General features: G+C 54.6%; 57 protein-coding genes and 1 other annotated feature. Of the genes, 35 read left to right on the top strand and 22 right to left on the bottom strand.

Annotation, left to right across the window (positions count from 1 at the left end):
• Positions 1-5 precede the first annotated feature (5 nt).
• Genes pspC through pspA form a run of 3 tightly spaced genes read right to left on the bottom strand, consistent with a single transcriptional unit; the run spans position 6 to position 1,311 of the window.
• Positions 6-365, bottom strand: coding sequence for an envelope stress response membrane protein PspC (gene pspC, locus OSH03_RS00280; RefSeq protein ID WP_061098018.1), 360 nt, complete (start codon positions 363-365; stop codon positions 6-8).
• The gene (gene pspB, locus OSH03_RS00275; protein ID WP_061098017.1) at positions 365-589 is read right to left on the bottom strand and encodes an envelope stress response membrane protein PspB; all 225 of its coding nucleotides are present in this window, start codon (positions 587-589) and stop codon (positions 365-367) included. The genes pspC and pspB overlap by 1 nt, the downstream gene beginning before the upstream one ends.
• Positions 590-642: 53 nt before the next feature.
• Entirely contained in the window at positions 643-1,311 is a 669-nt protein-coding gene (pspA, locus tag OSH03_RS00270) for a phage shock protein PspA (RefSeq protein WP_061098016.1), read from the bottom strand.
• 166 nt (positions 1,312-1,477) lie between these two features.
• Between pspA and pspF the strand changes: the two genes are divergently transcribed.
• From pspF to OSH03_RS00235, 7 genes are all read left to right on the top strand, one after another.
• Positions 1,478-2,455 (top strand): phage shock protein operon transcriptional activator, encoded by a 978-nt coding sequence (gene pspF / locus OSH03_RS00265; RefSeq protein ID WP_266177911.1) that lies wholly within the window; start codon positions 1,478-1,480, stop codon positions 2,453-2,455.
• Positions 2,456-2,543: 88 nt separating this feature from the next.
• Positions 2,544-4,184, top strand: a complete 1,641-nt coding sequence (gene sapA, locus OSH03_RS00260) for an ABC transporter substrate-binding protein SapA (protein WP_266177910.1) — start codon at positions 2,544-2,546, stop codon at positions 4,182-4,184.
• The gene (sapB, locus tag OSH03_RS00255) at positions 4,181-5,146 is read left to right on the top strand and encodes a putrescine export ABC transporter permease SapB (RefSeq protein ID WP_061098013.1); all 966 of its coding nucleotides are present in this window, start codon (positions 4,181-4,183) and stop codon (positions 5,144-5,146) included. The genes sapA and sapB overlap by 4 nt, the downstream gene beginning before the upstream one ends.
• Complete coding sequence (gene sapC, locus OSH03_RS00250; RefSeq protein WP_061098012.1) at positions 5,133-6,023, top strand: putrescine export ABC transporter permease SapC; 891 nt, start codon at positions 5,133-5,135, stop codon at positions 6,021-6,023. The genes sapB and sapC overlap by 14 nt, the downstream gene beginning before the upstream one ends.
• Entirely contained in the window at positions 6,023-7,015 is a 993-nt protein-coding gene (gene sapD / locus OSH03_RS00245) for a putrescine export ABC transporter ATP-binding protein SapD (protein ID WP_028013384.1), read from the top strand. The genes sapC and sapD overlap by 1 nt, the downstream gene beginning before the upstream one ends.
• A gap of 1 nt (position 7,016) precedes the next feature.
• Entirely contained in the window at positions 7,017-7,823 is an 807-nt protein-coding gene (gene sapF / locus OSH03_RS00240; protein ID WP_028013385.1) for a putrescine export ABC transporter ATP-binding protein SapF, read from the top strand.
• Between the two features lie 161 nt (positions 7,824-7,984).
• Positions 7,985-8,899: an ATP-grasp fold amidoligase family protein gene (locus tag OSH03_RS00235; RefSeq protein ID WP_266177909.1), complete on the top strand. Its 915-nt coding sequence runs from the start codon at positions 7,985-7,987 to the stop codon at positions 8,897-8,899.
• Positions 8,900-8,913: 14 nt separating this feature from the next.
• On the opposite strand, the gene OSH03_RS00230 is transcribed toward OSH03_RS00235, so the two are convergent.
• Both OSH03_RS00230 and OSH03_RS00225 read right to left on the bottom strand, forming a co-directional pair.
• Positions 8,914-9,978, bottom strand: coding sequence for an ATP-binding protein (locus OSH03_RS00230; protein WP_266177908.1), 1,065 nt, complete (start codon positions 9,976-9,978; stop codon positions 8,914-8,916).
• Positions 9,975-10,679: a response regulator gene (locus tag OSH03_RS00225; RefSeq protein WP_266177907.1), complete on the bottom strand. Its 705-nt coding sequence runs from the start codon at positions 10,677-10,679 to the stop codon at positions 9,975-9,977. Before OSH03_RS00225 ends, OSH03_RS00230 begins: the two co-directional genes overlap by 4 nt.
• A 271-nt stretch (positions 10,680-10,950) precedes the next feature.
• Here OSH03_RS00225 and crrC point away from each other — a divergent pair, with 271 nt between their 5' ends.
• The 9 genes from crrC to osmB all read left to right on the top strand — a co-directional run bounded on the left by crrC (position 10,951) and on the right by osmB (position 22,778).
• Positions 10,951-11,337 (top strand): colistin resistant protein CrrC, encoded by a 387-nt coding sequence (gene crrC / locus OSH03_RS00220; RefSeq protein ID WP_266177906.1) that lies wholly within the window; start codon positions 10,951-10,953, stop codon positions 11,335-11,337.
• A 229-nt stretch (positions 11,338-11,566) separates the two neighbouring features.
• Positions 11,567-14,662 (top strand): multidrug efflux RND transporter permease subunit, encoded by a 3,096-nt coding sequence (locus OSH03_RS00215; protein ID WP_266177905.1) that lies wholly within the window; start codon positions 11,567-11,569, stop codon positions 14,660-14,662.
• 270 nt (positions 14,663-14,932) lie between these two features.
• Positions 14,933-15,721, top strand: coding sequence for an enoyl-ACP reductase FabI (gene fabI / locus OSH03_RS00210; protein ID WP_003856831.1), 789 nt, complete (start codon positions 14,933-14,935; stop codon positions 15,719-15,721).
• 156 nt (positions 15,722-15,877) lie between these two features.
• Positions 15,878-16,864 carry a CMD domain-containing protein gene (locus OSH03_RS00205; protein WP_061098006.1) on the top strand — a complete coding sequence of 329 codons (987 nt, stop codon included), beginning with the start codon at positions 15,878-15,880 and terminating at the stop codon, positions 16,862-16,864.
• Positions 16,865-16,952: 88 nt separating this feature from the next.
• The gene (locus OSH03_RS00200; protein ID WP_266177904.1) at positions 16,953-18,887 is read left to right on the top strand and encodes an exoribonuclease II; all 1,935 of its coding nucleotides are present in this window, start codon (positions 16,953-16,955) and stop codon (positions 18,885-18,887) included.
• Between the two features lie 321 nt (positions 18,888-19,208).
• A complete protein-coding gene (gene pdeR / locus OSH03_RS00195) occupies positions 19,209-21,200 on the top strand; it encodes a cyclic di-GMP phosphodiesterase (protein WP_061098004.1) in 1,992 nt (663 codons plus the stop codon).
• 118 nt (positions 21,201-21,318) lie between these two features.
• Positions 21,319-21,501 carry a YciZ family protein gene (locus tag OSH03_RS00190; RefSeq protein WP_041909652.1) on the top strand — a complete coding sequence of 61 codons (183 nt, stop codon included), beginning with the start codon at positions 21,319-21,321 and terminating at the stop codon, positions 21,499-21,501.
• A 43-nt stretch (positions 21,502-21,544) separates the two neighbouring features.
• Entirely contained in the window at positions 21,545-22,297 is a 753-nt protein-coding gene (gene yciT / locus OSH03_RS00185; protein ID WP_253542213.1) for a DNA-binding transcriptional regulator YciT, read from the top strand.
• A 262-nt stretch (positions 22,298-22,559) separates the two neighbouring features.
• A complete protein-coding gene (osmB, locus tag OSH03_RS00180) occupies positions 22,560-22,778 on the top strand; it encodes an osmotically-inducible lipoprotein OsmB (protein ID WP_008501216.1) in 219 nt (72 codons plus the stop codon).
• A gap of 104 nt (positions 22,779-22,882) precedes the next feature.
• On the opposite strand, the gene yciH is transcribed toward osmB, so the two are convergent.
• From yciH to pgpB, 5 genes are all read right to left on the bottom strand, one after another.
• Entirely contained in the window at positions 22,883-23,209 is a 327-nt protein-coding gene (gene yciH, locus OSH03_RS00175) for a stress response translation initiation inhibitor YciH (protein WP_045630534.1), read from the bottom strand.
• Positions 23,206-23,946, bottom strand: coding sequence for an orotidine-5'-phosphate decarboxylase (pyrF, locus tag OSH03_RS00170; RefSeq protein ID WP_253542216.1), 741 nt, complete (start codon positions 23,944-23,946; stop codon positions 23,206-23,208). Before pyrF ends, yciH begins: the two co-directional genes overlap by 4 nt.
• Before the next feature lie 184 nt (positions 23,947-24,130).
• Positions 24,131-25,300 (bottom strand): lipopolysaccharide assembly protein LapB, encoded by a 1,170-nt coding sequence (gene lapB / locus OSH03_RS00165; RefSeq protein ID WP_151413139.1) that lies wholly within the window; start codon positions 25,298-25,300, stop codon positions 24,131-24,133.
• 6 nt (positions 25,301-25,306) lie between these two features.
• Positions 25,307-25,615: a LapA family protein gene (locus OSH03_RS00160; protein WP_061098000.1), complete on the bottom strand. Its 309-nt coding sequence runs from the start codon at positions 25,613-25,615 to the stop codon at positions 25,307-25,309.
• Positions 25,616-25,763: 148 nt separating this feature from the next.
• Positions 25,764-26,531 carry a phosphatidylglycerophosphatase B gene (gene pgpB, locus OSH03_RS00155; protein WP_266177903.1) on the bottom strand — a complete coding sequence of 256 codons (768 nt, stop codon included), beginning with the start codon at positions 26,529-26,531 and terminating at the stop codon, positions 25,764-25,766.
• Positions 26,532-26,728: 197 nt separating this feature from the next.
• Between pgpB and ribA the strand changes: the two genes are divergently transcribed.
• Positions 26,729-27,319 (top strand): GTP cyclohydrolase II, encoded by a 591-nt coding sequence (gene ribA, locus OSH03_RS00150; protein ID WP_028013401.1) that lies wholly within the window; start codon positions 26,729-26,731, stop codon positions 27,317-27,319.
• Positions 27,320-27,355: 36 nt separating this feature from the next.
• Here the strand turns inward: ribA and acnA are convergent, their stop codons facing one another.
• From acnA to topA, 6 genes are all read right to left on the bottom strand, one after another.
• Positions 27,356-30,031: an aconitate hydratase AcnA gene (gene acnA / locus OSH03_RS00145; RefSeq protein WP_266177902.1), complete on the bottom strand. Its 2,676-nt coding sequence runs from the start codon at positions 30,029-30,031 to the stop codon at positions 27,356-27,358.
• 163 nt (positions 30,032-30,194) lie between these two features.
• Positions 30,195-30,293 carry a small membrane protein YmiC gene (gene ymiC, locus OSH03_RS00140; RefSeq protein WP_032644994.1) on the bottom strand — a complete coding sequence of 33 codons (99 nt, stop codon included), beginning with the start codon at positions 30,291-30,293 and terminating at the stop codon, positions 30,195-30,197.
• Between the two features lie 137 nt (positions 30,294-30,430).
• On the bottom strand, positions 30,431-30,601 hold the full coding sequence (locus tag OSH03_RS00135; protein WP_032644881.1) for a hypothetical protein: 171 nt from the start codon (positions 30,599-30,601) through the stop codon (positions 30,431-30,433).
• 2 nt (positions 30,602-30,603) lie between these two features.
• Complete coding sequence (locus tag OSH03_RS00130; protein ID WP_213743510.1) at positions 30,604-30,744, bottom strand: YmiA family putative membrane protein; 141 nt, start codon at positions 30,742-30,744, stop codon at positions 30,604-30,606.
• A gap of 338 nt (positions 30,745-31,082) precedes the next feature.
• Positions 31,083-32,057, bottom strand: coding sequence for an HTH-type transcriptional regulator CysB (gene cysB / locus OSH03_RS00125; RefSeq protein WP_061097998.1), 975 nt, complete (start codon positions 32,055-32,057; stop codon positions 31,083-31,085).
• A gap of 187 nt (positions 32,058-32,244) precedes the next feature.
• Positions 32,245-34,842, bottom strand: coding sequence for a type I DNA topoisomerase (gene topA / locus OSH03_RS00120; RefSeq protein WP_266177901.1), 2,598 nt, complete (start codon positions 34,840-34,842; stop codon positions 32,245-32,247).
• A 399-nt stretch (positions 34,843-35,241) separates the two neighbouring features.
• Here topA and OSH03_RS00115 point away from each other — a divergent pair, with 399 nt between their 5' ends.
• Positions 35,242-35,493 carry a YciN family protein gene (locus OSH03_RS00115; RefSeq protein ID WP_003856804.1) on the top strand — a complete coding sequence of 84 codons (252 nt, stop codon included), beginning with the start codon at positions 35,242-35,244 and terminating at the stop codon, positions 35,491-35,493.
• A 34-nt stretch (positions 35,494-35,527) separates the two neighbouring features.
• Here OSH03_RS00115 and sohB read toward each other — a convergent pair whose 3' ends face one another.
• A complete protein-coding gene (sohB, locus tag OSH03_RS00110; protein ID WP_041909637.1) occupies positions 35,528-36,574 on the bottom strand; it encodes a protease SohB in 1,047 nt (348 codons plus the stop codon).
• A gap of 251 nt (positions 36,575-36,825) precedes the next feature.
• Between sohB and OSH03_RS00105 the strand changes: the two genes are divergently transcribed.
• Positions 36,826-37,587, top strand: a complete 762-nt coding sequence (locus OSH03_RS00105) for a YciK family oxidoreductase (RefSeq protein WP_266177900.1) — start codon at positions 36,826-36,828, stop codon at positions 37,585-37,587.
• Positions 37,584-38,174 carry a cob(I)yrinic acid a,c-diamide adenosyltransferase gene (gene cobO, locus OSH03_RS00100; protein WP_266177899.1) on the top strand — a complete coding sequence of 197 codons (591 nt, stop codon included), beginning with the start codon at positions 37,584-37,586 and terminating at the stop codon, positions 38,172-38,174. The genes OSH03_RS00105 and cobO overlap by 4 nt, the downstream gene beginning before the upstream one ends.
• 36 nt (positions 38,175-38,210) lie before the next feature.
• Here the strand turns inward: cobO and rluB are convergent, their stop codons facing one another.
• Positions 38,211-39,086 carry a 23S rRNA pseudouridine(2605) synthase RluB gene (gene rluB, locus OSH03_RS00095; RefSeq protein WP_028013408.1) on the bottom strand — a complete coding sequence of 292 codons (876 nt, stop codon included), beginning with the start codon at positions 39,084-39,086 and terminating at the stop codon, positions 38,211-38,213.
• A gap of 112 nt (positions 39,087-39,198) precedes the next feature.
• Here rluB and OSH03_RS00090 point away from each other — a divergent pair, with 112 nt between their 5' ends.
• Both OSH03_RS00090 and OSH03_RS00085 read left to right on the top strand, forming a co-directional pair.
• Positions 39,199-39,732, top strand: coding sequence for a hypothetical protein (locus OSH03_RS00090; protein WP_266177898.1), 534 nt, complete (start codon positions 39,199-39,201; stop codon positions 39,730-39,732).
• A 447-nt stretch (positions 39,733-40,179) separates the two neighbouring features.
• Entirely contained in the window at positions 40,180-41,571 is a 1,392-nt protein-coding gene (locus tag OSH03_RS00085; protein WP_266177897.1) for a PAAR domain-containing protein, read from the top strand.
• Between the two features lie 539 nt (positions 41,572-42,110).
• Here the strand turns inward: OSH03_RS00085 and OSH03_RS00080 are convergent.
• On the bottom strand, positions 42,111-42,731 hold the full coding sequence (locus OSH03_RS00080) for an L-threonylcarbamoyladenylate synthase (protein WP_003856793.1): 621 nt from the start codon (positions 42,729-42,731) through the stop codon (positions 42,111-42,113).
• Positions 42,728-43,609, bottom strand: coding sequence for an RNase RNM (rnm, locus tag OSH03_RS00075; RefSeq protein WP_266177896.1), 882 nt, complete (start codon positions 43,607-43,609; stop codon positions 42,728-42,730). The genes OSH03_RS00080 and rnm overlap by 4 nt, the downstream gene beginning before the upstream one ends.
• A 139-nt stretch (positions 43,610-43,748) precedes the next feature.
• Between rnm and trpL the strand changes: the two genes are divergently transcribed.
• The 8 genes from trpL to yedF all read left to right on the top strand — a co-directional run bounded on the left by trpL (position 43,749) and on the right by yedF (position 52,043).
• Entirely contained in the window at positions 43,749-43,793 is a 45-nt protein-coding gene (gene trpL / locus OSH03_RS22130; RefSeq protein WP_106993556.1) for a trp operon leader peptide, read from the top strand.
• Positions 43,770-43,863 (top strand) — a sequence feature (Trp leader region). Its footprint overlaps the gene before it by 24 nt.
• A 25-nt stretch (positions 43,864-43,888) precedes the next feature.
• Positions 43,889-45,451 carry an anthranilate synthase component 1 gene (locus OSH03_RS00070; RefSeq protein ID WP_266177895.1) on the top strand — a complete coding sequence of 521 codons (1,563 nt, stop codon included), beginning with the start codon at positions 43,889-43,891 and terminating at the stop codon, positions 45,449-45,451.
• Positions 45,451-47,046 carry a bifunctional anthranilate synthase glutamate amidotransferase component TrpG/anthranilate phosphoribosyltransferase TrpD gene (trpD, locus tag OSH03_RS00065; protein ID WP_061097992.1) on the top strand — a complete coding sequence of 532 codons (1,596 nt, stop codon included), beginning with the start codon at positions 45,451-45,453 and terminating at the stop codon, positions 47,044-47,046. The genes OSH03_RS00070 and trpD overlap by 1 nt, the downstream gene beginning before the upstream one ends.
• A gap of 3 nt (positions 47,047-47,049) precedes the next feature.
• Complete coding sequence (gene trpCF, locus OSH03_RS00060; RefSeq protein ID WP_266177894.1) at positions 47,050-48,408, top strand: bifunctional indole-3-glycerol-phosphate synthase TrpC/phosphoribosylanthranilate isomerase TrpF; 1,359 nt, start codon at positions 47,050-47,052, stop codon at positions 48,406-48,408.
• 10 nt (positions 48,409-48,418) lie between these two features.
• Positions 48,419-49,612: a tryptophan synthase subunit beta gene (gene trpB / locus OSH03_RS00055; RefSeq protein WP_028013413.1), complete on the top strand. Its 1,194-nt coding sequence runs from the start codon at positions 48,419-48,421 to the stop codon at positions 49,610-49,612.
• Complete coding sequence (trpA, locus tag OSH03_RS00050) at positions 49,612-50,421, top strand: tryptophan synthase subunit alpha (protein ID WP_266177893.1); 810 nt, start codon at positions 49,612-49,614, stop codon at positions 50,419-50,421. Before trpB ends, trpA begins: the two co-directional genes overlap by 1 nt.
• Positions 50,422-50,601: 180 nt before the next feature.
• Complete coding sequence (yedE, locus tag OSH03_RS00045) at positions 50,602-51,813, top strand: selenium metabolism membrane protein YedE/FdhT (RefSeq protein WP_266177892.1); 1,212 nt, start codon at positions 50,602-50,604, stop codon at positions 51,811-51,813.
• Positions 51,810-52,043 (top strand): sulfurtransferase-like selenium metabolism protein YedF, encoded by a 234-nt coding sequence (yedF, locus tag OSH03_RS00040; protein WP_213813248.1) that lies wholly within the window; start codon positions 51,810-51,812, stop codon positions 52,041-52,043. The genes yedE and yedF overlap by 4 nt, the downstream gene beginning before the upstream one ends.
• Before the next feature lie 40 nt (positions 52,044-52,083).
• On the opposite strand, the gene ompW is transcribed toward yedF, so the two are convergent.
• Positions 52,084-52,716, bottom strand: a complete 633-nt coding sequence (gene ompW, locus OSH03_RS00035) for an outer membrane protein OmpW (protein WP_266177891.1) — start codon at positions 52,714-52,716, stop codon at positions 52,084-52,086.
• A 281-nt stretch (positions 52,717-52,997) separates the two neighbouring features.
• Between ompW and OSH03_RS00030 the strand changes: the two genes are divergently transcribed.
• The 4 genes from OSH03_RS00030 (at position 52,998) to yciA (ending at position 55,267) form a co-directional block, all read left to right on the top strand.
• Positions 52,998-53,402: a YkgJ family cysteine cluster protein gene (locus OSH03_RS00030; RefSeq protein WP_080329326.1), complete on the top strand. Its 405-nt coding sequence runs from the start codon at positions 52,998-53,000 to the stop codon at positions 53,400-53,402.
• A gap of 25 nt (positions 53,403-53,427) precedes the next feature.
• On the top strand, positions 53,428-54,171 hold the full coding sequence (locus OSH03_RS00025) for a YciC family protein (RefSeq protein ID WP_266177890.1): 744 nt from the start codon (positions 53,428-53,430) through the stop codon (positions 54,169-54,171).
• Positions 54,172-54,227: 56 nt separating this feature from the next.
• A complete protein-coding gene (locus OSH03_RS00020; RefSeq protein WP_061097985.1) occupies positions 54,228-54,767 on the top strand; it encodes a septation protein A in 540 nt (179 codons plus the stop codon).
• A gap of 104 nt (positions 54,768-54,871) precedes the next feature.
• On the top strand, positions 54,872-55,267 hold the full coding sequence (gene yciA, locus OSH03_RS00015; protein WP_028013420.1) for an acyl-CoA thioester hydrolase YciA: 396 nt from the start codon (positions 54,872-54,874) through the stop codon (positions 55,265-55,267).
• A gap of 38 nt (positions 55,268-55,305) precedes the next feature.
• Here yciA and tonB read toward each other — a convergent pair whose 3' ends face one another.
• Positions 55,306-56,028, bottom strand: coding sequence for a TonB system transport protein TonB (gene tonB / locus OSH03_RS00010; RefSeq protein WP_028013421.1), 723 nt, complete (start codon positions 56,026-56,028; stop codon positions 55,306-55,308).
• A gap of 222 nt (positions 56,029-56,250) precedes the next feature.
• Between tonB and OSH03_RS00005 the strand changes: the two genes are divergently transcribed.
• Positions 56,251-56,547, top strand: a complete 297-nt coding sequence (locus OSH03_RS00005) for a YciI family protein (RefSeq protein ID WP_049006872.1) — start codon at positions 56,251-56,253, stop codon at positions 56,545-56,547.
• Positions 56,548-56,567: the final 20 nt, after the last annotated feature.

Here is a 56,567-nt window from a genome sequence, read left to right as displayed (position 1 = left end):
CTCTCTTAAAGCTGACGAAAACGGCTTCTCAGCGTAAAGGTATCGGATGTGACATAACGTTCCATCTCACGCAACCGCTTCTCACCGGCTGCCAATTGATCGTCAACCGCATTGAGAAGATCGTTACTGGTAGGCGCGCTTTCCGCAGCAAGTTCGCCTTCCGGCATCGGATCAAGAACGAACGACAGAACGATGTAGGCCACGAAGGTGATAAACGCCAGGCCGAAAAATATCGACAGTACCGTGACCACACGCACCAGCTTTACCGGAACGTCAAGATAATGGGCCAGCCCGGCGCAAACGCCGCGCACCATGCCCTGCTGTGGAATTCGCCACAATTTTTTGTTCAGATTCAGTCCTGACATTAACGGTCCCTCCAGTTAGGATGTTCTGCATCCAGGATAGCTTCCAGCGCCTGAATGCGATCGCGCATCTTATTCGCCTGGTCGGTAAGCTGCGCCAGACGTTGTTGTTCACTCTGGGATAAATCGTCCCGCGATGAACGGTTGCTGTAGTGCAGCCATAGCCAAATCGGCAAAACAAACAGCACGAAAATCGTCAGGGGAATGGCCAGGAAAAGCGCGCTCATGTGTACTCCTTGTCGTCGGATGCTTAGCGGCACGCTCAGGTGCCGCAACATTATTATTGGTTATCTTGCTTCATTTTGGCTTTCAATGCCGCCAGCTGTTCGCTGATTTCATCGTCCGCTTTCAGGTCAGCAAACTGTTGATCCAGCGACTTTTGCTTACCCATGCTGTGGCTCTCTGCTTCCGCTTCCATCTGGTCGATACGACGCTCAAATGACTCAAATCGCGCCATGGCCTCATCCAGCTTGCCGCTGTCCAGCTGACGACGCACGTCGCGGGAAGAGCTTGCCGCCTGGTGACGCAGGGTAAGCGCCTGCTGACGCGCGCGGGTTTCGCTCAGTTTATTTTCGAGCTCACCAATCTCTTTCTTCATGCGGGTGAGCGTGTCGTCCACCAGCGTGACTTCATGCTCAAGCGTAGCGATCATGTCCGCCAGCTTCTGCTTTTCAATTAACGCCGCGCGAGCCAGATCTTCTTTATCTTTGCGCAGGGCGAGCTCCGCTTTTTCCTGCCATTCATTGAGCTGAGCGGTGGCCTGCTCAATACGGCGCGTTAACTGTTTTTTCTCAGCCAGCGCACGGGCGGAGGTAGAACGTACTTCAACCAGCGTGTCTTCCATCTCCTGAATCATCAGGCGCACCAGCTTCTGCGGATCTTCCGCTTTCTCCAGCAGCGAGTTGATGTTGGCGTTCACGATGTCGGCAAAACGAGAAAAAATACCCATAATCAAATCCTCATAGTTCTGTTATCGGGCTATGCCCTGCTGTACTGGTAATACAATTCCCGTGCCAATTTTTTATCTTATTGATTTTACACGGTGTGATTGATTTTTACTCACTACAGCACTATGCTGACCTGGTGAATATCGCTAAGGAGTGGTTAATTTCATCATGGCTCAATACAAAGATAACTTACTCGGCGAAGCCAACAGCTTTCTTGAGGTGCTGGAACAGGTTTCTCGCCTTGCGCCGCTCAACAAACCTGTGCTGATTATCGGCGAGCGCGGCACGGGTAAGGAACTGATTGCCAACCGACTGCACTATTTATCCGGACGCTGGGACGGCCCCTTCATTTCTCTAAACTGTGCGGCGCTGAATGAAAACCTGCTCGACACCGAGCTGTTCGGGCACGAGGCGGGCGCGTTTACCGGCGCTCAGAAGCGCCATCCAGGGCGTTTTGAGCGCGCCGACGGCGGCACGCTGTTTCTTGATGAACTCGCCACCGCGCCGATGCTGGTGCAGGAAAAGCTGCTGCGCGTGATTGAGTATGGCGAACTGGAACGCGTCGGCGGCAGCCAGCCGCTGCAGGTTAACGTGCGCCTGGTCTGCGCCACCAACGCCAATTTGCCGGAGATGGTCGCGGAGGAGAAATTCCGTGCCGATCTCCTTGACCGCCTGGCCTTTGACGTCGTTCAGCTTCCGCCCCTGCGCGAACGCAAAAGCGACATCATGCTGCTGGCAGACCAGTTTGCGATTCAGATGTGCCGCGAACTGGGTCTCCCCCTTTTCCCCGGCTTCAGCGATCGTGCGCGGGAGACGCTTCTGGCCTACCGCTGGCCGGGAAATATCCGCGAGCTGAAGAACGTCGTGGAGCGTTCAGTTTACCGCCACGGCAGCAGCGAGACGGAGCTGGACAATATCATTATCGATCCTTTTCAGCGCAATGCGACGTCGGTATCCGCGCCATCCTCTTCAGGCGACGCCCCCGCGCTCCCGCTGGATTTACGCCAGTTCCAGCACGAGCAGGAACAGCAGTTGCTGGAGCAAAGCCTGAAGGCGGCGAAATATAACCAGAAACGGGCGGCCGAACTCCTGGGCCTGACCTACCATCAGTTACGGGCATTGCTCAAAAAGCATCAAATGCGCTGACAATATCGGCACTTGCCCGCAGACATTTTTACGAAGCAGGCTTAAGTGCGATACACTTTGCAGATCGAACCTAAAAACCTTAAAAATTATGCGTCTGGTTTTATCGTCCTTTTTAGCACTCGGTCTGTTCAGCGGCCTGGCGTTTGCTGCGCCCGGGCAGCAAACGCAGCCTGACATTCGTGACAGCGGCTTCGTCTATTGCGTAAGCGGCCAGGTGGATACCTTCAACCCGCAAAAAGCGGGCAGCGGCCTGATCGTGGATACGCTCGCCGCGCAGCTGTACGACCGTCTGCTTGATGTCGACCCGTACACCTACCGCCTGGTGCCTGAACTTGCGGAAAGCTGGGAAGTCCTGGACAACGGTGCAACCTACCGTTTTCGCCTGCGCGATGATGTCGCGTTTCAGCGTACGGCGTGGTTTACCCCCACGCGCAAGCTGAACGCGGATGACGTGGTCTTCACCTTCCAGCGTATCTTTAACCGTAACCACCCATGGCATAACGTTAACGGGGATAATTTCCCCTATTTCGACAGCCTGCAGTTTGCCGACACCGTTAAAAGCGTGCGCAAGCTGGACAGCCGGACGGTTGAATTTACGCTGACGCGCCCGGATGCCTCCTTCCTCTGGCACCTGGCGACCCACTATGCGTCCGTTATGTCCGCCGAATACGCGGCGAAGCTGACGAAAAAAGATCGCCAGGAGCTGCTCGACCGCCAGCCGGTCGGTACCGGGCCGTTCCAGCTGGCCGAATACCGCGCGGGGCAATATATTCGCCTGCAGCGCCATGAGCATTTCTGGCGCGGCACGCCGCTGATGCCGCAGGTGGTTGTCGATCTCGGTTCTGGCGGAACGGGACGGCTCTCGAAGCTGCTCACCGGGGAATGCGACGTGCTCGCCTGGCCCGCGGCCAGCCAGCTCACGATTTTGCGCGACGATCCGCGTCTGCGCCTGACGTTACGCCCGGGGATGAACATCGCCTATCTGGCCTTTAACACCGATAAGCCGCCGTTAAACAACCCTGCCGTTCGCCACGCGCTGGCGCTGGCGATTAACAACCAGCGTCTGATGCAGTCGATCTACTACGGCACGGCGGAAACCGCCGCCTCAATTTTACCGCGCGCCTCGTGGGCCTACGACGGTGAGGCTAAGATTACGGAATACAATCCGGCAAAAGCGCGTGAACAATTGAAGGCGCTGGGCGCGGAAAACCTGACGCTCCAGCTCTGGGTGCCCACCAGCTCCCAGGCGTGGAACCCGAGCCCGCTGAAAACCGCGGAACTGCTGCAGGCCGATATGGCGCAGGTGGGCGTCAAGGTGATCATCGTACCGGTGGAGGGCCGTTTCCAGGAGGCGCGCCTGATGGACATGAATCACGACCTTACGCTGACCGGCTGGGCTACCGACAGTAACGATCCGGACAGCTTCTTCCGGCCGCTGCTGAGCTGTGCGGCGATCAATTCGCAGACCAACTACGCCCACTGGTGTAACCGGGAGTTCGACGCAGTGCTGCAAAAAGCGCTCTCTTCCCAACAGCTGGCCTCGCGCATTGACGCTTACGATGAAGCGCAGAAGATCCTCGCTCAGGAACTGCCCGTGCTGCCGCTGGCCTCTTCCCTGCGCCTTCAGGCCTATCGTTACGATATTAAAGGCCTTGTGCTGAGTCCGTTCGGCAACGCCTCGTTCGCCGGCGTGTCGCGCGAAAAAGAACAAGAGGTGAAAAAACCATGATTATTTTTACCTTACGTCGACTCCTGCTGCTGCTGGTGACGCTCTTTCTGCTGACTTTTGTCGGCTTCAGCCTGAGCTATTTTACGCCGCACGCCCCGCTTCAGGGCTCATCGCTTTGGGATGCCTGGCTGTTCTGGTTTAACGGTCTGCTGCACTGGGATTTCGGCGTGTCGAGCATCAACGGGCAGCTTATCTCCGAGCAGCTGAAAGAGGTTTTCCCGGCCACGATGGAGCTGTGCATTCTGGCCTTCGGCTTTGCCCTGATGGTGGGTATTCCCGTGGGCATGCTGGCCGGGATCTACCGCAACAAATGGCAGGATAAGTTTATCAGCGCCCTCGCCCTGCTCGGCTTCTCTATCCCGGTATTCTGGCTGGCGCTGCTGCTGACGCTGTTCTTCTCGCTGACGATGGGCTGGCTGCCGGTTTCGGGTCGTTTTGACCTGCTCTATACCGTTAAAACGGTGACGGGTTTTGCCATCATTGACGCCTGGCTGTCCGATTCGGTGTGGCGCCATGAGATGATCGTCAGCGCCCTGCGCCATATGGTACTGCCGGTGCTGACGCTGGCGGTTGCGCCGACGACCGAGGTGATCCGCCTGATGCGCCTGAGCACCATCGAGGTGTTTGAGCAGAACTACGTCAAAGCCGCCGCCACGCGCGGATTGTCGCGCCTGACCATACTGCGCCGCAACGTCCTGCATAACGCGCTGCCGCCGGTGATCCCGCGTCTGGGGCTGCAGTTCTCCACCATGCTTACACTGGCCATGATCACCGAAATGGTCTTTAGCTGGCCCGGGCTGGGGCGCTGGCTGATTAACGCCATCCGCCAGCAGGACTACGCCGCGATTTCTGCGGGTGTGATGGTGATTGGTTCGCTGGTCATTATTGTTAACGTGTTGTCCGATATTCTGGGTGCGATGGCTAACCCATTGAAGCATAAGGAATGGTATGCCTTACGATAACGTATACAGTGAAAAGCGCACGCCCGGTGCGCTGCGTACCGTGTGGCGTAAGTTCTATGGTGACACCACGGCAATGATCGGCCTTTATGGCTGTGCCGGTCTGGTATTGCTTTGCCTCTTTGGCTCGTGGTTTGCGCCATATGGCATCGATCAGCAGTTCCTTGGCTATCAGCTGCTGCCGCCTTCCTGGTCACGCTACGGCGAAGTCTCTTTCTTCCTCGGCACTGACGACCTCGGACGCGACGTGTTAAGCCGTCTGTTAAGCGGGGCTGCTCCGACGGTGGGCGGCGCGTTTGTCGTGACGCTCGCAGCGACGATCTGTGGACTGGCGCTCGGTATTTTCGCGGGCTCCACGCATGGCCTGCGCTCGGCGGTGCTGAACCACATTCTGGACACGCTGCTGTCGATTCCGTCTCTGCTGCTGGCAATCATCGTTGTTGCCTTTGCCGGTCCGCATCTGTCGCATGCCATGTTCGCCGTCTGGCTGGCTATCCTGCCCCGCATCGTGCGCTCGGTTTACAGCATGGTGCATGACGAGCTGGAAAAAGAGTATGTCGTTGCGGCCCGTCTGGACGGCGCGACGACCTTCAACATTTTGTGGTTTGCCGTTCTGCCAAACATCGCCGCCGGGCTGGTCACCGAGATTACCCGGGCGCTGTCGATGGCGATCCTGGACATCGCTGCGCTCGGCTTCCTCGACCTCGGCGCGCAGCTGCCGTCCCCTGAATGGGGTGCGATGCTCGGTGACGCGCTGGAGTTGATCTACGTGGCGCCGTGGACGGTCATGCTGCCGGGTGCGGCCATTATGGTAAGCGTATTGCTGATCAACCTGCTGGGCGACGGTATTCGCCGTGCAATCAACGCGGGGGTGCAATAATGCCGCTTCTTGATATTCGCAACCTCACCATTGAATTCAAAACCGGTGAAGGCTGGGTGAAAGCCGTCGATCGCATCAGCATTACCCTCGCCGAGGGCGAGATTCGCGGGCTGGTGGGTGAATCCGGTTCGGGGAAAAGCCTGATCGCCAAAGCGATCTGCGGCGTGGCGAAAGACAACTGGCGCGTGACCGCCGACCGTATGCGGTTCGACGATATCGACCTGCTGCGCCTCTCCCCGCGGGAGCGGCGTAAGCTGGTCGGCCATAACGTCTCGATGATTTTCCAGGAGCCACAGTCCTGTCTCGATCCGTCCGAGCGCGTGGGCAAACAGCTGATGCAGAACATTCCCGGCTGGACCTATAAAGGCCGCTGGTGGCAGCGTTTCGGCTGGCGCAAACGCCGCGCCATTGAGCTGCTGCACCGCGTCGGGATCAAAGATCATAAAGACGCGATGCGCAGCTTCCCGTATGAGCTGACCGACGGCGAGTGTCAGAAAGTGATGATTGCCATCGCGCTGGCTAATCAGCCGCGCTTGCTGATTGCGGATGAGCCTACCAACGCGATGGAGCCGACCACCCAGGCGCAAATTTTCCGCCTGCTGTCGCGCCTGAACCAGAACAACAACACCACCATTTTGCTGATCAGCCATGACCTGCAAATGCTCAGCAAATGGGCGGATAAAATTGACGTGATGTACTGCGGGCAAACGGTCGAAACCGCTCCAAGTGAAGAGCTGATCGCCGCGCCGCACCATCCGTATACGCAGGCGCTTATCCGTGCCATTCCTGATTTTGGCAGCGCCATGCCGCACAAGAGCCGTCTGAATACCCTTCCCGGAGCGATTCCGCTGCTGGAATCGTTGCCGATAGGCTGTCGTCTGGGGCCGCGTTGTCCGTATGCTCAGCGTAAATGTATCGAGACGCCGCGCCTGACCGGCGCCAAAAATCATCTTTACGCCTGTCATTTCCCGCTGAACATGGAGAGAGAGTGAAATGGTCGAAACCTTGCTGGAAGTCCGCAATCTGAGTAAGACCTTTCGCTATCGTACGGGGCTGTTTCATCGTCAGACTGTCGAAGCGGTTAAGCCGCTGAGTTTTACCCTGCGTGAAAAACAGACGCTGGCGATCATCGGCGAAAACGGCTCGGGCAAATCCACGCTGGCGAAAATGCTTGCCGGCATGGTCGAGCCCACCGCCGGAGAAGTGTTGATTGACGATCATCCTCTGCAGTTTGGCGATTATTCTTTCCGCAGCCAGCGCATCCGCATGATCTTCCAGGATCCGTCTACCTCGCTTAATCCACGCCAGCGCATTTCGCAGATCCTTGATTTCCCTCTGCGCCTGAATACCGAACTGGAGCCAGAGGCGCGACGCAAGCGTATCTTCGAAACGCTGCGTATGGTTGGGCTGTTACCGGATCACGAAAGCTACTACCCGCATATGCTGGCCCCCGGACAGAAACAGCGTCTGGGTCTGGCCCGTGCGTTGATTCTGCGCCCGAAAGTGATCGTTGCAGACGAAGCGCTTGCCTCGCTGGATATGTCGATGCGTTCGCAGCTTATTAACCTGATGCTCGAATTACAGGAAAAGCAGGGTATCTCCTATATCTACGTCACTCAGCATCTGGGGATGATGAAGCACATCAGCGACCAGGTGATGGTCATGCACCAGGGGGAAGTCGTCGAGCGCGGCAGCACGGCGGATGTGATGGCCTCCCCGCTTCATGAGCTGACGAAAAGGCTGATTGCCGGGCATTTCGGTGAAGCATTGACCGCCGATGCGTGGAGAAAAGACCGTTAAGTACGGCGGTAAACACGTATTGCTCCGCTCAAATAAGGATTAAATAGCCTGCGTGCGCTATTTAATCCTTTTTATTTTTGTCTCCATCCCTGCTCCATATTTTAAGCAATATCAATCAATAGTTCTTCTCCAGAATACCGGGACATTACGGAGGAGAAGAAATGAACACCACAACTTATGTTCTAAAATACACAGAGTATCTCATCAGAAAATGCCGCTCATATTTCATGACGGACCTGAGTTTTCATACTGCAAGACTCAAAAAGACATCAGGCAGAACCCCTGACATTAAATCACCCACTACGTTGAGTGAAAAAATATGTCATCGTCTGGTCTATGACCATAATAATCTCTACACAATGCTTGCCGATAAACTCGCCGTCCGCGAATACGTTGCGTCCAGAACAACGCGAGTAAAAGCGGTGCCTTTGATTGGGGTATATCGCAGGTTTTCGCATATTGATTTTTCAACACTGCCCGATCAATTCGTCCTTAAGTGCAATCATGACAGTGGAAGTACAATAATCTGTACAAACAAAGACCAGTTCAATTACCGGCAGGCCCGAAAAAAGCTCACTCTCGCATTAAAGAAGAATTTGTATTACACCACGCGCGAGTGGCAGTACAAAAATATTACACCCGTTATACTGTGTGAGCCTTATGTCGATCTTTTCAATAATGCGGACAGGAACAGCACGCCGGAAATGCTGCGAATTCACTGTTTTCACGGCGTCGCACACTATGTTGAGGCCGATTTTACGGATGACCGCGGCAGAGAGTTTATCAACGTCTACGACCGATACTGGAATTTACAGCCCTTCCAGATGGAATATCCTAATACGCCGGTAGCGCCCGGCGAGCCAAAATTGTTCCGTGAGGCTTTGCTGGCCGCTCAGGAGCTGGCGAATGGTCTTGACTACTGCCGCATTGACCTCATGTTGAAAAGCGATGAAATTTACTTCAGTGAAATAACCTTAAGCCCAAAACGGGGCAAACTGCGTATTACCCCGCTGGAGTGGGATACAAAATTAGGCGATATATGGCAGTTGCCGCTATCGGCGGGCAGGCCAGGCTGACCTGCCGCCAGGTCTCAGGCGTCGGGCCAGGTCAGTTTGAATATGGAGTGGTTTTGCTTCGATAAGGTATATGTTACATCGCCACCATGAGCCAGCATGATGGCTTTTACCACCGATAAGCCTAAACCACATCCTTCAGGATTCACATCTCTGGCACCATTATCCCGCTGGAAGGGTTGAAATAAGAAATCATGGAATTCCCTGGGGATGCCAGGCCCGCCATCCTGAATAAGAATATAATTGCCTTTATCAGAGACGCCATTTTTTACGATGAGTTTCCGTGAAGTTGAATAATGTAATGCGTTATCAAACAGAACGGCCAGACACTGATTGATGCGTAAGGGGTCGAACACGCATGGCTGTTCCCTCAACTCTGTCTTAAGCGTAAACTGGTTGCGTTTGAACTCGGGCATGAAAGTATCAAGCGCATCCTGGATTGTGCCTTTGAGGTCCGCTCTGGATTTATACAACGTGTAACCCGCCCCGCCGTCAGAGCTGATGACCCGAAGATCTTCAATCAAACGGGTTAACCCTTCAGTCTGCTTGAGAAGATTATTAAAAAGCAGCGGATCCGGCTCAAAAACGCCGTCAACCAGCCCCTGAAGCCGCCCGCGTAAAATCGTGACCGGGGTTCTGAGCTCGTGGGCAATGGCGGCGTTCCAGGATTTCCTCTGAATATCCAGCGTCTGGAGTTTTTCCGCCATTTCATTGAAATCCGTGACCAGATGATTGACCTCCCCAAGCCGGGAGCTGGCGCAATAAGCCCGCGCGTCCAGCTGGCCCTGAGAAATTTTTCTCAGGCTGGAGGCCACCGCGTTTAACGGGGTGAGTATTCGCGAAGAGAGTTTTATCGTTAAAAATATCGCAATTATCAGACTGATTGTTGTCGCGGTACCAATCCACACCCAGTCCCACATCGTCATTTGCTCGTCATCTCCCGCAACGGCACCACCGGGTAGGTGATCGAGAATAAAAGAGTAAAAAAACCAGGAGCCCAGTACCGCAATGGCAATGATCGTAAACGTCAGCAGCAGCATATACGTTAAGATCTGCCGACTCAGGACAGAATCTCTGTTCATTTTTTCTCCCCAAGCCGATAGCCCATCCCCCTGATGCTCTCAGGAACGCCATAAAGGCCTGCAAGCTCCAGCTTTTTACGCAGCTTACTCATATGGCTGTCTACGGTTCTGTCGAGCGTATCGCCTTCCGGCAGACACGCGTTGAGTAACTCTTCGCGGGAACATACCTTTCGCGGGAATCTCACCAGGTAAGTCAGAAGTTTAAATTCCGTCGTCGTTAATACTGGCGAAACCACTTCTGCGCCCACGGTGACCTCAACGTAAAAATCGTCCGGATAGACCGTAATAAAAGCCGTCCTGAGAGGCGCGGCCTCCGCCTGCTGGAGAGCGAGTTTGGTTCTGCGCAGCACGGCTTCAACCCGCGCGACCACTTCGGAAGGGTTAAAAGGTTTGATGACATAATCATCCGCGCCAAGCCTCAGCCCCATCAGCTTATCCACGTCCTGATCGAGTGCGGACACCATAATGACGGGCACAGAACTTTCCTGACGAAGCGTCGTGAGTACGCTCCAGCCATCGCATACGGGCAGATGGATGTCCAGCAGGATAAGATCCGGTTTATGGAGTCGATTGAGCGCTATCGCCTGCTCGCCCTGCCGGGCTCTCAGCGTTTTCATCCCAGAACGCTCTAAGTAACTCATCAGTATATCGGCAATTTCGTTTTCATCTTCAACAACAAGGATTAGAGTATTTTTGTTCATTTTATCTCCGCGGGTAAAATCCCTTTGAGCACGCTATCAGATATCTTTAGCACAATAAGACACAGGCTCCGGGAAAAAGTGCCGTGGCCGCGAAAATTTCCTGAATTAATTTAAGCGCCCGGCAATTTCTCCATACAGTCTACACATTCAGTCAATAAAGACTCGACAATGTCAGTCCACAATAGTTATTCGGAGTTAAACCGTCTTCCGTTTAACGTGGTAAATACCCTCGACGCGTAAAGGCTTTCTGAATTTGGTTGAGATAATGAACATGGAACTTTCGAAATACTTCTCTCCTAAAAAAATCGGCATATTTTCTCTCTTCCTGCTGCTATCGTGGGGATTACTTTATACCTGGCTGGTACTGATGCATAAAATGGATGAAAAAGTCGCCGCAACGCTACCCTCTTCCCCCATTATCTATGGCTGCATTGCCCTGTCGGTTGTCTCTCTGATAATACAAAACAAAGCAGGCGCGTTCACAGAATTACTTCTCATCGCCTTCTGGCTAATGGTGATTTTTGTTTATCTCATTATTACGTTCACTGTGCTGCTGAACGCTACGCCAGATTTTAACGATCTGGTGTTTTACTATGAGTGTTATTTAATTCTCTTTTTTGGCGGTTCACCGCTGTACCTCATCATGAGAATGATTTAAACAACCGCGCTGTTTAGCTCCACACTCTCTCCACAAACCGCCCATGTCCGCTAAACAGGCGGGTTGTAGACTCTCCATTACACCATTTTGAACAAAAATAACTCACTGAAATAGCCACATACCCGTTACCCATAATGATGAACCTTACTAATAACCGTCGTTCTCCTCAGGGGTATCGGCAAGTGCGTATCAACCGACGACGAAATTCACGTATCTGGAAGTTAAATTAATGCCTCATTTTTTTATTGAACGCCCCGTTTTCGCCTGGGTAGTGGCGCTTTTTATCGTCCTGGCGGGGGTATTGTCTATCCCCCGGCTGCCGGTTGCGCAGTATCCGGCGGTGGCACCGCCTGGGATCATTATTTCTGTCACCTACCCGGGCGCCAGCCCCGATATTATGAATACGTCGGTGGTGTCGTTAATTGAGCGCGAAATATCTGGCGTCGATAATTTGCTCTACTTCGAATCGTCCAGTGACACAACCGGTTCTGCGTCTATTACCGTGACGTTTAAGCCCGGCACGGACATCAAGCTGGCGCAGATGGACCTTCAGAACCAGATCAAAATTGTGGAACCGCGTTTGCCACAGGCGGTCAGGCAAAATGGTATCAACGTCGAGGCGGCCAATTCCGGATTTTTAATGATGGTGGGGCTGAAGTCCGCAACCGGTAAATTTGAGGAAGCCGATTTAAGCGATTATTTTGCCCGGCACGTCAGTGACGAGCTTCGCCGCGTACCTGGGGTGGGGAAAATTCAGCTGTTTGGTGGCGAAAAAGCGCTGCGCATCTGGCTGGACCCGATGAAGCTTCATAGCTACGGACTTTCGGTGAGCGATGTTCTTACCGCTGTTGGCCAGCAAAATGCCCTGGTTTCGCCCGGCAAAACGGGAGATGAACCGGCATCTGAAGGGCAAGGCGTAACGTATCCGATCACCGTGAAGGGGCAGCTCACTTCCGTAGAGGCTTTCAGGAATATTACCCTGAAATCAGAGGCGTCCGGCGCAAGGCTGAAGCTGTCCGACGTCGCGCGCATTGAGTCCGGCCTGCAAAGCTACGCTTTCGGTATCCGCGAAAATGGGCTGCCCGCAACGGCTGCGGCAGTCCAGCTATCGCCTGGCGCCAATGCGATGAGCACGGCTGCAGGCGTACGCGCGCGCATCGACGAGCTTTCTCAGGTGTTGCCGGAAGGTATGACGTTTACGGTCCCCTTCGATACCGCGCCTTTTGTGAAGCTCTCCATCATGAAGGTGGTACAGACGTTTGTGGAAGCAATGGTCCTGGTCTTCCTCGTGATGCTGCTGTTTCTGCATAAGATCCGCTGTACGCTTATCCCGGCGGTTGTTGCCCCCGTCGCACTGCTTGGCACCTTCACGGTGATGCTATTGAGTGGGTACTCCATCAATATTCTGACCATGTTCGGCATGGTTCTGGCGATAGGGATTATCGTAGATGACGCCATTGTGGTTGTGGAGAACGTCGAGCGCCTGATGGAAGAAAAAAAACTCTCTCCGCGCGACGCGACCCGGGAGGCGATGAATGAAATCACGCCGGCAATTATCGGGATCACGCTGGTGCTTACCGCCGTCTTTATTCCCATGGGTTTCGCCGAAGGATCCGTCGGGATTATTTATCGACAATTTTGTATTTCCATGGCGGTATCCATACTGTTGTCGGCATTTCTTGCCCTCACGCTTACCCCCGCGCTTTGCGCGACGCTACTTAAGCCTCACAGCGCAGCAAAGCACGGCGGTGGCAGGTTCGCGGCAGGGTTTAACGCCCGCTTTCGTACCCTCACGACGTGGTACGAATCCGGGCTGGGCGCGGTACTCAGACGAACCGGGCGTATGCTGCTGCTGTACGTTGCGCTTTGTGCCGCGCTGTTTTTGGGGCTTTCTTCGCTGCCCTCGTCCTTTCTTCCGGATGAAGATCAGGGCTATTTTATGTCCTCAATTCAGCTGCCTTCCGACGCCACCATGCAGCGCACCCTGAAAGTGGTTAAAAAATTTGAAGAGGAAATTGCGGCCCGGCCGGATATTGAAAGCAACATTATGATCCTGGGATTTGGTTTTTCAGGATCGGGCCCGAACTCGGCCATGGCCTTCACCACGCTGAAGGACTGGAAGGATCGGCAGGGTTCGACCGCGCAGAATGAAGCCGACCATATACAGGCCAGCATGGCTAACGTCTCAGATGGCGTCACGATGAGCCTTCTCCCGCCGGCCATTTCGGATATGGGCACCTCCTCAGGCTTCACCTGGTACGTACAGGACAGGGCGGGACTGGGCTATGAGGCGTTAAAGAGAGCGGCCGATGCGCTGGTTTTGAAGGCTAATCAACGTCCTGAACTGAGTGACGTGTATATAGACGGTCTGCCGGAAGGAACGAGCCTGGCCCTTCACGTTGACCGGGAAAAAGCGGAAGCACTGGGCGTTTCATTTGATGAAATCAACCAGACGCTCTCGGTCACCATGGGGTCGAACTACGTTAATGACTACACGAACAACGGCCGCGTTCAGCAGGTCATCATTCAGGCCGATGCCCCTTACCGCATGCAGCCTGAGCAGATCCTGAAATTATCGGTAAAAAACCGTATGGGGCAGATGGTGCCAGTATCTACGTTTGCGACGCTTTCCTGGAACGTTGCGCCGCAGCAGTTGACGCGTTATCAGGGATATTCTGCTATCCGCATTACCGGCAGTGCGGCCCCGGGCACATCCAGCGGTACCGCAATGAAGGTTATGGAGACGTTGTCACGAGATTTACCGCAGGGGATGGCCGGCGAGTGGGCCGGGAGTTCATTGCAGGAGAGAAAATCTGAATCTCAGCTCCCGGGTCTGATCGTTCTGTCGATACTGGTCGTGTTCATGGTGCTCGCCGCCCTGTATGAGAGCTGGTCAATCCCCTTTGCGGTAATGCTGGTCGTTCCCCTGGGGCTGATCGGTGCGGTGGCTGCCGTGTTCGTTGCGGGCATGACGAATGATGTCTTCTTTAAGGTCGGTCTTATCACCCTGATAGGCCTGTCTGCCAAGAACGCCATTCTGATTGTCGAGTTTGCAAGGCAGCTCCGCCGGGAAGGACACCCCCTGCTGGCTGCAACGATAAAGGCCGCAAGCCAGCGTCTGCGCCCTATTCTGATGACTTCGTTAGCCTTTACGTTAGGGGTGGTGCCACTGATGCTGGCGCGTGGCGCGAGTGACAGCACGCAGCACGCTATCGGCACCGGAGTGTTTGGCGGCATGATTAGCGGCACGCTTCTCGCGATCTTCTTCGTCCCGGTATTCTTTATTGTCGTTGCGCGTTTCGTTGAAAACGACAGGAAAGCGTGAATACCGCTGACGGATCGCGGATCCTTGCTGGTTGGATGAGGCGAAGCTGCTGCCGGGTGATATACTGGACGAATGCTGAAATTTTGAGCCCTCGCCAGCCCGCGCCTCACCTTTTGGGGCATTCGTCTTCGGAGATCGGCGAGAAATATCGTGACACAGGGGGCCGTGAGTGGGCTATAATTTCGAGCTAATTTCGAATGATTTTGAAATACTGCCTGTAACGCTATGAATTACAAGGCAAAATAAGCAATGAATATAAGGATTAAAGCTATGGGTTTTCTTTCCGGTAAGCGCATTCTGGTGACTGGCGTTGCCAGCAAACTGTCCATCGCATACGGCATCGCACAGGCAATGCATCGCGAAGGCGCTGAGCTGGCGTTCACCTACCAGAACGACAAGCTGAAAGGCCGTGTTGAAGAGTTTGCCGCGCAGCTGGGTTCCAGCATCGTTCTGGAATGTGACGTTGCACAAGACGAAAGCATCGACGGCATGTTTGCTGAACTGGCAAAAGCATGGCCGAAATTCGACGGTTTCGTTCACTCCATCGGCTTCGCTCCTGGCGACCAGCTGGACGGCGACTACGTGAACGCGGTTACCCGTGATGGCTTTAAAATCGCGCACGACATCAGCTCCTACAGCTTCGTTGCAATGGCGAAATCTTGCCGCGCAATGCTGAACCCTGGCGCAGCGCTGCTGACCCTGTCCTACCTGGGCGCAGAGCGTGCTATCCCTAACTACAACGTTATGGGCCTGGCGAAAGCATCTCTGGAAGCCAACGTCCGCTACATGGCGAATGCAATGGGTCCAGAAGGCGTGCGCGTTAACGCCATCTCTGCTGGCCCTATCCGCACCCTGGCGGCGTCCGGCATCAAAGATTTCCGTAAAATGCTGGCACACTGCGAAGCGGTTACTCCGATTCGTCGTACCGTTACCATTGAAGATGTGGGTAACTCTGCTGCATTCCTGTGCTCTGACCTTTCCGCAGGTATCTCCGGCGAAGTGGTTCACGTTGACGGCGGCTTCAACATCGCTGCAATGAACGAGCTGGAAATTAAATAAGCTGTGGCTCTCTTCCCGCACGGGAAGAGAGCTTTCCCCCTCCGCACTCCCCCCTTCGTTATTCCGTTCTGCTATTTGTTATCACCTAACAATATTTTTCCCTTTATCTGCCTTACGCCAGGATATTGATCGCCATTTTGAGATCAAGGAACGCCCATGGAACAACGCCGTTTTTCCGGCAAAGGCCACTGGTATCACGAAACCCAGTCAAACCACGCGCAGCCGGAAGTGCTGCCCCTGGTGCCCGAAGCCGCTAACGTCGACGATCGTTTTTTGCTCGATTTAGCCCTGCCAGATGAGATTGTTGCCGCCTGTACCGGCTGGCTTGCTCCTGCCAGATCCTTATGCCACCAGCTGTTCCCGCTCTCACTTCCCGTAAACCGCCTTCGAACGCTCAGCGCCTACGATCGGTTAAGCACCGCGTTGACGGTGGCGCAGGCCTGCGGCGTTCAGCGGCTGTGCAACCACTACGCCGCCCTCCTCGCCCCGCTGCCGGGTCCTGACTCCTCTCGCGAAAGTAACCGACGGCTGGCGGAAATCACGCAGTACGCCCGCCAGCTCGCCAGCTCGCCTGACGTCATTGATGATAAGGCGCGAAACCAGCTTGATGAGGTAGGTCTGTCTGTCTATGACATAGTGGTGATTAACCAGATAATCGGCTTTATCGGTTTTCAGGCGCGCGTGGTCGCCGTCTTTCAGGCGCTGCTTGGCCATCCCGTCCGCTGGCTGCCGGGCCATCATATTCAGCCGCACACCCTGCCGGCGTCCTCCGACGCGTGGAGGGCGCTTCTGCCCGTGGTCGAGCTTCGCTATGCCAGTACGCATCAGCTTGAGTCCCTCTCCCGCTGGCAGGCAGAGCCCGCGCTTGAGGCGCTGACGCCGGTCCTGTGTCATGAACCGACCTTGCTCGACCTGACGGGTGAGATCCTGATAAACAGCCGGGATACGATTTCGCTTCCTTCGCCGGCGCTTGCGGCAGCAGCTGAATTGCTGACACGCTCGCCGGACCGCTTCAGCGCCGCACAATTTACCCCGCTCACGGAAGAAGGACTTACTGCCGTTCAGGCGATCAACCTGCTGAGCCAATGCGCGCTGGAGGGCTGGCTCAATCGATTAAAAGTCGCGTCCGGCAAAGCGGAATAACCACACGCTTTCCCCAAAGAGCGCTTGCTGTAGCAGTGAGAATCGCGTAAAACTGTCAGCCGCTCAATGGCTACGAAAATAGAACATTATGTTTCAGGACAACCCGCTGCTAGCGCAGCTTAAACAGCAACTGCATTCCCAAACGCCGCGTGCAGAAGGGGTCGTGAAAGCCACGGAAAAGGGCTTTGGCTTCCTTGAAGTTGACGCGCAGAAAAGCTACTTCATTCCGCCACCGCAGATGAAGAAAGTGATGCATGGCGATCGCGTCATGGCCGTCATCCATACCGAGAAGGAACGTGAATCTGCCGAGCCGGAAGAACTGATCGAACCGTTCCTGACCCGCTTTGTGGGCAAAGTGCAGAGAAAGGACGATCGTTTATCTGTCGTGCCGGATCACCCCCTGCTGAAAGATGCCATTCCCTGCCGCGCCGCCCGCGGCGTTGAGCATGATTTTAAAGAAGGTGACTGGGCCGTGGCAGAAATGCGCCGTCATCCTCTGAAAGGCGACCGCGGTTTCTATGCTGAACTGACCCAGTTCATCACCTTTGGCGACGACCATTTCGTCCCGTGGTGGGTCACGCTGGCGCGCCATAATCTTGAAAAAGAAGCGCCGAATGGCGTTGCAACTGAGATGCAGGACGAAGGCCTGGCGCGTCGCGATCTCACCGCGCTGGAGTTTGTCACCATCGACAGCGCCAGCACAGAAGATATGGACGATGCGCTCTACGCTGAAGAGAGCGCCGATGGCAAACTGCATTTGACCGTCGCGATTGCCGATCCAACCGCCTGGATTGTAGAAGGCAGCAAGCTGGACGAAACGGCGAAAATCCGCGCGTTCACCAACTACCTGCCGGGCTTTAATATTCCGATGCTGCCGCGCGAACTGTCTGACGACCTCTGCTCGCTGCGCCCAAATGAGGTGCGCCCGGTTCTCGCCTGCCGCATGACCATTGCCGCAGATGGCACGATTGAAGACGATATCGAGTTCTTTGCCGCCACCATCGAATCCAAAGCCAAGCTGGCCTATGACAATGTCTCCGACTGGCTGGAAAACACCGGCAGCTGGAAACCTGAATCCGAGGCTATTGCGGCGCAGATTCGTCTGCTGCACCGCATCTGCCTGAACCGCGGCGAGTGGCGTAAGACTCACGCCCTGGTCTTCAAGGATCGTCCGGATTATCGTTTTGTTCTCGGTGAGAAAGGTGAAGTGCTGGATATCGTGGCCGAACCGCGACGCATTGCTAACCGCATCGTCGAAGAAGCGATGATTTCCGCTAACATCTGTGCCGCGCGCGTGCTGCGCGACAGGCTGGGCTTCGGTATTTACAACGTTCACACCGGCTTCGATCCGGCCAATACCGAAGCGCTGGCGGCCCTGCTGAAGAATCACGATGTGCATGTTGATCCGGAAGAAGTGCTGACGCTGCCGGGCTTCTGCAAGCTTCGCCGCGAGCTGGACGCTCAGCCATCCGGTTTCCTGGATAGCCGTATTCGCCGCTTCCAGTCCTTCGCGGAAATCAGCACCGAGCCAGGCCCGCACTTCGGCCTCGGTCTGGAGGCCTACGCCACCTGGACCTCCCCGATCCGTAAGTATGGCGATATGGTTAACCACCGCCTGCTGAAAGCGATTATCAAGGGCGAAACCATTGCCCGTCCACAGGACGACACGACCCTACAGATGGCCGAGCGTCGCCGTCTGAACCGCATGGCGGAACGTGACGTTGGAGACTGGCTGTACGCGCGCTTCCTGCAGAATAAAGCCGGTACCGATACCCGCTTCGCGGCGGAGATTATTGATATCAGCCGCGGGGGAATGCGCATACGTCTGGTGGATAACGGTGCGGTCGCCTTTATCCCTGCCCCGTTCCTGCACGCCGTTCGTGACGAACTGGTCTGCAGTCAGGAAAGCGGCACCGTGCAAATTAAAGGCGAGACGGTTTACAAAGTCACTGACGTGATTGACGTGACTATCGCTGAAGTTCGTATGGAAACCCGCAGTATTATTGCGCGCCCTGTCGCCTGATAACCTGCTCAATTGTCGGTCATTTCCCTTCGGAAAGGCCGACAATTTTTTCTCCTGCCTTTCCCGCCGCAAAAGCATCATTTTTCTTACTTTTTTCAGCCCCCGCCCGCCCAAAACAGCCATAATTATCTACAGTAAAAGAGTGCTGTCCTAATCGGTCACGTGAATTTTATCCGCTCAGCATTTTATCTGCCTGATGCGTTTCATTATAAAAAAGCAGGGAAAAACAAGACGTTCACTGCGGCTTTGCCGCTATTTTCAACGGAAAAGTCGACGACAAATGAATAATTTGTTCGCTAATGCGTCGCGGCGGGAGAAATCATGATCGACGAACTTGAGCAGAATTTGCTGTTTCGTTACATGGGTACTCACAGCCCGTGGTGGCGATTGTCGGCTGACAGCAACGCTCTGCACCTTGCCGCCAGCGAAAATGCAGACGAGACTCAGGAGATCGTACTGGACGATGAACAGGCCGCACAGATCCGTCAGCTAACGGTGATGACCTCCAGCATTTCCCTAAACCTCTCTCTTTACGGCGAACAGGTTCCCATTCATCTTGTCGGACGCAAAATCACACGAAACGAGTGGGCAGGAACGGCTTCCGCCTGGAACGATACGCCCTCCGTGGCGCGCGATCTGGCTCAGGGACTCTCCTTCGCAGAACAGGTTGTTTCTGAAGCGAATTCCGTCATTGTTATTCTCGATCAAAACGGCAATATCCAGCGTTTTAACCGCCTGAGCGAAGAGTATACCGGTCTGAAAGAACACGAAGTCATTGGTCAGAACGTGTTTGAACTGTTCATGAGCCGCAGCGAAGCGGCAGCCTCGAAGCGCAACATTGCAGGTTTCTTTCGCAACGGCAGCTCCTACGAAGTCGAACGCTGGATCAAAACGCGGAAAGGGCAACGCTTATTTCTGTTCAGAAATAAATTCGTTCACAGCGGCAGCGGCAAAAATGAAATTTTCCTTATCTGTTCCGGGACCGACATTACCGAAGAGCGGCGGGCGCAGGAGCGCCTGCGCGTGCTGGCCAATACCGATACCATCACCGGCCTGCCCAACCGCAATGCGATCCATGAGTTGATTTCAGACGCCATCAGTAGCCGTGGCGATACGCAGGTTGGCGTGGTGTACCTCGACCTGGATAACTTCAAAAAGGTTAACGATGCCTACGGGCATATGTTCGGCGATCAGCTGCTGCAGGCGGTTGCACTTGCCCTTCTGAGTTGTCTGGATGAGGGGCAGGTTTTAGCGCGGCTCGGCGGCGATGAGTTTATCGTTATGGCCACCAATACCTCCCAGGGCTCGCTGGAAGCGATGGCGTCGCGTATTCTGACCCGCCTGCGCCAGCCGTTCAGAATCGGTCTGATTGAGGTTTACACCGGTTGCTCCCTGGGGATCGCCCTCGCGCCGCAGCACGGAAACGATCGGGAAAGCGTGATTCGCAATGCCGACATCGCCATGTATACCGCCAAGGAGAACGGCCGTGGCAAATTCTGCGTCTTCTCCCCCGAGATGAACCAGCGCGTGTTTGAGTATCTGTGGCTGGACACCAACCTGCGTAAAGCCCTGGATAACGATCAGCTCCTGATCCACTACCAGCCGAAAATGACCTGGCGCGGCGAAGTCAGAAGCCTTGAAGCGCTGGTCCGCTGGCAGTCGCCCGAGCGCGGTCTGATCCCCCCTCTGGAATTTATCTCTTACGCCGAGGAGTCCGGTTTGATTGTGCCGCTGGGCCGCTGGGTGATGCTTGATGTGGTTCGCCAGGTGGCAAAATGGCGTGACAAGGGAATTAACCTGCGCGTGGCCGTGAACGTCTCTGCACGTCAGCTGGCCGACCAGACGATTTTCAGCGAGTTAAAGCAGGCGCTGAAGGATCTGCATTTTGAGTACTGCCCTATCGACGTTGAGTTAACCGAAAGCTGTCTTATCGAAAACGAAGAGCTGGCGCTCTCGGTGATCCAGCAATTCAGCCAGCTCGGGGCACAAATTCATCTGGACGATTTCGGTACCGGCTACTCCTCTCTCTCCCAGCTGGCGCGTTTTCCTATCGATGCCATTAAGCTCGATCAGGCTTTTGTCAGGGATATTCACAAGCACTCTGTCTCCCAGTCTCTGGTACGCGCCATTGTCGCAGTGGCGCAGGCGTTAAACCTGCAGGTGATTGCCGAAGGGGTGGAGAGCGCAAAAGAAGACGCCTTTCTGACCAAGAACGGCGTCAACGAACGGCAGGGTTTTCTTTTTGCTAAGCCGATGCCCGCTGCCGCATTCGAGCGCTGGCTAAAACGATATCAAGCGCGACAGCAGCGTTAGAGCCATACAGCGGTTCACTTTCGTTTATGTAATTTCGTTATGGCGTTTTTTCCCTTCTCTTTTGAACCTATTTTCTGCATCATTGAAATTATTAACTTTTCGCTCCTGGGGAGAGATGATGTCTACTATTGATCCACAAGCTGTAGCACAACGTATTGATACCGTGCTGGATATCCTGGTGGCGGGTGATTATCACTCTGCGATCCGTAATCTCGAGATCCTGAAGTCTGAACTTCTCGCTCAGGATGGCGCTGACAACGCTCCCGAAAACCGACAGCCTAAAGCGCCGTGGGAAGTCTAATCCCACTGACTCAGACCTCGTTTCGCTTTATTAATTGGATGCTATGAATTCCCGACAACAACTCATTTTGCAGATGGTCATCGATCAGGGGCGCGTAAGCGTCGTTGAGCTGGCTAAAACCACCGGCGTTTCCGAAGTCACCATCCGTCAGGATCTTAATCTGCTGGAAAAACAGAGCTACCTGCGCCGTGCGCATGGCTATGCCGTGCCGCTGGACAGCGATGACGTTGAGACGCGCATGATGAATAACTACGCGCTTAAACGAGAGCTGGCAGAATTTGCCGCATCGCTGGTAAACCCTGGTGAGACGGTCTTTATTGAAAACGGCAGCAGCAACGCCCTTCTGGCACGTACGCTCGCCGAACAAAAAGACGTTACCATCATCACCGTCAGCAGCTATATCGCCCATTTACTCAAGGAGACGCGCTGTGAGGTGATTTTGCTGGGCGGCATTTACCAGAAAAAAAGTGAGAGCATGGTAGGCCCGTTAACCAGGCAGTATGTCCAGCAGGTTCATTTCAGTAAGGCGTTTATCGGTATTGACGGCTGGCAGCCTGAGACAGGCTTCACCGGCCGGGATATGATGCGAACTGACGTTGTGAATGCCGTTCTGGAAAAAGAGTGTGAAGCCATTGTGCTGACCGACAGCTCCAAATTTGGTGCCGTCCATCCTTACACCATGGGTCCAGCCTCACGCTTTAGCCGCGTAATTACCGACGAAAGGTTAAGCGACGAACATCGTAATAAACTGGAAGAAGACGGTCTCATTGTCGATATTATTAAAACGTCCGCCTGAGTCCATTTTGCGCCCGTATTCCGGGCGCATATGCCCCCTTCGTCTGAGAGGATTCCTATCCTTCCTTTAAGAGTTTTTACCTGTTTAACCTGCCGTAAAGTCGTAAAATTAATGTTAGCGATATAACAGGAAGTGACTATCACTTGCGTGATTACGTAACGCCTGCGCGACCAGCTTTCACGGAAAAAAGAATTGAGTATTCATTTTGGCTATACTTAATGTGTACATCTTTCCGTGAATCGATAATTCAGGAGAAAGTATTATGACCTTAACCAGCAAAAAATTAGCCGCCGCTGTTCTGGCAATCACTGTAGCAATGTCCCTGAGCGCGTGCTCTAACTGGTCTAAACGTGACCGTAACACCGCAATTGGCGCCGGTGCTGGTGCGCTCGGTGGTGCTGTATTAACGGATGGTAGTACGCTGGGTACATTAGGCGGCGCTGCTGTCGGTGGTATTATCGGTCACCAGGTTGGCAAATAATTATTCTATCAGCCTTCCCGTTAAGGCGATTTAGCATCGCATTTCAGGTCTGACTAACGCACGTATATAACACGAGCCACGGCAATTGCCGTGGCTTAATTATTTTAGCCGCCTGCCAGTTTAACTTTCATGCCTTTGGCTTCAAGGAGCGATTTAATTAAATCACGTTTATCACCCTGAATTTCGATAATGCCGTCCTTCACGGCGCCGCCGCAGCCACATTTCTTCTTCAACTCGGCTGCCAGCTTGTTCAGCTCCGCATCATCAAGATCAATCCCGGAGATCAGGCAGACCCCCTTTCCTTTTCGCCCGCTGGTCTGACGCTGGATACGAACAATACCGTCGCCTTTCGGACGTTCCGCTTTCGTTTTCGGTTCGTCTATACGCCCGCTCTCCGTCGAGTAGACCAGCCGGCTGTTGGAATCGGTCATTGCGCCCCCTTTTTCAGTGATGCGTTGATAGCCTTAAGCGTCTCTGCCGGGTTCGCAGACTGCGTCACCGGGCGCCCGATAACCATGTAATCCACGCCTGCAGCCAACGCCTGCTCAGGCGTCATAATGCGTCGCTGATCGCCCACGTCGCTGCCAGCAGGACGAATGCCTGGCGTGACCAGCTTAAACGCATTGCCCAGTTCTGACTTGAAACGCACGGCTTCCTGAGCGGAGCAAACGACGCCATCAAGGCCGCAATTTTGCGTCAGACGGGCCAGACGCTCGGCGTGCCCGGCAGGTGACAACGTCACGCCAAGGTCGCGCAGGTCGCTTTCGTCCATGCTTGTCAGCACGGTAACCGCAATCAGTAATGGCGCATCTTTGCCGAACGGCAGGAGCGCTTCGCGAGCGGCCGTCATCATTCTCGCCCCGCCCGAAGCGTGGACGTTGACCATCCACACGCCCAGCTCCGCAGCGGCGGCAACCGCGTGCGCCGTGGTGTTCGGGATATCATGGAATTTGAGATCGAGGAAGACATCGAAGCCGCGCTGCTGCAGATCGCGGACGATTTGCGGTCCAAACAGCGTGAACATCTCTTTACCAACTTTCAGACGACAATCGCGAGGATCGATACCGTCGACAAAGGCCAGCGCTGCGTCACGCTTATTGTAATCAAGCGCGACAACAACAGGAGAATCCGTAATAACGCGGGAAGTGGAGGAAGTAACAGACGTCATGACCAGCCCTTTTCGTCTATGGGCGCGCAGCGGCGCGGAACAGATAAACGGCCAGCATTCTACCTGCCGCCGCCCTAAATTGACAGAATCCATTTACGCGCCTGCCAGACCGGCAGGCCGCACGGTGTTGAGAAAGGGGTAAATTGATTAGTATGTTGTAACTAAAACAGAGTGTTTTAAAAAATTACTGACCGTCAAGGCCACGAATTGGCTTGATTGTGGACCAGGCCCGGCAGGATGGACAGTGCCAGTAGAGCGTATACGCGGTAAAACCACATTTCTGACAACGGTAGCGCGGTTTGCTGCGCACCTGCTCGCCAACCATGTCGCGCAGCACCATCAGGCTCTCTTTCGCGCGCCCTTCTTCCGCGTCGTTCAGGTGGTAGTCCATCAGCTTGTGGAATACGCGCATCGTGGGGTGACGCTGCAGCTGACGGGTAATATAAACCTGTGCGGTGTCGCTCCCCTCATACTGCTCAACCACGTCAGAAAGCATCAGCTCAGCGGTCGCGCCGGTATTCTCTTCCACGCAACGGCGCAGAAATGCCACCCACTCTTCCTGCTTGTCCAGCTGTTGATAGCAGGTTTGCAGCATTTCCAACGTTTCGCTGACCAGCTCTTTGTCCTGGTCAATAACCCGCAGCAGGCTTTCAACGGCTTTAGCGTAGTCGCCGCTGGCCATAAAAACGCGCCCCATCATGATAGAGATACGCGCGCTATTGCGGTCTGCGGCGGCGCCTTTCTTCAGCAGCGCCATGGCTTTATCCATGTCGTCGTTACCCATCTGCTGAAGGGCAAGCTCGCAGTAGAAATGCGCAATTTCAACGCGCTGCTTGTCTTTGCCCAGCTTCACCAGACGTTCGGCCGTATCAATGGCTTTCTGCCAGTCGCTGGTGGCCTGGTAAATCTGCAGTAACTGCTGCAACGCACCGATGCGGAAATCCGTTTCATCCACCAGCTGCGTGAACATATCTTCAGCACGATCGTACAGCCCCGCGGCCATATAGTCTCGGCCCAGCTGTTGTACCGCCAGGAGACGTTGTTCGTAGGTCAGGGAAGCGCTTTCCATCAGGGTCTGGTGGATACGGATAGCGCGGTCAACCTCGCCGCGCGAGCGGAACAGGTTGCCGAGAGTGAGGTGGGCTTCAACGGTCCCCGTATCCTCTTTCAGCATATCGAGGAACAGGTCTACCGCTTTGTCCTGCTGATTGCTCAGGAGGAAGTTCACCCCCGCAACGTAGTCGCGGGAGAGTCGGTTAGCCTCATCCTGTTTCGTTTGTTGCGCACTTCTGCGGCCCATATACCAGCCATAGGCTGCGGCTACAGGCAAAAGCAGAAACAACAACTCCAGCATAGTCGATTATTCCTTCACGACCGGCACACCTGAGCTTTCCGGAATGTCGGACGCAGGCGCAATGTTCTGTTCGAGTCGTTTAATTTTACGTTCAGCGCGCGCAAGAGAAACACGAACTTTCAACCAGAAAAGACCGCAAACCAGCCAGCCGATGGCAAAGCCTGCAGCAAATAGGACCGCCAGCAGGCTAGAGACCCGATACTCACCCTGCGCCAGCAGATAGTTAAACGTCACCTGTTGATCGTTTTGTGCACCCAATGTGACTGAAATGACAAAAATCGCCAATACCAGTAAGAAAATGAGTAAATATTTCACATTACTTCCCGTTATGTGGTTCAAGCGAATAAAGTGTGTTCAACTTACCGCAATCAGCCTTATAAACTACCATTTTAGCGACGGGCGCGAAACGGAAAAAGTAACGCGCACGTCATGGATTTATGGGCAAAATGCACAATATCAACCGTCAGGCGTCGCTTTGCTCCCTTTCGGCGATCTCTTCTTTCTCTTCAGGCGGTGGCGTGAGCGGGCCGCAGAATCGTTCCGCAAGCCAGGTTGCCAGCGTCACCAGCATCCAGGAGATCAGCGTAGCGACCACCAGATCCCGCGGCCAGTGCATCCCCAGCAGCAAGCGGCTGCCCATCACCCCAGTTGCCCAAACCAGTAAAATCACGATGGTCACCGTGCGGCGTCGAGGCCAAAGCAGCCCGACCCCCAGCAGCGCCCAGCTGGCTGCAAACATCGTATGGCCGGAAGGAAACGCAAACCCCGTCTCTTTTTGCCAGTGCTTACGCAGGAATTTTGGAATATCTTCCTGTTCCGCAAGCTGCTCTTTCACCAGCGCGCCGCGATCTTTACGCTTTAAATTGTAGAACTCATCCACCGGAACATGGTGCGCTTTTTCCAGCCAGACGACAAAAGGTCTTGGCTCCTGAACGTGATCCTTAACCCAGGACTTCACGCCCTGTCCAATAACGATCGCGCCCCCGAGGATAGCAAAGAGCATCAGCGCCGCGCGCAGTCGAAAGCGCAGGCACCACAAGAACCAGCCGCAGAGGATGACGTGGGTAATAATTCCCCACGGCTGCGTGACCGTTTCCGTTACCCAGTATAACGTTTTCAGCCACGTGGCATTCTGCCCCGGCTGCCACATCCAGCCGGAGACCCACACGGCCAAAGGCATAATCAGTAAAATGGCCGCGCCTGCTGCCGTACGTCTGGCGATTGAAAGCATGTCTTCTCCTTTTTCGCTAAGCCTCACAATCATAACTGAAATTCATTAGATGGGTGGATATGTCGGATCGTGCGTTTAACGTTCATATAGCATGGCGCCCATTAGGCGAACGTGCTGAGCTTGTGGCAAAATGGACAAATACAGAAAGCAAAACAGGCGCAAGGCACGAAACGTGTCAGCCTACTCTGGAGAATCACATGCAGCTTAAACGTGTGGCAGAAGCCAAACTGCCAACCCCATGGGGCGATTTCCTGATGGTGGGGTTTGAAGAACTGGCAACTGGACAGGATCATGTCGCGCTGGTCTACGGCGACATTTCAGGGCAGACGCCGGTGCTGTCCCGCGTCCATTCAGAGTGTCTGACCGGCGACGCGTTGTTCAGCCTGCGCTGTGATTGCGGTTTCCAGCTCGAAGCTGCCCTTACCCATATTGCCGAAGAAGGCCGCGGCGTGCTGCTCTATCACCGTCAGGAAGGTCGTAACATTGGTCTGCTGAATAAAATCCGCGCTTACGCGCTGCAGGACCAGGGCTACGATACGGTGGAAGCCAACCACCAGCTCGGTTTTGCCGCCGATGAGCGTGACTTCACCCTCTGCGCCGATATGTTCAAGCTGCTGGGCGTGGACGAGGTTCGCCTGCTGACCAATAACCCCAAAAAGGTGGAAATCCTCACCGAAGCCGGGATCAACATCGTCGAGCGCGTACCGCTGATTGTCGGCCGCAACCCGAAAAACGCCCACTATCTTGATACCAAAGCGGCCAAGATGGGCCATCTTCTGAAAGAGTAAAAGTACAAAGCCCGGCACAGATGCCGGGCTTTTTTATCAATCCAGCATTTTACGAATCACATAATGTAAAATGCCGTCGTTCTGGTAGTAGGTCAGTTCGGTTGCGGTATCAATACGACACCGGCATTCCAGTACCTCGCTTTTCCCGTCCGCTCGCGTAAGCTTCACCGGCACCGTTTTACCCGGCTGCAGGTTTTGCAGGCCGCTAATATCAATCTGCTCTTCCCCGGTCAGGCCCAGCGTTTTACGCGTGACGCCCTGCGGGAACTCAAGCGGCAGGATCCCCATGCCGATCAGGTTCGAGCGGTGAATACGTTCGAACGACTCGGCAATGACCACGCGGACGCCCAGCAGTCGCGGCCCTTTTGCCGCCCAGTCTCGGCTGGAGCCGGAACCGTACTCTTTCCCGGCGATGACCGCCAGCGGCGTACCTTCCTGCTGATATTTGACGGCTGCGTCATAAATCGACACGACTTCCGTCCCCGGAAGATGGCGCGTCATCCCCCCTTCCACGCCCGGAACCATTTCGTTACGAATGCGGATGTTGGCAAACGTCCCGCGCATCATCACTTCATGGTTACCGCGGCGCGATCCGTAGGAGTTAAAATCGCGGCGCTCCACGCCCCGGCTTTGCAGATAACGGCCTGCAGGGCTGTCGGCTTTGATGCTCCCCGCCGGGGAGATATGGTCCGTGGTGACGGAATCCCCCAGCATCGCCAGTATGCGCGCCCCATGAATATCCTGAAGCGGTGCAGGCTCGGCCAGCATCTCATCAAAGAACGGCGACAGGCGGATATAGGTGGAGTCGTCCTGCCAGTCATAGGTGTCCGAGCCCACAACGTTGATGGCTTTCCATTCCGGTGTGCCTTCAAATACTTCCGCATACTCTTTGCGGAACATCTCGGTGGAGACCTTTTCAACGGCCATCGCAATTTCACGCGAGGACGGCCAGATATCCTTCAGATAGACCGGCTCATTCCTGCGGTCGTGACCAATGGGATCGGTCGCCAGGTTAATATTCATGTTCCCGGCCAGCGCGTAGGCCACCACCAGCGGCGGCGAAGCGAGCCAGTTGGTTTTCACCAGAGGATGAATACGACCTTCAAAGTTACGGTTACCGGAAAGCACTGCGCCAACCGTCAGATCGCCCTGCCTGATCGCCGTTTCAATAGGCTCAGGCAGCGGGCCGGAGTTACCGATGCAGGTGGTACAGCCGTAGCCCACGAGGTTAAAGCCCAGCTCGTCAAGATACGGCGTTAGCCTGGCCTGCGCCAGGTAATCCGATACCACTTTGGAGCCCGGCGCCAGCGAGGCCTTGACCCACGGCTGGGGTTTCAGCCCCAGCTCAACCGCTTTTTTAGCCAGCAGGCCAGCCGCCATCAGTACGCTGGGATTCGAGGTGTTGGTGCAGGAGGTAATGGCGGCAATGACAACCGCGCCGTCCGGGAGCTGATACTGATGTCCGTTCAGAACATAGTCGATTGGGCGATGGTCCTTCTTCGCCACGTTGACTTCCAGCTCATTGCTGGCGGCAAACGCTTTTGGCACGTCGCTTAACGCCACGCGATCCTGCGGGCGTTTCGGACCGGCGAGACTCGCCTCAACGCTTCCCATGTCGAGCGCAAGCGTGCTGGTAAATACCGGCTCATCGCCCGGATTGCGCCACATGCCCTGCGCTTTGGTGTACGCCTCCACCAGCGCCACCTGCTCTTCGCTGCGTCCGCTCAGGCGCATGTACTCCAGCGTGACGTCATCAATGGGGAAAAATCCGCAGGTTGCGCCATATTCTGGCGCCATGTTGGCGATGGTCGCGCGGTCAGCCAGCGGCAGCGAATCCAGCCCGTCACCGTAAAATTCTACGAATTTGCCCACCACGCCATGCTTACGCAGCATCTGGGTAACGGTGAGCACCAGATCGGTGGCGGTAATGCCTTCAGACAGCTTCCCGGTGAGCTTAAAGCCGACGACATCAGGGATAAGCATGGAGACCGGCTGACCGAGCATGGCGGCTTCCGCTTCGATACCGCCGACACCCCACCCCAGCACGCCGAGGCCGTTAATCATGGTGGTATGGGAATCGGTGCCCACCAGCGTGTCCGGATAAGCCACCCACTCTTTGTCCTGCAATTCACTCCAGACGGCTTTACCAAGATATTCAAGGTTAACCTGGTGACAAATACCGGTGCCGGGTGGAACCACGCTAAAGCGGCTGAACGCCCGCTGGCCCCACTTCAGGAAGACGTAACGCTCGTGGTTTCGCTCCATCTCGAGACGCACGTTCTCGCCAAAGGCATCGTCATCACCGAAGTGGTCAACGGTTACCGAGTGGTCAATCACGAGGTCGACGGGAGAAAGCGGGTTCACTTTAGCCGTATCGCCGCCGAGACGTTTGACCGCCTCACGCATGGCGGCGAGATCCACCACGGCAGGAACGCCGGTGAAGTCCTGCATCAGGACCCTTGCCGGGCGGTAGGCAATTTCTCTGTCGGCATGGGCATTCTTAAGCCATCCCGCCAGCGCCTGAATATCGTCGAGGGTAACGGAGTCTCCGTCCTGCCAGCGCAGGAGGTTTTCCAGCAAAACTTTCAAGGACTTGGGTAAACGCGAAATGTCCCCAAGCGTTCTGGCAGCCAGCGGCAGGCTATAGTAGTGCCAGGTTTTATTTTCTGCCTGTAATGTGTCCTTACTGGCTTCGCGTAGGGTTAACGACATAAGCTCCTCCTTAATTACAGAGATGTCCTGACAATCATCAGGGCCGTAATTAAAGATAACACAAAGATGTCGTAACGTTTTGATAACAACCCGAATTGATAAATTTAGGAATGGTCCAGAAGAGAGTAAAACAAAAAACCCCGCCGCAGCGAGGTTTTATCATTTAGTGGACGGCCAGCCAGATGAGCTGACTCCAGAACAGAATCGACAGGGTAAAAACGCCGATCCATGACCAGTATTTTTGAGACATCATGTTATTCATCATAGGGACACCAGGCATTATTTATTAAACATTCCGAGGCAGGTCCTCGTGCTATATTGCTGATGTGTATTTATTAAAGAGTACAAAGGTGCATAGTCTTTATTCAGACTAACTGCATCATTACGCAATAAACTAAATTATTGTTTTTTGGGTTCGTCTTCCGCGAACACATCAATAAAAGCTTGCTGCTGCGGCGTCAGTTTCCAGGATGCCGGCACTGCTGTCGCAGGCGCTTTGCGTCCTTTGTGAACAGTGTCATGATGCTGACACATCCGTTTTGCCGTTTCTGTACGTACCGTCACTGCCATATTCAACCCCAATATTTCCAGGCCAGGAGAGCAACCATCACCCAGAACAGGGCGGAAACGAGAAAGACCGCCAGCCAGGCTTTACGCTTGAGCGCAGGATCCCTTTGCGGTTCTTCACTTCCTGAAGGCATTGCTAACCTCATACAATCGATATCGCTTATCATTTAGGACCAAACAATTGGTACAATTAATCATCTGTTGAGATAAATCCTAAAGAAACTTTAGCCGAAAAGCCAGTGAATTTACGCATCAAGAGGCATGAAATATTCAATCTTTTGACCAGAAATAAATATTTGAAAAGAAAAATTTGCGTAGCCGTTAATTAGTTTCTATTTTTGTCGCCAATTCACGACAATAAAACCACACAAATTAAAAGGATAATGACAATATATGGCAGGGGAAGTGCAGATGATGATAATTCTAATTTAGCTTTAAGCGGATATTTCGGTATCTTTCCAACAGGGAAAGATACCGGGTGTGATTATTTTTCGGGGAGTTTGATATCTTTAAACATCTCTTCAATATCTTCATTTGAGCGTAATGCCACGGCGGTATCCACCACGTCACGCGTTAAATGCGGGGCAAAGCGCTGAATAAAATCATACATATAGCTTCGCAGGAAGGTACTGCGACGGAAGCCTATTTTGGTCGTGCTATGGCTGAAAATATCATGTGCATCAAGACGCACCAGGTCAGGGTCTGACACCGGGTCCACCGCCATGCTGGCGATCACCCCTACCCCCAGACCAAGCCGTACATAGGTCTTTATGACGTCGGCATCGGTGGCGGTAAAGACAATCCGCGGCGTTAGCCCGGCCCGGTTGAAGGCGGTATCAAGCTCAGAACGTCCGGTGAAGCCAAACGTGTAGGTGACCAGAGGATATTGCGCCAGCTCTTCGATCGTCACCGACCCTTTTCCCGCCAGCGGATGATCCGGGGTCACCACAATGGAGCGGTTCCAGTGATAGCACGGCAGCATGACCAGATCGTCATACAGATGAAGCGCTTCCGTCGCGATGGCAAAATCTGCATTGCCCTTCGACACCGCCTCAGCAATTTGCGTTGGCGACCCCTGGTGCATATGCAGGGAGACGCGCGGATAACGCTCGATAAAGCCCTTGATAACGCCCGGGAGGGCGTAGCGCGCCTGGGTGTGCGTCGTGGCAATATACAGCGAGCCTTTATCCGGCCAGGTATGTTCCCCCGCCACAGACTTGATCGCATCGACTTTGGAGAGGACTTCCCGCGCAATACGGATAATTTCCTGTCCCGCTGGCGTCACCTGGGTAAGGTGTTTACCGCTGCGGGCGAAAATCTGAATACCTAATTCATCCTCCAGCATGCGAACCTGCTTGCTGATGCCCGGTTGCGAGGTATATAGCCCCTCGGCGGTGGAAGAGACATTAAGGTTGTGATTCACCACCTCAACGATATAACGAAGCTGCTGTAATTTCATGCCAGACCATCCGATTTAGCGCACGCGGTCAATCGCTTAAGACGATTTGATAATAAGAAAAGGGTTAACTATAACCACTATATCATTTATAGCCTGACTGTATAGTACGGAACAAAAAATAATAATAAGGTAATAAAAAAGGGCCGGAAGTCCGGCCCTTTTACAGGTAAGTAACGGTCAGGAAAGATTATTTCTTGCCTTCAACCCATTTGCCATCGACAAAGAAGGCTGACCATCCGGTCGCTTTACCCTCTTTCTCTGCCGCAACGTACTGCTGCTTCGTTTTACGGCTAAAACGGACCACCGTCTTATTGCCTTCAGGATCCTGCTGTGGCGCATCGGCCAGATAACGCAGTTTCTCAGGCAGACGATCGCGGAAGCGATGCAGCTCTTCCACCAGCGGCGCGCGCGTTTCACGCGATTTCGGGAAGGTGTTGGCAGCCAGGAAGACACCTGCGGCGCCATCACGCAGTACGAAGTACGCGTCGGATTTTTCACACGGCAGTTCAGGCAGCGGAACCGGATCTTCCTTCGGCGGAGCAACCTCACCGTTACGCAGAATTTTGCGCGTGTTCTTACACTCGTCGTTGGTGCAGGCCATGTACTTACCAAAACGCCCCATTTTCAGGTGCATTTCAGAACCACACTTCTCGCACTCCACAATCGGGCCGTCATAGCCTTTAATGCGGAATTCACCCTCTTCGATCTCATACCCGTCACACGTTGGGTTGTTACCACAGACGTGCAGCTTACGTTTAGGATCGATCAGATAGCTGTCCATCGCCGTGCCGCATTTTTTGCAGCGGCGTTTCGCGCGCAGAGCGTTAGTTTCCGCATCATCACCTTCCAGCACGTTAAGAACTTCGTTCTCCGGCACCAGGTTGATGGTTGTTTTGCAGCGCTCTTTTGGTGGCAGCGCGTAGCCTGAACAGCCAAGGAACACGCCCGTTGTCGCAGTACGGATCCCCATCTTACGGCCACAGGTCGGGCAGTCGATGCTGGTCAGTACCATCTGGTTAGGCAGCATGCCGCCCTCTTCAGGATCTTTCTCCGCTTTCTCAAGCTGGTTGGTAAAGTCGCTGAAGAAGCTGTCGAGAACCTTCTTCCACTCCGCCTTGTGGCTGGCCACCTCGTCGAGGCTGTCTTCCATCTGCGCGGTGAAGTCATAGTTCATCAACTCGCGGAAGTTAGCTTCCAGACGGTCGGTGACAATCTCACCCATTTTTTCGGCATAAAAACGGCGGTTCTCTACGCGAACGTAACCGCGGTCCTGAATGGTCGAGATGATTGACGCGTAGGTTGACGGACGGCCAATCCCGCGTTTTTCCAGCTCTTTAACCAGCGACGCTTCACTAAAGCGCGCAGGCGGCTTGGTGAAGTGCTGGGCCGGAACCAGATCGACAAGCGACAGCTCGTCGCCTTTGTTTACCGCAGGCAGCGTACGGTCTTCATCACCTTTACGCAGCGCTGGCATCACTTTCGTCCAGCCGTCGAAGCGCAGGATACGACCGCGCGCTTTCAGACGGAAATCGCCCGCGCCAACGGTCAGCGTGGTGGAGTCGTACTTCGCCGGGGTCATCTGACACGCGACGAACTGACGCCAGATCAGCTGATACAGCTTCTGAGCGTCGGCTTCCATGTCTTTCAGCGACTCGGCCAGCACAGAGACATCAGAAGGACGAATCGCTTCGTGCGCTTCCTGAGAATTCTCTTTGCTGGCGAACTGGTTGGCGCTTTCCGGCAGGTATTTCTTACCGAAGTTGTCGCTGATGTAGCCGCGCACCATGTTCACCGCGTCCTGGCTCAGGTTCGTTGAGTCAGTACGCATGTAGGTGATGTAACCCGCTTCATACAAGCGCTGGGCCATCATCATGGTTTTCTTCACGCCGTAACCCAGACGGGTGCTCGCCGCCTGTTGCAGTGTGGACGTGATAAACGGCGCGCCAGGCTTGCTGCTGGTCGGTTTATCTTCGCGCTCCAGCACCTGATAGCGCGCTTTTTCCAGCAGCGCCACGGCGGCCATGGTCTGATCGCGGTTTTCAGGACGGAAAGGCTTATCGTTATGATGGCTTACCTGCAGCGGCAGCGAATCACCGCCCGGGGTGGTGACGTTGGCGTCAACTTCCCAGAACTCTTCCGGTACGAAGGCTTTAATTTCGCGTTCACGCTCAACGACGAGACGCACGGCTACAGACTGTACGCGCCCTGCAGACAGGCCGCGTGCAATCTTTTTCCACAGCAGTGGAGAAACCATGTAGCCCACAACGCGGTCCATAAAGCGACGCGCCTGCTGGGCGTTTACACGATCGATATTCAGCTCGCCCGGCTTCTCAAACGCCTGACGAATCGCATTCTTTGTAATTTCGTTAAACACTACGCGGCTGTAGCGTTTGTCATCCCCCCCGATCACTTCCCGCAGGTGCCACGCAATGGCTTCCCCTTCGCGGTCAAGGTCGGTTGCGAGATAGATGTGGTCTGCTTTTTCAGCAAGCTGCTTCAGCTCGTTAACGACTTTTTCTTTCCCGGGCAGCACTTCATATTGTGCATCCCAGTTGTGCCATGGGTTAACACCCATGCGGTTGACAAGCGCGCTACGTTCATCCTTTTTAGGCTTTTTAGCCCCTTTGGTGGAGGTAGAGTCTGCGCTCTTTTTGCTGGCTGAGCCACTGGTCGGCAAATCGCGGATGTGACCAACGCTGGACTTAACCACGTAGTCATTACCCAGATACTTATTGATCGTTTTGGCTTTTGCCGGGGACTCAACGATGACGAGAGCTTTACCCATATTCACCTTTACCTAATTTAATTCTTCCAGGAATACGCCGCACGTTGATTTCCCTTCCGCTGACGACGAGCCAATGATATTGCGACTGCGTCAGGGGATATCAACCCCTATGTCTTACCGAACGTCAGAATGGCGACATCCAGGTCATTGAGTTTTCGGGTATTTTTCTCACATCTCGTATAATTCGTGACGAATTCCCGGGCGAATGTCAAGCAATTCTGTTGCCAGAATGACGAAAGCGCACACTCTACCTGATAAAATTCGTTACGCAACTTTATTAGCATGCAAAAGCAAATCCCGCCAACCTGCCCTCTGCATCTTATCCCCTCACATTACAGGGAAAATTTGCCCCCAAAGCGCCCCCGGCGTAGACTATTGTCACTGTTTAAGGAGTGGATTATGCAGAATACGACCCAACCCATTGACCGAGCCTCTCTGCTTATCGAAGCAAACAAGCTTATTCGTGACCATGAAGATACGCTGGCAGGCATTGAAGCCACCGGCGTTGAGCAGCGTAATGGCGTGCTGGTTTTCAGCGGCGAATACTTCCTTGACGAGCAGGGGTTACCGACCCCGAAAAGCACCGCCGTGTTTAATATGTTTAAATACCTGGCGCATACGCTTTCAGAGAAATATCACCTGGTCGATTAATGCAAAACGCGAGGCATATGCCTCGCGTTTTTGTTTACAGCAGCGGTTTTTGTCCACGCTGTAGCCAGCGAAGCAGCAGGCGGTCCGCGCTTTCCGCCGCGCTGTTGGTAAAGCGGTCCATCAGTCGTTTGCGCTGGGTAAAGCGCACGCCTACCAGTTCCCGGCCTTCCATCAGGTTGAGCAGCAGGTCATCACTGGTACCCACTTCATCCACCAGCCCTTTTTCCTGCGCCTGGATGCCGTACCAGTGCTCACCGGTCGCCACCTGTTCAATATCCAGCGTTGGGCGCATGCGGTGTACGAAGTCTTTAAAGAGATGGTGAGTTTCATTCAGATCTTCACGGAATTTCTGGCGCCCCTCTTCCGTGTTTTCCCCCAGCAGCGTCAGGGTGCGTTTGTACTGACCCGCCGTGTGAAGTTCGATATCGATCTCTTTATTTTTCAGGAAGCGGTTGAAGTTAGGGATCTGTGCGACCACGCCAATGGAACCAATGATGGAAAACGGCGCCGCAACGATTTTGTCCGCCACGCAGGCCATCATATAGCCGCCGCTCGCCGCGACTTTATCTACCGCCACGGTAAGCGGGATCTGCTTCTCGCGCAGGCGCTGCAGCTGTGAGGCGGCCAGCCCGTAACCGTGCACCACCCCGCCCGGACTCTCAAGACGCACCACGACCTGATCCTGCGGCGTTGCCACGGCTAGAACCGCAGTCACCTCTTCGCGCAGCGAGGCGACTTCATGCGCATCCATGCTGCCTTTGAAATCGAGCACATAGACGCGGGGTTTTGCGTCCCCCTGCGGCGTCGCGAGCTTTGCCTTCGCCTTCGCGGCTTTGGCTTCCTGCTTGTGTTTTTTCTTCTGGGCTTTCAGCCACAGCTTCTGCTGATGGCTATCGAGCAGCGAGAGGGACATCTCTTCCTGCATCTCTTTATATTGCTCGCTCAGGCGGGTGATGCGTAATTCCCCACGCTGACGCTTGCGCTGCGTCAGGTTGACAATCAGAACGGCAACCACGGCAATGGCAATCACCACCGTCGCGATTTTGGCCAAAAACAACCCATATTGAGAAAGTAATTCCACGCGTTCCACCTTGATTTAACCACGAATCTTTCACGGCAGTGTACAACAGCCCTGCCCCTGCGTCTCGCCCGTGACATTACCTCTGCGAGCCGTCTTCAGGAATCCCCGCGCTGCGGTTTAAATATTTGCAAATTGTTAATTTTGCAGCAATGCGTCCTGTAGACTGATTGAATTCTCACGCTAATTCGGGCATAAAGCCGAAAAGTCATTATAAAGGCGTGATTGAGACACCGTGCGCCTGAGGAGTCACCGTGCATTATCAACCGCAAAAAAACCTGCTGCAGAACCGAATCATTCTTGTCACCGGCGCCAGCGATGGTATTGGTCGCGAAGCGGCCCTGACGTACGCTGAGTATGGCGCAAGCGTGATTCTTATTGGGCGCAACGAAGAAAAGCTCAAGAGGGTTGCTCATGAAATTGAAGCCGCAGGCGGGACACCTGCCCCCTGGTACACGCTCGATTTGCTGACATACACACCAGCGCTGTGCCAGGAACTTGCTCGCCGTATCAGTACCCACTACTCACGTCTGGACGGCGTGCTGCACAACGCCGGTTTGTTAGGTGAAGTGCGTCCAATGGATGAACAGGATCCTGATATCTGGCAGCAGGTGATGCAGGTTAACGTTAACGGTACTTTTTTCCTCACGCAGGCCTTGCTTCCTTTATTACTCAAATCCGAGTCAGGGTCTCTGGTCTTCACCTCTTCCAGCGTAGGCCGTGAGGGACGCGCAAACTGGGGAGCGTATGCTGTCTCAAAATTCGCGACCGAGGGCATGATGCAGGTGCTGGCGGAGGAGTATCAGAGCCGCCATCTGCGCGTAAACTGTATTAACCCGGGCGGTACGCGCACCAGCATGCGCGCCAGCGCCTTCCCGACGGAAGATCCGCTGAAGCTGAAAACCCCGGCAGACATTATGCCGCTCTATCTCTGGCTGATGGGCGACGACAGCCGCCGCAAAACCGGAATGACCTTTGACGCCCAGCCGGGCCGCAAACCGGGGATTTCGCAATGAGTGAAGAGCGTCATCAGCAGCGCCAGCAGCGTCTGAAGGAACAGGTTGACGCGCGCGTCGCGGCAGCCCAGGACGAACGTGGGATCGTCATCGTCTTTACCGGCAATGGTAAAGGCAAAACCACTGCTGCGTTTGGCACCGCTACGCGCGCCGTCGGCCACGGACAAAAAGTGGGGGTCATCCAGTTTATCAAAGGGGAATGGCCCAACGGTGAGCGTAATTTGCTTGAACCGCACGGCGTTGAGTTTCAGGTGATGGCGACCGGGTTTACGTGGGATACGCAGAACCGGGAAACCGATACCGCAGCCTGCCTTGCCGTCTGGGAGCACGCCAAAAGAATGCTGGCTGACCCGGCGTTAAATATGGTGCTACTGGATGAGATCACCTATATGGTCGCCTACGACTACCTGCCGCTGGAGGAGGTGCTGAATGCACTGCAGAACCGCCCTGCGCACCAGACGGTTATCATTACAGGTCGCGGGTGTCATCGGGAGATTCTGGAGCTGGCAGATACCGTCAGCGAGCTGCGTCCGGTCAAGCATGCGTTTGATGCTGGCATCAAAGCACAAATTGGCATTGATTACTAAAGAAAAAAGCCCGGTGCGTTCACCGGGCTTTTTAAATTAACCGTTGTTATTCCGGCTGCCAGAGCGACGATTGCTGTTCACCTGGCTGTGGCGTTTCACCGCACGACGGATCTGATTCGCCTTCATACGACGACGATCTTTTTCCACCGCCACTTTAGAGGTGGTTTCCGGCGTCAGGCCAACCAGCTCGCGCAGGTAGTTAGTCTGGGTAAGATCCAGCTCGGTATAACCACCGCGCGGCAGACCTTTCGGCAGCAGAATGTCGCCGTAGCGAACGCGAATCAGGCGGCTAACCTGCACGCCTACTGCTTCCCACAGACGGCGCACCTCGCGGTTACGTCCTTCGGTCAGGGTCACGTTGTACCACTGGTTAATCCCTTCACCACCGGTAAATTTGATGGTTTTGAACGCCGCAGGGCCGTCTTCCAGCTGCACGCCACGCGACAGATCGCGCAATTTGTTTTCATCAACCTGGCCGAAGACGCGAACGGCGTACTCACGCTCAACTTCACGGCTTGGGTGCATCAAACGGTTTGCCAGTTCACCATCGGTGGTGAACAGCAGCAGACCGCAGGTGTTCACGTCCAGACGGCCCACGGCAATCCAGCGGGCGCCGCGCAGTTTTGGCAGACGATCAAACACCGTTGGACGACCTTCCGGGTCGTTGCGGGTACACAGCTCGCCTTCCGGCTTGTAGTAGGCCAGCACGCGGCAGATCTGTTCCGCAGACTCTTTCACGGAGATAAGATGACCGTCAATGCGGATCTTAAGCCCCGGTACGATTTCAACGCGGTCACCCAGCGTGGCGATTTTACCGTCCACACTCACGCGACCCGCTTCAATAATGGCTTCGATTTCACGGCGTGAACCGTGGCCGGCGCGCGCCAGCACTTTCTGTAACTTCTCGCTCATTGAGCTTCCTCAGGTGTCGCCTTCACAGGCGTCTGGTATACTTTCAAAAACAACGAGTTAGCATCAATAATAATTTAACTCACTGATCTGTAACTATTTCATGGTACACAGCATGGCAAACAACGTTTCACACAAGCTGTCACACACAATGATTCGTGGGCGCACATACTACACTAACTTTAGACTAAATGATTCAACAAGTTTTGTGCGTCTGAGTCTCGGTACTGATAGCCGAAAGCAAGCAGAAGTGATCATGAATCAGATCCGCCCTTTCATTCCCCTTGTGCAGAATGGAACGATTAGCCTCGAAGAGTTCAAACGCAAAATGCAAGGCTACCGAGTCGCCACTAAGCAGGACTTTGACAACTATCTTCTACAAGCACTCGAAAGAGATATTGCAGAGGTGGAGCGTCTGCCGGAGTTAGGACAGTTGCACAGAAACATAAATCCTGATTCTCCATTATCTGCTTCTGATACGGTTGGAGCCGCACAAGGCTATTCGGAAGCTCAATTCCAACGCATGGTGAATGGTAGCACTCAGACAGCAAACGAAGTGCTTGCAAGTCTTCACATGAAGAAACTTGAACTTTCCAAGGATGATTTACCCCTTGCGAATCAAGTAGGTGCTGCACTTGATATGAGCTGAATCGCCAAATGCAAGTGTCTGTTTTACCTGCTAGATTGCAGAAGCCGCTAAAGCTATCGGCATTCATGGCACTGTATCGGCGCACAGCTTCCGCAAAGCTGGCGGAAATGCCATCTACAAGCGTTCTGCATACAACATCGCTTTAGCTAAGACCGTGCTCAATTAGTGCCAGTCCTTACCCACGCTGGGCGCATAACCTTAATTCTTAGTGACGAGTAGGAGACAGACAACGCAAAGGTCTGCATTTATAGCAACGAAAATTATACAGAAACAGTGACGATCAGACCATCCGAACAGTGCAAATACACCAGGACATTCGTGGAGCACTAACCTCCTTTACTGGTTGTTACGAAACGAAGTTTCACTTAGGTCAAATTCTTGTTGTTCATGTGGTTATTGCTTGTAATATGACCTCCGTGATTATTTCCATAACAGATAGAGGGAGCTATGGCGACAGGTATTGTTTTATGTCAAGGGGACAGAACTTCATGCGGAGGAAGGATAGTTGTAGGTTCCGCACTGGGTATTGCCTTCGGTAAACCGATAGCGAAAGAAGGTGATCCTGTAACCTGTGGCAAAGATGGCAACACATACAAGATTATCGGCGGGATCTCAATTTTTACGGATGGTGCAGATGACAAACGTGTAGCAGGGTCGCTCGATAGCTATAGTTCATGCCCTTGTAAGGCAAAAATACGTCCTTCCAATGCTTACCCCATGTATGAAAAAGAAGAACCAAAGGCATTCAGAAATGTAGGCTTAGCGGCAGTGCTTCCACTATCCGCCTCACTCACTTCAAACGCATACTCAGAACCAGAGCCAGAGCAACACGCCCAGACGGCGAAAAAGAAAACAGGCATTGACGCAGGTTTTGCCGTTCTCCCCTACGGCGGTACTACAGAAGCCTGGCAACGTCTGTTATTCACAGGCACCCCGCCAGCAGGAACAAAAGAGCTATTCTCTACGCTGAACGGCCCGGATGAAAGATACAAAGCTGGTTCGATTATGCTTCTGGTTGATCCAGAAAAACAGGACGACGAGCAGATCGCTCACATGAAAGCCGCGAAAGCCCGAGTTGATGCGGCGTTAGAACCGCTGACAATCCAGGAAGCTAATTTCCTGCATAAACACTACGCTACCATAGCTAATTTCACCAGCTACGCTGATACTGGAATTGGCCTCGCGGCTGATCCTGTTGGAAAATACTTTGAGAGTATCGAAAAAATACTCAACGAGATTCAAGAAACGTATAAGAATACCTACATAACAAGAGGCTCATTGATTGGAGAACAATTTTATGTCAGACGTAGCCAGTTGTTTAAAGAGCTTGAATCCATACTCAAAGTCAACTTCCTGAATAAGGCTATGAAATTCGGAGAGTATACCAAAATAAAAAATGCACTCGGCCTGTCCAGTAGCTCTATTACCCACAAATGGAATGAAACGGGGATCAGTGACATTGAAGGTTATGCTACCCACATAGAACGGGCAGCTAAATACGTAAAAGCAATGCGTTATACTGGTTATTTAGGCATTGGTTTTAGCGGACTCCATTCTCTTAACGAAATTCATGAGGCGTGTTCTGTTGGCCGCGAAGCTGAATGTACTAAGAAAAAGTATACTGAGATTGGTAGCTTTGCTGTAGGTACGGGGGTTGGTGTTGCTGGTGGCTATTTAGCAATACCTCTTTGTATCGCTATCGGTGTTGGTACTGCTGGTGTCGGAGGGCTTGCTTGCTCTGTGATCGCTGGGGCTGGTTTAGGTTATGTCGGTAGTAGTGCAGGTGGCACATTCGGTGAATGGGGTGGAGAACAGCTATATGAAATTTTCGGTAATTAATTTAATAATTATGCATCGAAATTCGATTGGATTGGTATTGTGTCTATGCCTAATACTTACGGGGATTATTTCCATTATTTACGATCGCATTTCGAAAAATAAATTCATTACTCTCTGCTCGCTATTTATTAAAAAGTTTGGAGCAAGACCAGCAGAGGTTTTAATTTATCAGGATGGGGGGTTCCTTTTCTCGTTTATGCGTGACGCATTCTTTATTAAAGCATTATACTTTAAAGAAAACTCATTCCATACACGAGGAATGGATAATGAACAAATACGATTCATTAAAGAACTTCCTAATCAGTATACCGATTGGTTACGTGTAAAAGTGCGACTTTCTATCGTTGGCATTGTTTTTCTATTCATGATGTTGGTAATTTTCTATTTACCATCATTCATTTAACGGCAAGTATAGTAAAAGACCACCTTCTTAGAAGGTGGTCTTTTACTATACTTGCGCGCCTTCACAGGCGTCGAATCAGGTCAAAAACAGGGCCAAGCCCTGCTTTGATGGCCGCGTAGTATATCTGCTTACACCTCTACAAGAAAGGCTTTACATCACCCACGCCTTCGCGAATCACTTCCGGCGCATCTTCAGTCAGATCCACCACGGTGGTCGGCTGCTGGCCGAGATAGCCGCCGTGAATAATCAGCTCCACCACCTTCTCCAGACGATCTTTAATCTCCTCCGGATCGGACTCGGTAAATTCGCTTCCCGGCAGCATCAGTGAGGTCGAGAGCATCGGTTCGCCGAGAGTTTCCAGCAGCGCCTGGGCAATCGGGTTCGACGGCACGCGCATCCCGATGGTTTTACGCTTTTCCTGCAACAGACGGCGCGGCACCTCTTTCGTCCCTTTCAGGATGAAGGTGTAGTTGCCCGGCGTGTTGTTCTTGATCAGGCGAAACGCCACGTTATCCACATAAGCATAGGTCGACAGCTCAGAGAGATCGCGGCACATCAGGGTGAAGTTATGGCCGTCCGGCAGCTGGCGAATGCGACAGATTCGCTCCATCGCCCCTTTATCTTCAATTTTACAGCCCAGCGCGTAGCCGGAATCGGTCGGGTAGACTATCACGCCGCCTTTGCGGACGATCTCCACGGCCTGGTTAATCAGACGTGGCTGCGGGTTATCCGGATGGATATAGAAAAACTGACTCATACTTCCCTCTCTTCAATTTGCTGCGGCTGCTCCCAGAGCTGCCAGACCGGCTCAACGCCAGCGGGTAGCCAGAGCTTGCGCCCGAGTTCGATCCACGCGCAGGGCTGATGGAAATCAGAACCCTGTGACCCAAGCAGGCCAAACTGGCGGGCGTAAGTCGCGAGCTGCGCGCGCTCGTTGGGCGCCTGCTGACACTGGGCGACTTCCATCGCCTCGCCACCGCATTCGGCAAAGTGCGCCAGCAGTCTTTTCAGCCATTTAGCAGAAAGATTATACCGTCCCGGATGGGCCAGCACGGCCTTACCGCCAGAATGATGAATCACATCAATAGCTTGTTTTATTGTACACCACTGTGGCGGAACGTATCCGGTTTTCCCGCGCGCCAGATATTTTTTAAAGACATCCGCCATGGTCGTCGCTTTGCCCGCGTCGACCAGAAAACGGGCGAAATGACCGCGGGTGACCGCCCCGCCGTTCGCCAGCTTTTGCGCCCCTTCCAGCGCGCCCGGAATATGCGCCTTCTCCAGACGCTCGCCGATCATCTCCGCGCGCTGGTTGCGGCGCGTTTTTTGTTCTTGCAAAAAGGCAAGAAGTGCCGGATGTTCTATATCAATGTTCAGGCCAACGATATGAATCTCATGGTTTTCCCAGACGGTCGATATCTCGACGCCGGGCACCAGATGCAGCGCCAGTCCGCTGCGGGCAATCTCGGCGCGCGCTGCCGGAATGGCGTCGATGGTATCGTGATCGGTTATCGCCAGCGTGCCGACACGCATTTCAACCGCGCGATGAACCAGGGCTTCGGGCGTCAGCAGGCCATCAGAGGCCTGAGTATGGCTGTGTAAATCATAAATAATCGCGTAGGTGGTATCGCTCAAAGCACTTCCCATAACAGGTTGAAGACATCCGAAACCGTCATGATACCGACTTAACGTGAAATTCTGAAATCAAGGGTTGACAATACGCCATCGAACTAGTTAACTAGTACGCAAGTTCACACGAGAAAGGTATCTGAAAATGACGGCACATTTCACTCTGCACGGCTGGTGGCGCACTTCCTGATCTTCGGGCAGTGTCACGCGTCTGCGAAATGCAAACAGATACCCGCCCGCTACCCAGCGGGCTTTTTTTTGAACAGAATAAATGAGAACAACAACATGCAAACAGCCAAACCCCATCTCGAACTGCTGACCTGCGAGGCGGCCTATCGCCACAACCCGACCGCGCTGTTTCATCAGGTGTGCGGCGCGCGTCCGGCGACGCTGCTGCTGGAGTCTGCGGATATCGACAGCAAGGACGATCTGAAAAGCCTGCTGCTGGTCGACAGCGCGCTGCGCATTATCGCGTTAGGTGACACTGTCACTATTAAGGCACTTTCTGACAATGGCGCATCGCTCCTACCGCTGCTGGATGCGGCTCTGCCCGCGGGCATCGACAATGAGCGTCACCCTGACCTGCGAATTCTGCATTTCCCGCCGGTAAGCCAGCTGCTGGACGAAGACGCGCGCCTCTGCTCGCTGTCCGTGTTCGATGCCTTCCGCCTGCTGCAAAATCTTGTCACCGTGCCGGAAGATGAGCGCGAAGCAATGTTCTTCGGCGGGCTGTTTGCTTACGACCTGGTCGCCGGTTTTGAAGATTTGCCGGAAACCGAGCAGGGCAACCGCTGCCCGGACTACTGTTTCTACCTGGCCGAAACCCTGCTGGTGATCGACCATCAGAAAAAATATACCCGCATTCAGACAAGCCTGTTCACCCCGTCTGCGTCCGAGAAAAACCGTCTGGAGCATCGCATCGCTCAGCTCCAGCAGCAGATGACGGAAGCGCCGCCTGCGCTGCCGGTACAGCTCGTCGAGAAGATGACCTGTGAGGTAAATCAGACCGACGATCAATACGGCGCCGTGGTTCGCCAGATGCAAAAAGCCATTCGCGCCGGGGAGATTTTCCAGGTTGTGCCTTCCCGCCGCTTCTCTCTGCCCTGCCCGTCGCCGCTGGCGGCTTACGACGTGCTGAAGAAGAGCAACCCAAGCCCGTATATGTTCTTTATGCAGGACAATGATTTCACGCTGTTCGGCGCCTCGCCGGAAAGCTCGCTGAAGTACGACGCCACCAGCCGCCAGATTGAGATCTACCCGATTGCAGGCACCCGTCCACGCGGCCGTCGCGCCGATGGCTCGCTGGACCGCGATCTGGACAGCCGCATCGAGCTGGAAATGCGGACCGACCACAAGGAGCTCTCCGAGCACCTGATGCTGGTTGACCTGGCGCGTAACGACCTGGCGCGCATTTGCACTCCGGGCAGCCGCTACGTAGCGGATCTGACCAAAGTTGACCGCTACTCCTTCGTGATGCACCTGGTCTCCCGCGTGGTGGGTGAACTGCGCAGCGACCTCGACGTGCTGCACGCCTACCGCGCCTGTATGAACATGGGCACCCTGAGCGGCGCGCCGAAGGTGCGTGCCATGCAGCTTATCGCCGAAGCGGAAGGACGTCGTCGCGGCAGCTACGGCGGCGCGGTGGGTTACTTCACCGCCCACGGCGACCTCGATACCTGCATCGTGATCCGCTCCGCCTACGTCGAAGACGGTATTGCCACCGTTCAGGCCGGCGCCGGGATTGTTCTCGACTCTGTTCCGCAGTCTGAAGCTGACGAAACCCGCAGTAAAGCACGCGCGGTATTGCGCGCCATCGCTACCGCACACCACGCACAGGAGATTTTCTGATGGCTGACATTCTGCTGCTCGATAATATCGACTCCTTTACCTATAACCTGGCAGACCAGCTGCGTGCGAATGGCCATAACGTCGTTATCTACCGCAACCACGTTCCGGCTCAGACCCTGATTGACCGTCTGGCGACCATGCAAAACCCGGTGCTGATGCTCTCCCCGGGGCCGGGCGCGCCGAGCGAAGCGGGCTGTATGCCCGAGCTGCTGACCCGCATGCGCGGCAAGCTGCCGATTATCGGTATCTGCCTTGGTCACCAGGCGATCGTGGAAGCCTACGGCGGTTACGTCGGCCAGGCGGGCGAGATCCTGCACGGTAAAGCCTCCAGCATTGAACATGACGGCCAGGCAATGTTTGCCGGGCTGCCGAATCCGCTCCCGGTCGCGCGCTATCATTCGCTCGTCGGCAGCAACATTCCGGCCGGGCTGACCATCAACGCCTCGTTTGAAGGGATGGTGATGGCGGTACGCCACGATGCGGATCGCGTCTGCGGGATGCAGTTCCACCCGGAATCTATTTTGACCTCCAACGGCGCCCGCCTGCTGGAGCAGACCCTTGACTGGGCGTTACAGAAGCTGGAGCAGACCAATACCCTGCAGCCAATTCTGGAAAAACTGTATCAGGCGCAGACCCTGAGCCAGCAGGAGAGCCACCAGCTCTTCTCCGCCGTGGTGCGCGGCGAGCTGAAGCCTGAACAGCTGGCGGCTGCGCTGGTCAGCATGAAGGTGCGCGGTGAAAGCCCGCAGGAGATCGCCGGTGCCGCCACCGCCCTGCTGGAGAATGCCGCCCCGTTCCCGCGCCCTGACTATCAGTTTGCCGATATCGTGGGTACCGGCGGTGACGGCAGCAACAGTATCAATATTTCTACCGCCAGCGCGTTTGTGGCGGCGGCGTGTGGTTTAAAGGTAGCGAAACACGGTAACCGCAGCGTCTCCAGCCGTTCCGGATCGTCCGATCTGCTGGCCGCGTTTGGCATCAACCTGGAGATGAATGCCGAGCGTTCACGCGAAGCGCTGGACGATCTGGGCGTTTGCTTCCTGTTTGCGCCGAAATATCACACCGGTTTCCGCCACGCGATGCCGGTTCGCCAGCAGCTTAAAACCCGCACGCTGTTTAACGTGCTCGGCCCGCTGATCAACCCGGCCCATCCGCCGCTGGCATTAATTGGCGTTTACAGCCCTGAGCTGGTGCTGCCGATTGCCGAGACGCTGCGCGTGCTGGGTTACAAACGCGCCGCCGTGGTGCACAGCGGCGGAATGGATGAAGTTTCGCTGCATGCGCCAACGCTGGTGGCCGAGCTTAACGATGGTGAAGTGCTCAGCTATCAGCTTGAGGCGTCTGATTTCGGCTTAACGCCGTACCGTCAGGAAGCGCTGGCAGGCGGTACGCCGGAAGAAAACCGTGACATTCTGACGCGCTTACTACAAGGTAAAGGTGAGGCCGCTCATGAGGCCGCCGTGGCTGCCAACGTCGCCATGCTGATGCGTTTGCACGGTGAGGAAGACCTGAAGGCCAATGCTCAAAAAGTTCTGGATGTACTGCGCTCCGGTGCAGCTTACGATCGCGTTACCGCACTTGCGGCAAGAGGGTAAAGAATGCAGACCGTTTTAGCGAAAATCGTCGCCGATAAGGCCATCTGGGTGGAAGCACGCAAAGCAGAGCAGCCGCTTGCCAGTTTCCAGAATGACGTCGTCCCAAGCAGCCGTCGTTTCTATGATGCTCTGCAGGGTGCCCGCACCGCCTTTATTCTGGAGTGCAAAAAGGCGTCTCCCTCAAAAGGCGTTATTCGTGACGATTTCGACCCGGCGCGCATCGCCGGTATTTATAAGCATCATGCGTCGGCCATCTCAGTGCTGACGGATGAGAAATATTTCCAGGGCAGCTTCGATTTTCTGCCGATCGTCAGCGGCATCGCGCCGCAGCCGATCCTGTGCAAAGACTTTATTATCGACCCGTATCAGATCTGGCTGGCGCGTTTCTACAAGGCTGACGCCTGCCTGCTGATGCTCTCGGTGCTGAACGACGAGCAGTATCGCCAGCTGTCTGCCGTGGCGCACAGCCTGAAAATGGGCGTGCTGACCGAAGTGAGTAACGAAGAAGAGCTCGAGCGCGCTATTGCGCTGGAAGCCAAAGTGGTCGGCATCAATAACCGCGATCTTCGCGACCTGTCGATTGACCTGAACCGCACGCGTCAGCTTGCGCCGCGTCTGGGTTCTGGCGTCACGGTGATCAGCGAATCCGGCATTAACAGCTACGCCCAGGTGCGCGAGCTGAGCCACTTTGCCAACGGTTTCCTGATTGGCTCCGCCATGATGGAGCATGACGACCTCAATGCAGCGGTGCGTCGCGTGCTGCTGGGCGAAAACAAAGTCTGCGGCTTAACCCGCGAACAGGACGCGCTGGCCGCATATGAGGCTGGCGCAATCTATGGCGGTTTGATCTTCGTTGACTCCTCTCCTCGCGCAGTCAATGAGGAACAGGCCCGCAGGGTAATCGCGGCGGCCCCGCTGAGCTACGTTGGCGTGTTCCGCAATGCGGATATCGCGGACGTTGTGGCAAAAGCCGACGCGTTATCCCTGAGTGCCGTTCAGCTCCATGGCGAAGAAGATCAGGCGTATATCAATGCCCTGCGCGACGCGCTGGCACCGCAGGTTCAGATCTGGAAAGCACAAAGCGTGGGCAGCACCCTGCCTGCACGTAACCTTAACCACGTCGACAAATACGTGCTCGACAACGGTCAGGGCGGCACCGGACAACGTTTTGACTGGTCGCTGCTGAACGGCGAAAAGCTGGACAACGTCCTGCTGGCGGGCGGACTAAGCCCGGATAACTGTGTGGAAGCCGCGAAAACCGGCTGCGCAGGCCTCGATTTCAATTCAGGCGTAGAGTCGCAACCGGGTATCAAAGATGCCAGCAAGCTGGCCTCGGTGTTTAAAACTCTGCGTGCATATTAAGGAAGAGAAGATGACGACATTACTTAACCCGTATTTTGGTGAGTTCGGCGGGATGTACGTTCCGCAAATCCTTATGCCCGCGCTGCGCCAGCTGGAAGAAGCGTTCGTGAGCGCGCAGAAAGACCCGGCGTTTCAGGCGGAGTTTACCGACCTGCTGAAGAACTACGCCGGGCGTCCAACCGCGCTGACCAAATGCCGCAACCTGACCGAAGGCACCAAAACCACGCTGTATCTGAAGCGTGAAGACCTGCTGCACGGCGGCGCGCATAAAACTAACCAGGTGCTGGGCCAGGCGCTGCTCGCTAAGCGTATGGGTAAAACCGAAATCATCGCCGAAACCGGCGCGGGACAGCACGGCGTGGCTTCTGCGCTCGCCAGCGCCCTGCTCGGCCTGAAGTGCCGCATCTACATGGGCGCGAAAGACGTTGAGCGTCAGTCGCCTAACGTCTTCCGTATGCGCCTGATGGGTGCGGAAGTGATCCCGGTGCACAGCGGCTCCGCGACGCTGAAGGATGCCTGTAACGAAGCGCTGCGCGACTGGTCCGGCAGCTACGAAACCGCGCACTATATGCTCGGCACCGCGGCGGGCCCTCACCCGTTCCCGACCATCGTGCGCGAATTCCAGCGCATGATCGGTGAAGAGACCAAAGCGCAAATCCTTGAAAAAGAGGGTCGTCTGCCGGATGCGGTGATTGCCTGCGTCGGCGGCGGGTCTAACGCCATCGGCATGTTTGCCGATTTTATCGACGAAACCCGCGTAGGGTTGATTGGCGTCGAGCCTGCCGGCCATGGGATTGAAACCGGCGAGCACGGCGCGCCGCTGAAGCATGGCCGCGTGGGGATCTACTTCGGCATGAAAGCCCCGATGATGCAGACCGATGAAGGGCAGATTGAAGAGTCTTACTCAATTTCTGCCGGACTGGACTTCCCGTCCGTTGGGCCACAGCACGCGTTCCTGAACAGCACCGGGCGCGCGGACTATGTCTCTATTACTGATGATGAAGCGCTGGAAGCCTTCAAAACGCTGTGCCGCAGCGAAGGGATCATCCCGGCGCTGGAGTCTTCACACGCGCTGGCGCACGCGCTGAAAATGATGAAAGAGAACCCGGAAAAAGAGCAGTTGCTGGTGGTTAACCTTTCCGGTCGCGGTGACAAAGATATCTTCACCGTTCACGATATTCTGAAAGCACGAGGGGAAATCTGATGGAACGCTACGATAATGCATTTGCTGAACTGAAATCCCGCCAGGAAGGCGCGTTCGTTCCCTTCGTTACGCTGGGCGACCCTGGCCCGGAGCAGTCTCTGAAGATTATCGACGCCTTGATTGAAGCCGGCGCCGACGCGCTGGAGCTGGGCATTCCGTTCTCCGATCCGCTGGCGGATGGCCCGACCATCCAGAACGCCACCCTGCGCGCGTTTGCCGCAGGGGTGACCCCAACCCAGTGCTTTGAGATGCTGGCGGCGATCCGCCAGAAGCACCCGACCATTCCGATTGGCCTGCTAATGTACGCCAACCTGGTGTTTAACCGCGGTGTTGACGAGTTCTACGCCGAGTGCGCGCGCGTGGGCGTCGACTCGGTGCTGGTAGCAGACGTGCCCGTTGAAGAGTCTGCGCCGTTCCGCCAGGCGGCGATGCGCCACAACGTCGCGCCGATCTTCATCTGCCCACCGAACGCCGATGACGAACTGCTGCGCCAGATAGCCTCTTACGGACGCGGGTATACCTATCTGCTTTCCCGCGCGGGCGTGACCGGCGCCGAGAATAAAGCCGCACTGCCGCTGCATCATCTGGTGGAAAAGCTGGCCGAATACCATGCCGCGCCTCCGCTGCAGGGCTTCGGGATCTCCTCTCCGGATCAGGTCACCGCAGCGATTGACGCGAAGGCGGCAGGAGCCATCTCCGGCTCCGCGATTGTGAAGATCATCGAAAAGAACCTGGACAAGCCCGAGCAGATGCTGGCCGAGCTGAAAGCGTTTGTGACCGCAATGAAAGCGGCGACGCGGAAAGCATAATCTTTCCACCGTCTGGCACCCCTGCCAGACGGTTACTCCTCCTTCTCCATCCTCTACAAAGGATTACGTCAAAATTGATCCCGTCGATATTTTCGGTGTGAATAGCTTTTCAAACTTTCGCGTAAGCGTATGATCTGGACTCTTTTTAGCACTAATCCTTCTGAGTTCAGAGGTTTATTCATGTCATGGCAATACTTCAAACAGACTTACCTGGTTAAGTTCTGGTCACCTGTTCCGGCCGTCATCGCGGCAGGCATTCTCTCTACTTATTATTTTGGCATCACCGGCACCTTCTGGGCCGTCACCGGCGAGTTTACCCGCTGGGGTGGTCAGCTGCTGCAGCTTGCAGGCGTGCATACCGAAGAGTGGGGCTACTTCAAACTCATTCACCTGGACGGTACTCCGCTTACCCGCATCGACGGGATGATGATCGTCGGCATGTTCGGCGGCTGCTTCGCCGCGGCGCTGTGGGCAAACAACGTTAAGCTGCGCATGCCCAAAAGCCGTATTCGCATCATGCAGGCGGTAGCAGGTGGTATGATTGCCGGGTTTGGTGCCCGCCTGGCGATGGGCTGTAATCTGGCCGCGTTCTTTACGGGGATCCCTCAGTTCTCCCTTCATGCCTGGTTTTTTGCCGTGGCCACCGCGATTGGCTCTTACTTCGGAGCAAAATTCACCCTGCTGCCGCTGTTCCGCATCCCGGTGAAAATGACGAAAGTCAGCGCGGCGTCCCCGCTAACCCAGAAGCCGGACCAGGCAAAGCGTCGTTTCCGCCTGGGTATGCTGGTCTTTTTTGCCATGGTCGCGTGGGCCATTTGCACGGCGATGAATCAGCCGAAGCTTGGCCTGGCGATGTTATTTGGCGTCGGCTTTGGCCTGCTGATCGAACGCGCGCAGATCTGCTTTACCTCCGCGTTTCGCGATATGTGGATCACCGGACGGACGATGATGGCGAAGGCAATCATTGCCGGTATGGCGGTGAGCGCTATCGGCATCTTCAGCTACGTTCAGCTCGGTGTTGAACCAAAGATCATGTGGGCTGGCCCAAACGCGGTGATTGGCGGCCTGCTGTTTGGCTTCGGGATTGTGCTGGCGGGCGGGTGTGAAACCGGCTGGATGTACCGCGCGGTTGAGGGACAGGTGCACTACTGGTGGGTCGGGCTGGGTAACGTCATCGGCTCAACCATTCTGGCGTACTACTGGGACGACGTCTCTCCGGTACTTGCCACAAACTGGGATAAGGTCAACCTGCTAAACACTTTCGGCCCTCTCGGCGGCCTGCTGGTGACTTATGCCCTGCTGCTGATCGCTTTTTTACTGGTTGTCGCGCAGGAAAAACGCTTCTTCCGCCGTGCCGCCGTCAACACTGAAACGCAGGAGAACGCTGCATGAAAGAGATCGTCCCAGATTATCGTCTGGATATGGTCGGTGAGCCCTGCCCGTATCCTGCGGTTGCCACGCTTGAGGCGCTGCCGCAGCTGAAAAAAGGTGAAATACTGGAGGTGGTGAGCGATTGTCCGCAATCCATCAACAACATTCCGCTGGATGCGAAAAACCACGGTTATACGGTGCTGGATACCCAGCAGGACGGGCCAACCATTCGCTATTTGATTCAGAAGTAATATGAAATGCGCCCCTCGGGGGCGCATTGAACACACAGAATCAGAAACGATAACCCGCAGAGAACATGAACACCCACGGATCCAGGCGAGTATTGATGCTTTGCTGCTCACCGCCCGCCTTGAAGCGTACGTCCGTATCAATGTCCATATACCAGACCGAGGCGTTGATCAGCCAGTCACGGTTAATCAGATAGTCCAGACCAACCTGCCCAGCCATACCCCACGAGTCTTTCAGGCTGAGATCGGAGAGACCAGCCTCTTTACCGGTATCGTTGAATTTCTCATCGAAGAAGGTGGTGTAGTTCACACCCGCGCCAATATAGGGACGCACCTTGCTGCTTGAGTCGCCGAAGTACCATTGCGCCATCAGCGTGGGGGGTAAATGGTGAACCGTGGCGATGTCACCGGTTGCCCCAAGACCGACCCGGTGACGGAACGGTGTTGCCGCCAGAAGCTCAACACCAACGTTGTCCGTCGCCATCCAGGTGAATGTTAAACCTAACTGGGTGTTGTTACTGACGTTAAAACCGCCCATTCCCAGCACGTTATCAGAACCTTCAGTTGGACGAACCGTTGCCGAACCGGCACGAATAAAGAATTCGCCTGCTTCATGCGCGTACGCGCCGCCAGAGAGACTGCTTAATACAAGGGCTGCCACCGCTAATTTTTTCATATCCGCTCCATCGTTGTGGTTTTAATCGCGGATGAGAATATACTCACAAAAGAGTAATTAGTGATCTGCCACAGATCACATTAAAACCAGTAATTTAACATTCATTGATCTGGGTTAATTTTTTGTGGTGCCTTGAAAAGCAATAAGTTGTTTCTATGTCAATTTTTGCCATTTCACAGTTACAAAATTTTCCCTTTTCCCCCTCTTGCTCTTCCTCCGGCGGCTGGATAATTTATCGCTCTCACAAGTTGATTTGATGCGTTCTTTTTTGCAGGTGTGCCATGAGTGAAGTTAACCCGTGCATGACGTGCGGAGCCTGTTGTGCGTATTTTCGAGTCTCTTTCTACTGGGCCGAAGCCAGCGATGGCGGCGGTACCGTTCCGGTTCATCTCACTGAGCCAGTCACCCCTTTTTTGCGCTGTATGCGCGGCACCAACCAAAAGCAGAGCCGTTGCGCGGCATTACAGGGGGAGCCCGGGATATCTACCCGGTGTTCTATCTACGAGGATCGCCCCAGCCCGTGCCGGGAATTTGCCATGTCGGGCGAAGATGGGCAGGTCAATGAAGCCTGTAATCGCGCCCGGGCACGCTTTGGATTACCGCCGCTTTACAAAGATATGCTTTTCCATACAAGCCTTGATGCTGCCACAGCAGGTGCATCCGGTGTACAATTGCCGGCTAATTAACACCTGCAATACTCAAGGAGAGTGCATGTCTATCACGGCGAAGTCTGTCTACCGTGACACGGGAAATTTTTTCCGCAATCAGTTCATTACCTTTTTACTGATCGCGTTGCTTTGCGCCTTCATCACTGTGGTGCTGGGCCATGCGTTCTCACCGAGTGAAGAACAGATTGCCAGCCTGAGCCAGGGCGACCATCTGGCAGGAAGCGTGGGGCTGTTTGAACTGGTGCAAAACATGACGCCGGAGCAGCAACAGATTCTGCTGCGGGCTTCTGCCGCATCCACTTTCTCTGGGCTCATTGGTAATGCGGTGCTGGCGGGTGGCGTTCTGCTGATGATTCAGCTGGTGTCGGCGGGCCACCGCGTCAGCGCCTTACGGGCGATTGGAGCCAGCGCGCCGGTCTTACCTAAGCTGTTTATCCTTATCTTTTTAACCACCATGCTGGTGCAGATGGGGATTATGCTGGTGGTGGTGCCGGGCGTGTTACTGTCTATCGTGCTCGCCTTTGCTCCGGTGATGGTTGTGCAGGATAAAATGGGGATTTTTACCGCGATGCGCAGCAGCATCAGGCTGGCATGGGCGAACATGCGTCTGGTAGCGCCCGCCGTGATCGGCTGGCTGCTGGCAAAAACGCTTCTGCTCCTGTTCGCACCGAATTTTGCGGTATTAACCCCGAACGTTGGCGCTGTGGTCGCGAATACGCTGAGCAACCTGATTTCAGCGGTGCTGCTGGTCTATCTGTTCCGCCTGTATATGTTAATTCGTCAGTAATCCTGATGCCGGGAGGATGCCCCTTCCCGGCTCAACAGAGAAGATGGAATCACAGAATGAAGCAGTTTCTTGATTTTTTACCGCTGGTTGTCTTTTTCGCGTTTTATAAGCTGTATGACATTTATGCTGCGACCACAGCGCTGATTATTGCGACAGCGGTTGTGCTGATCTACAGCTGGGTGCGCTACCGTAAAGTTGAAAAAATGGCGCTGGTGACGTTCGTCCTGGTCGCCGTATTCGGTGGGCTAACCCTCTTCTTCCACAATGATGAATTTATCAAGTGGAAAGTGACGGTGATCTACGCGCTGTTTGCGGGTGCGCTGCTCATCAGCCAGTGGGTGATGAAAAAGCCGCTGATCCAGCGCATGCTCGGCAAAGAGCTGACGCTGCCTCAGGAAGTCTGGTCGCGCCTGAATATCGCGTGGGCGGTGTTCTTTATTCTTTGCGGTCTTGCCAATATCTATATTGCCTTCTGGCTGCCGCAAAACATTTGGGTCAACTTTAAGGTCTTCGGCCTGACGGCCCTGACGCTGATTTTCACCCTGCTAAGCGGCGTTTATATTTATCGCCACATGCCGCAGGACGATAAGCACTGATTGCTGACTGACCAGAACGTGTTCGACAGGCGTTCTGGTCTATTCTCTCCGCTGTGAAATCATAGTAGCATCCCGCCTGAAGTCTTCCGTTACGAGTTAAAACAATGACAACAAATAACGCCCCTCAGGGCGAACTGGTTTTACGCACACTGGCAATGCCCGCTGACACCAATGCCAATGGCGATATTTTTGGCGGCTGGCTGATGTCGCAGATGGATATGGGCGGCGCAATTCTGGCAAAAGAGATTGCTCACGGACGCGTGGTGACCGTGCGGGTGGATGGCATGACCTTCCTGCGCCCGGTTGCGGTAGGTGATGTGGTTTGCTGTTACGCCCGCTGCGTAAAGCGCGGCAATACCTCCATCTCCATCAACATTGAAGTCTGGGTGAAAAAAGTCTCTTCTGAACCGATTGGGCAGCGCTATAAAGCAACTGAAGCGCTGTTTATTTATGTGGCGGTCGATAGCGAGGGTAAACCTCGTCAGCTTCCGCCAGCCTGACTGACGGGCAAAAAAAAGCCTCCTTTCGGAGGCTTTTCTTATTCCATCTGCGCCCCGCCATTCAGGCGGAAAACAATGTTCACGATCAGTCCGCTCCCCGGTTTACCGGGTTCGTAGCGCCATCTGCGCATCGCCGACTTCACTTCGCGCTCAAACATATTAGAAGGTTGAGCAGACAGGATTTCCACGTTATCAACGCGGCCATCCGCAGTGACGTCAAATTTCACCCGCACGCGGCCTTCAATGCGTAAGGCCTGAGCTCGCGCCGGATACTGAGGCTGATTACGGCTCAACGCACGCGGGCCCGCTGGTGCGGCAACCGTCGGTTTAGCGGCCGGCGCGCTGTTATTCATAACCGGACGCGAAGGCGCTGCATTCTCGACCGGCTGGGTCGCACGCGGTTCAACCGGACGTTCTTCACGTTTAGGACGCTCCTCGACCTTCTTCACCGGCTTTGGCTTCGGCTTAGGTTTTGGCTTCGGTTCAGGTTTATGGATTACCACCGGTGCTTCCTTCGGCGGTTCCGGAACAGGCTCGGGTTCCGGTTCAGGCTCAGCAACAGGCTGTGGCGGTGGCGGCGCAACCTGTGGTGGTTCGAGATCCGCTGGCGAGACCATGGTTACCGAGATCGGCTGGGCGGGTGCGGGCATTTCAATAACCTGATGAACCGAGGTGTAGAGCAAACCCGCCACGACGGCACCGTGAATCACGACGGAAAGCAGCGTCGGCCAGGGAAAGCGGCGAGGTAAATCAAGGGTCATCGAAGTCATAATCATCAACGTTAAAAAACCGAACCCTGATTTTAAATGCAAATAGCAATCATATTCAATAAGACACTTTGTTCTGGCGCAATTTAAGCGCTGGAGTGGTCAAAAAAGGGGCATCCAGATCGGGGGATTAACGTTGTTTTTATCTTTACATTGCAGTCAATTGCCCTTTCACATAACGTAACTGACACTTTATAACGCTTAAGGAGCTTCACCGTGCTTTACGTGATTTACTCTGAAGATGTCGCTGATTCCCTCGAAAAACGTCTCTCCGTTCGCCCTGCCCATCTGGCTCGCCTGCAGCTGCTCCAGGACGAAGGCCGCTTGCTGACCGCGGGTCCAATGCCTGCTGTTGACAGCAATGACCCTGGAGCCGCCGGTTTTTCTGGCTCCACGGTCATTGCGGAGTTTGAATCTCAGGAAGCGGCGCAGGCCTGGGCTGACGCAGACCCATACGTTGCGGCGGGTGTGTATGCGAAAGTGACGGTGCGGCCGTATAAGAAAGTGTTCTGATCAAAAAAGGCTCCAGCAGG

The sequence above is a fragment of the Enterobacter nematophilus genome, from assembly GCF_026344075.1.
In the GTDB taxonomy this organism is placed as follows: domain Bacteria; phylum Pseudomonadota; class Gammaproteobacteria; order Enterobacterales; family Enterobacteriaceae; genus Enterobacter; species Enterobacter nematophilus.
Note: the sequence above shows the minus strand (reverse complement) of the source record. Positions and strands in the feature narration are given on the sequence as shown.

What these genes read in the sequence shown, in the direction of transcription:
- pspC (WP_061098018.1), bottom strand. Translation starts at nt 365, where the DNA reads ATGTCAGGACTGAATCTGAACAAAAAATTGTGGCGAATTCCACAGCAG.
- pspB (WP_061098017.1), bottom strand. Translation starts at nt 589, where the DNA reads ATGAGCGCGCTTTTCCTGGCCATTCCCCTGACGATTTTCGTGCTGTTT.
- pspA (WP_061098016.1), bottom strand. Translation starts at nt 1,311, where the DNA reads ATGGGTATTTTTTCTCGTTTTGCCGACATCGTGAACGCCAACATCAAC.
- pspF (WP_266177911.1), top strand. Translation starts at nt 1,478, where the DNA reads ATGGCTCAATACAAAGATAACTTACTCGGCGAAGCCAACAGCTTTCTT.
- sapA (WP_266177910.1), top strand. Translation starts at nt 2,544, where the DNA reads ATGCGTCTGGTTTTATCGTCCTTTTTAGCACTCGGTCTGTTCAGCGGC.
- sapB (WP_061098013.1), top strand. Translation starts at nt 4,181, where the DNA reads ATGATTATTTTTACCTTACGTCGACTCCTGCTGCTGCTGGTGACGCTC.
- sapC (WP_061098012.1), top strand. Translation starts at nt 5,133, where the DNA reads ATGCCTTACGATAACGTATACAGTGAAAAGCGCACGCCCGGTGCGCTG.
- sapD (WP_028013384.1), top strand. Translation starts at nt 6,023, where the DNA reads ATGCCGCTTCTTGATATTCGCAACCTCACCATTGAATTCAAAACCGGT.
- sapF (WP_028013385.1), top strand. Translation starts at nt 7,017, where the DNA reads ATGGTCGAAACCTTGCTGGAAGTCCGCAATCTGAGTAAGACCTTTCGC.
- OSH03_RS00235 (WP_266177909.1), top strand. Translation starts at nt 7,985, where the DNA reads ATGAACACCACAACTTATGTTCTAAAATACACAGAGTATCTCATCAGA.
- OSH03_RS00230 (WP_266177908.1), bottom strand. Translation starts at nt 9,978, where the DNA reads ATGAACAGAGATTCTGTCCTGAGTCGGCAGATCTTAACGTATATGCTG.
- OSH03_RS00225 (WP_266177907.1), bottom strand. Translation starts at nt 10,679, where the DNA reads ATGAACAAAAATACTCTAATCCTTGTTGTTGAAGATGAAAACGAAATT.
- crrC (WP_266177906.1), top strand. Translation starts at nt 10,951, where the DNA reads ATGGAACTTTCGAAATACTTCTCTCCTAAAAAAATCGGCATATTTTCT.
- OSH03_RS00215 (WP_266177905.1), top strand. Translation starts at nt 11,567, where the DNA reads ATGCCTCATTTTTTTATTGAACGCCCCGTTTTCGCCTGGGTAGTGGCG.
- fabI (WP_003856831.1), top strand. Translation starts at nt 14,933, where the DNA reads ATGGGTTTTCTTTCCGGTAAGCGCATTCTGGTGACTGGCGTTGCCAGC.
- OSH03_RS00205 (WP_061098006.1), top strand. Translation starts at nt 15,878, where the DNA reads ATGGAACAACGCCGTTTTTCCGGCAAAGGCCACTGGTATCACGAAACC.
- OSH03_RS00200 (WP_266177904.1), top strand. Translation starts at nt 16,953, where the DNA reads ATGTTTCAGGACAACCCGCTGCTAGCGCAGCTTAAACAGCAACTGCAT.
- pdeR (WP_061098004.1), top strand. Translation starts at nt 19,209, where the DNA reads ATGATCGACGAACTTGAGCAGAATTTGCTGTTTCGTTACATGGGTACT.
- OSH03_RS00190 (WP_041909652.1), top strand. Translation starts at nt 21,319, where the DNA reads ATGTCTACTATTGATCCACAAGCTGTAGCACAACGTATTGATACCGTG.
- yciT (WP_253542213.1), top strand. Translation starts at nt 21,545, where the DNA reads ATGAATTCCCGACAACAACTCATTTTGCAGATGGTCATCGATCAGGGG.
- osmB (WP_008501216.1), top strand. Translation starts at nt 22,560, where the DNA reads ATGACCTTAACCAGCAAAAAATTAGCCGCCGCTGTTCTGGCAATCACT.
- yciH (WP_045630534.1), bottom strand. Translation starts at nt 23,209, where the DNA reads ATGACCGATTCCAACAGCCGGCTGGTCTACTCGACGGAGAGCGGGCGT.
- pyrF (WP_253542216.1), bottom strand. Translation starts at nt 23,946, where the DNA reads ATGACGTCTGTTACTTCCTCCACTTCCCGCGTTATTACGGATTCTCCT.
- lapB (WP_151413139.1), bottom strand. Translation starts at nt 25,300, where the DNA reads ATGCTGGAGTTGTTGTTTCTGCTTTTGCCTGTAGCCGCAGCCTATGGC.
- pgpB (WP_266177903.1), bottom strand. Translation starts at nt 26,531, where the DNA reads ATGCTTTCAATCGCCAGACGTACGGCAGCAGGCGCGGCCATTTTACTG.
- ribA (WP_028013401.1), top strand. Translation starts at nt 26,729, where the DNA reads ATGCAGCTTAAACGTGTGGCAGAAGCCAAACTGCCAACCCCATGGGGC.
- acnA (WP_266177902.1), bottom strand. Translation starts at nt 30,031, where the DNA reads ATGTCGTTAACCCTACGCGAAGCCAGTAAGGACACATTACAGGCAGAA.
- ymiC (WP_032644994.1), bottom strand. Translation starts at nt 30,293, where the DNA reads ATGAATAACATGATGTCTCAAAAATACTGGTCATGGATCGGCGTTTTT.
- OSH03_RS00135 (WP_032644881.1), bottom strand. Translation starts at nt 30,601, where the DNA reads ATGGCAGTGACGGTACGTACAGAAACGGCAAAACGGATGTGTCAGCAT.
- OSH03_RS00130 (WP_213743510.1), bottom strand. Translation starts at nt 30,744, where the DNA reads ATGAGGTTAGCAATGCCTTCAGGAAGTGAAGAACCGCAAAGGGATCCT.
- cysB (WP_061097998.1), bottom strand. Translation starts at nt 32,057, where the DNA reads ATGAAATTACAGCAGCTTCGTTATATCGTTGAGGTGGTGAATCACAAC.
- topA (WP_266177901.1), bottom strand. Translation starts at nt 34,842, where the DNA reads ATGGGTAAAGCTCTCGTCATCGTTGAGTCCCCGGCAAAAGCCAAAACG.
- OSH03_RS00115 (WP_003856804.1), top strand. Translation starts at nt 35,242, where the DNA reads ATGCAGAATACGACCCAACCCATTGACCGAGCCTCTCTGCTTATCGAA.
- cobO (WP_266177899.1), top strand. Translation starts at nt 37,584, where the DNA reads ATGAGTGAAGAGCGTCATCAGCAGCGCCAGCAGCGTCTGAAGGAACAG.
- rluB (WP_028013408.1), bottom strand. Translation starts at nt 39,086, where the DNA reads ATGAGCGAGAAGTTACAGAAAGTGCTGGCGCGCGCCGGCCACGGTTCA.
- OSH03_RS00090 (WP_266177898.1), top strand. Translation starts at nt 39,199, where the DNA reads ATGGCAAACAACGTTTCACACAAGCTGTCACACACAATGATTCGTGGG.
- OSH03_RS00085 (WP_266177897.1), top strand. Translation starts at nt 40,180, where the DNA reads ATGGCGACAGGTATTGTTTTATGTCAAGGGGACAGAACTTCATGCGGA.
- OSH03_RS00080 (WP_003856793.1), bottom strand. Translation starts at nt 42,731, where the DNA reads ATGAGTCAGTTTTTCTATATCCATCCGGATAACCCGCAGCCACGTCTG.
- OSH03_RS00070 (WP_266177895.1), top strand. Translation starts at nt 43,889, where the DNA reads ATGCAAACAGCCAAACCCCATCTCGAACTGCTGACCTGCGAGGCGGCC.
- trpD (WP_061097992.1), top strand. Translation starts at nt 45,451, where the DNA reads ATGGCTGACATTCTGCTGCTCGATAATATCGACTCCTTTACCTATAAC.
- trpCF (WP_266177894.1), top strand. Translation starts at nt 47,050, where the DNA reads ATGCAGACCGTTTTAGCGAAAATCGTCGCCGATAAGGCCATCTGGGTG.
- trpB (WP_028013413.1), top strand. Translation starts at nt 48,419, where the DNA reads ATGACGACATTACTTAACCCGTATTTTGGTGAGTTCGGCGGGATGTAC.
- trpA (WP_266177893.1), top strand. Translation starts at nt 49,612, where the DNA reads ATGGAACGCTACGATAATGCATTTGCTGAACTGAAATCCCGCCAGGAA.
- yedE (WP_266177892.1), top strand. Translation starts at nt 50,602, where the DNA reads ATGTCATGGCAATACTTCAAACAGACTTACCTGGTTAAGTTCTGGTCA.
- yedF (WP_213813248.1), top strand. Translation starts at nt 51,810, where the DNA reads ATGAAAGAGATCGTCCCAGATTATCGTCTGGATATGGTCGGTGAGCCC.
- ompW (WP_266177891.1), bottom strand. Translation starts at nt 52,716, where the DNA reads ATGAAAAAATTAGCGGTGGCAGCCCTTGTATTAAGCAGTCTCTCTGGC.
- OSH03_RS00030 (WP_080329326.1), top strand. Translation starts at nt 52,998, where the DNA reads ATGAGTGAAGTTAACCCGTGCATGACGTGCGGAGCCTGTTGTGCGTAT.
- OSH03_RS00025 (WP_266177890.1), top strand. Translation starts at nt 53,428, where the DNA reads ATGTCTATCACGGCGAAGTCTGTCTACCGTGACACGGGAAATTTTTTC.
- OSH03_RS00020 (WP_061097985.1), top strand. Translation starts at nt 54,228, where the DNA reads ATGAAGCAGTTTCTTGATTTTTTACCGCTGGTTGTCTTTTTCGCGTTT.
- yciA (WP_028013420.1), top strand. Translation starts at nt 54,872, where the DNA reads ATGACAACAAATAACGCCCCTCAGGGCGAACTGGTTTTACGCACACTG.
- tonB (WP_028013421.1), bottom strand. Translation starts at nt 56,028, where the DNA reads ATGACCCTTGATTTACCTCGCCGCTTTCCCTGGCCGACGCTGCTTTCC.